Origin of the sequence: Sporosarcina sp. FA15, from assembly GCF_051550195.1 — a bacterium.
Taxonomy (GTDB): domain Bacteria; phylum Bacillota; class Bacilli; order Bacillales_A; family Planococcaceae; genus Sporosarcina; species Sporosarcina psychrophila.
The window spans coordinates 4,110,001-4,167,671 of the sequence record NZ_CP188818.1; the positions used below are offsets into that span (position 1 = coordinate 4,110,001).

Annotated in this window: 47 protein-coding genes, 2 tRNA genes, 3 rRNA genes, 1 pseudogene and 3 riboswitches (1 of these 56 running past the window's edge); of the genes and pseudogenes, 34 read left to right on the forward strand and 19 right to left on the reverse strand. The window is 40.3% G+C overall.

Annotated features, from left to right (window positions below; genetic code table 11):
• Positions 1-29 precede the first annotated feature (29 nt).
• The 9 genes from ACP8HG_RS19570 to tsaD all read left to right on the forward strand — a co-directional run bounded on the left by ACP8HG_RS19570 (position 30) and on the right by tsaD (position 6,774).
• A 23S ribosomal RNA gene (locus tag ACP8HG_RS19570) occupies positions 30-2,961 on the forward strand.
• Between the two features lie 81 nt (positions 2,962-3,042).
• Positions 3,043-3,158: ribosomal RNA gene (gene rrf, locus ACP8HG_RS19575) — 5S ribosomal RNA — on the forward strand.
• Between the two features lie 68 nt (positions 3,159-3,226).
• A tRNA-Asp gene (locus ACP8HG_RS19580) sits at positions 3,227-3,302 on the forward strand.
• A gap of 300 nt (positions 3,303-3,602) precedes the next feature.
• Positions 3,603-3,718: ribosomal RNA gene (rrf, locus tag ACP8HG_RS19585) — 5S ribosomal RNA — on the forward strand.
• A 67-nt stretch (positions 3,719-3,785) separates the two neighbouring features.
• Positions 3,786-3,861, forward strand: a tRNA-Asp gene (locus ACP8HG_RS19590).
• A 289-nt stretch (positions 3,862-4,150) separates the two neighbouring features.
• Positions 4,151-4,603, forward strand: a complete 453-nt coding sequence (gene tsaE / locus ACP8HG_RS19595; RefSeq protein WP_067205339.1) for a tRNA (adenosine(37)-N6)-threonylcarbamoyltransferase complex ATPase subunit type 1 TsaE — start codon at positions 4,151-4,153, stop codon at positions 4,601-4,603.
• On the forward strand, positions 4,600-5,310 hold the full coding sequence (gene tsaB / locus ACP8HG_RS19600) for a tRNA (adenosine(37)-N6)-threonylcarbamoyltransferase complex dimerization subunit type 1 TsaB (RefSeq protein WP_438297698.1): 711 nt from the start codon (positions 4,600-4,602) through the stop codon (positions 5,308-5,310). The genes tsaE and tsaB overlap by 4 nt, the downstream gene beginning before the upstream one ends.
• The gene (gene rimI, locus ACP8HG_RS19605) at positions 5,297-5,755 is read left to right on the forward strand and encodes a ribosomal protein S18-alanine N-acetyltransferase (RefSeq protein WP_067205345.1); all 459 of its coding nucleotides are present in this window, start codon (positions 5,297-5,299) and stop codon (positions 5,753-5,755) included. Before tsaB ends, rimI begins: the two co-directional genes overlap by 14 nt.
• Complete coding sequence (tsaD, locus tag ACP8HG_RS19610) at positions 5,752-6,774, forward strand: tRNA (adenosine(37)-N6)-threonylcarbamoyltransferase complex transferase subunit TsaD (protein ID WP_067205347.1); 1,023 nt, start codon at positions 5,752-5,754, stop codon at positions 6,772-6,774. The genes rimI and tsaD overlap by 4 nt, the downstream gene beginning before the upstream one ends.
• A gap of 376 nt (positions 6,775-7,150) precedes the next feature.
• Here tsaD and ACP8HG_RS19615 read toward each other — a convergent pair whose 3' ends face one another.
• Positions 7,151-9,079: an ABC-F family ATP-binding cassette domain-containing protein gene (locus tag ACP8HG_RS19615; protein ID WP_067213814.1), complete on the reverse strand. Its 1,929-nt coding sequence runs from the start codon at positions 9,077-9,079 to the stop codon at positions 7,151-7,153.
• 123 nt (positions 9,080-9,202) lie between these two features.
• Here ACP8HG_RS19615 and ACP8HG_RS19620 point away from each other — a divergent pair, with 123 nt between their 5' ends.
• From ACP8HG_RS19620 to tatC, 3 genes are all read left to right on the forward strand, one after another.
• The gene (locus ACP8HG_RS19620) at positions 9,203-9,853 is read left to right on the forward strand and encodes a redox-sensing transcriptional repressor Rex (RefSeq protein WP_067205350.1); all 651 of its coding nucleotides are present in this window, start codon (positions 9,203-9,205) and stop codon (positions 9,851-9,853) included.
• Between the two features lie 93 nt (positions 9,854-9,946).
• Complete coding sequence (locus ACP8HG_RS19625) at positions 9,947-10,132, forward strand: twin-arginine translocase TatA/TatE family subunit (protein WP_067205353.1); 186 nt, start codon at positions 9,947-9,949, stop codon at positions 10,130-10,132.
• 17 nt (positions 10,133-10,149) lie between these two features.
• Complete coding sequence (gene tatC, locus ACP8HG_RS19630) at positions 10,150-10,950, forward strand: twin-arginine translocase subunit TatC (protein ID WP_067205355.1); 801 nt, start codon at positions 10,150-10,152, stop codon at positions 10,948-10,950.
• A 43-nt stretch (positions 10,951-10,993) separates the two neighbouring features.
• Here the strand turns inward: tatC and ACP8HG_RS19635 are convergent, their stop codons facing one another.
• Complete coding sequence (locus ACP8HG_RS19635) at positions 10,994-11,731, reverse strand: CPBP family intramembrane glutamic endopeptidase (RefSeq protein ID WP_222618001.1); 738 nt, start codon at positions 11,729-11,731, stop codon at positions 10,994-10,996.
• Between the two features lie 185 nt (positions 11,732-11,916).
• Between ACP8HG_RS19635 and groES the strand changes: the two genes are divergently transcribed.
• The 4 genes from groES (at position 11,917) to ACP8HG_RS19655 (ending at position 20,554) form a co-directional block, all read left to right on the forward strand.
• Complete coding sequence (gene groES, locus ACP8HG_RS19640; protein ID WP_067205358.1) at positions 11,917-12,201, forward strand: co-chaperone GroES; 285 nt, start codon at positions 11,917-11,919, stop codon at positions 12,199-12,201.
• Between the two features lie 56 nt (positions 12,202-12,257).
• Positions 12,258-13,892: a chaperonin GroEL gene (gene groL / locus ACP8HG_RS19645; RefSeq protein ID WP_438297703.1), complete on the forward strand. Its 1,635-nt coding sequence runs from the start codon at positions 12,258-12,260 to the stop codon at positions 13,890-13,892.
• Between the two features lie 458 nt (positions 13,893-14,350).
• Complete coding sequence (locus ACP8HG_RS19650) at positions 14,351-17,440, forward strand: hybrid sensor histidine kinase/response regulator (RefSeq protein WP_438297705.1); 3,090 nt, start codon at positions 14,351-14,353, stop codon at positions 17,438-17,440.
• 885 nt (positions 17,441-18,325) lie between these two features.
• Positions 18,326-20,554 carry a YcdB/YcdC domain-containing protein gene (locus ACP8HG_RS19655; protein WP_342539621.1) on the forward strand — a complete coding sequence of 743 codons (2,229 nt, stop codon included), beginning with the start codon at positions 18,326-18,328 and terminating at the stop codon, positions 20,552-20,554.
• A gap of 555 nt (positions 20,555-21,109) precedes the next feature.
• On the opposite strand, the gene ACP8HG_RS19660 is transcribed toward ACP8HG_RS19655, so the two are convergent.
• Together ACP8HG_RS19660 and ACP8HG_RS19665 are read right to left on the reverse strand one after the other, a co-directional pair.
• On the reverse strand, positions 21,110-21,772 hold the full coding sequence (locus tag ACP8HG_RS19660) for an exosporium glycoprotein BclB-related protein (RefSeq protein ID WP_187046575.1): 663 nt from the start codon (positions 21,770-21,772) through the stop codon (positions 21,110-21,112).
• Between the two features lie 290 nt (positions 21,773-22,062).
• Positions 22,063-23,106, reverse strand: a complete 1,044-nt coding sequence (locus ACP8HG_RS19665; RefSeq protein WP_342539624.1) for a hypothetical protein — start codon at positions 23,104-23,106, stop codon at positions 22,063-22,065.
• Between the two features lie 323 nt (positions 23,107-23,429).
• On the opposite strand from ACP8HG_RS19665, the gene ACP8HG_RS19670 reads away from it, so the two are divergent.
• The 6 genes from ACP8HG_RS19670 to gntK all read left to right on the forward strand — a co-directional run bounded on the left by ACP8HG_RS19670 (position 23,430) and on the right by gntK (position 29,543).
• Positions 23,430-24,113, forward strand: coding sequence for a hypothetical protein (locus ACP8HG_RS19670; RefSeq protein WP_067205457.1), 684 nt, complete (start codon positions 23,430-23,432; stop codon positions 24,111-24,113).
• 187 nt (positions 24,114-24,300) lie between these two features.
• Positions 24,301-24,876, forward strand: coding sequence for a hypothetical protein (locus ACP8HG_RS19675; RefSeq protein WP_067205459.1), 576 nt, complete (start codon positions 24,301-24,303; stop codon positions 24,874-24,876).
• The gene (locus tag ACP8HG_RS19680; protein ID WP_067205462.1) at positions 24,869-25,165 is read left to right on the forward strand and encodes a hypothetical protein; all 297 of its coding nucleotides are present in this window, start codon (positions 24,869-24,871) and stop codon (positions 25,163-25,165) included. Before ACP8HG_RS19675 ends, ACP8HG_RS19680 begins: the two co-directional genes overlap by 8 nt.
• Before the next feature lie 54 nt (positions 25,166-25,219).
• Entirely contained in the window at positions 25,220-26,953 is a 1,734-nt protein-coding gene (locus ACP8HG_RS19685; RefSeq protein ID WP_067205463.1) for a hypothetical protein, read from the forward strand.
• A gap of 320 nt (positions 26,954-27,273) precedes the next feature.
• The gene (locus ACP8HG_RS19690; RefSeq protein WP_067205466.1) at positions 27,274-27,996 is read left to right on the forward strand and encodes a GntR family transcriptional regulator; all 723 of its coding nucleotides are present in this window, start codon (positions 27,274-27,276) and stop codon (positions 27,994-27,996) included.
• Between the two features lie 2 nt (positions 27,997-27,998).
• Positions 27,999-29,543 (forward strand): gluconokinase, encoded by a 1,545-nt coding sequence (gene gntK / locus ACP8HG_RS19695; RefSeq protein ID WP_067205469.1) that lies wholly within the window; start codon positions 27,999-28,001, stop codon positions 29,541-29,543.
• A 565-nt stretch (positions 29,544-30,108) separates the two neighbouring features.
• Here gntK and ACP8HG_RS19700 read toward each other — a convergent pair.
• The gene (locus ACP8HG_RS19700; RefSeq protein ID WP_438297710.1) at positions 30,109-31,161 is read right to left on the reverse strand and encodes a FecCD family ABC transporter permease; all 1,053 of its coding nucleotides are present in this window, start codon (positions 31,159-31,161) and stop codon (positions 30,109-30,111) included.
• Positions 31,158-32,156 (reverse strand): FecCD family ABC transporter permease, encoded by a 999-nt coding sequence (locus tag ACP8HG_RS19705; RefSeq protein WP_067205474.1) that lies wholly within the window; start codon positions 32,154-32,156, stop codon positions 31,158-31,160. The genes ACP8HG_RS19700 and ACP8HG_RS19705 overlap by 4 nt, the downstream gene beginning before the upstream one ends.
• Before the next feature lie 112 nt (positions 32,157-32,268).
• Between ACP8HG_RS19705 and ACP8HG_RS19710 the strand changes: the two genes are divergently transcribed.
• Positions 32,269-33,225, forward strand: coding sequence for an ABC transporter substrate-binding protein (locus ACP8HG_RS19710; protein WP_438297713.1), 957 nt, complete (start codon positions 32,269-32,271; stop codon positions 33,223-33,225).
• A gap of 269 nt (positions 33,226-33,494) precedes the next feature.
• Here ACP8HG_RS19710 and ACP8HG_RS19715 read toward each other — a convergent pair whose 3' ends face one another.
• Positions 33,495-33,692, reverse strand: a complete 198-nt coding sequence (locus ACP8HG_RS19715) for a hypothetical protein (protein WP_197485359.1) — start codon at positions 33,690-33,692, stop codon at positions 33,495-33,497.
• A 439-nt stretch (positions 33,693-34,131) separates the two neighbouring features.
• A riboswitch (SAM riboswitch) is annotated at positions 34,132-34,240 on the forward strand.
• A 159-nt stretch (positions 34,241-34,399) separates the two neighbouring features.
• Between ACP8HG_RS19715 and ACP8HG_RS19720 the strand changes: the two genes are divergently transcribed.
• The 4 genes from ACP8HG_RS19720 to ACP8HG_RS19735 all read left to right on the forward strand — a co-directional run bounded on the left by ACP8HG_RS19720 (position 34,400) and on the right by ACP8HG_RS19735 (position 40,092).
• Positions 34,400-36,271, forward strand: coding sequence for a bifunctional homocysteine S-methyltransferase/methylenetetrahydrofolate reductase (locus ACP8HG_RS19720; protein WP_438297715.1), 1,872 nt, complete (start codon positions 34,400-34,402; stop codon positions 36,269-36,271).
• 45 nt (positions 36,272-36,316) lie between these two features.
• Positions 36,317-38,611: a 5-methyltetrahydropteroyltriglutamate--homocysteine S-methyltransferase gene (metE, locus tag ACP8HG_RS19725; protein ID WP_067205484.1), complete on the forward strand. Its 2,295-nt coding sequence runs from the start codon at positions 36,317-36,319 to the stop codon at positions 38,609-38,611.
• 221 nt (positions 38,612-38,832) lie between these two features.
• Complete coding sequence (locus ACP8HG_RS19730; protein ID WP_340741363.1) at positions 38,833-38,982, forward strand: hypothetical protein; 150 nt, start codon at positions 38,833-38,835, stop codon at positions 38,980-38,982.
• A 543-nt stretch (positions 38,983-39,525) separates the two neighbouring features.
• The gene (locus tag ACP8HG_RS19735) at positions 39,526-40,092 is read left to right on the forward strand and encodes an NADPH-dependent FMN reductase (RefSeq protein ID WP_082786472.1); all 567 of its coding nucleotides are present in this window, start codon (positions 39,526-39,528) and stop codon (positions 40,090-40,092) included.
• 61 nt (positions 40,093-40,153) lie between these two features.
• Here ACP8HG_RS19735 and ACP8HG_RS19740 read toward each other — a convergent pair whose 3' ends face one another.
• Positions 40,154-40,513 carry a winged helix-turn-helix transcriptional regulator gene (locus ACP8HG_RS19740; protein ID WP_187046581.1) on the reverse strand — a complete coding sequence of 120 codons (360 nt, stop codon included), beginning with the start codon at positions 40,511-40,513 and terminating at the stop codon, positions 40,154-40,156.
• Positions 40,514-40,797: 284 nt separating this feature from the next.
• On the opposite strand from ACP8HG_RS19740, the gene ACP8HG_RS19745 reads away from it, so the two are divergent.
• Together ACP8HG_RS19745 and ACP8HG_RS19750 are read left to right on the forward strand one after the other, a co-directional pair.
• A complete protein-coding gene (locus ACP8HG_RS19745) occupies positions 40,798-41,640 on the forward strand; it encodes a pirin family protein (RefSeq protein ID WP_067205490.1) in 843 nt (280 codons plus the stop codon).
• Positions 41,641-41,738: 98 nt separating this feature from the next.
• Positions 41,739-42,236: a flavin reductase family protein gene (locus ACP8HG_RS19750; protein WP_255428568.1), complete on the forward strand. Its 498-nt coding sequence runs from the start codon at positions 41,739-41,741 to the stop codon at positions 42,234-42,236.
• Positions 42,237-42,435: 199 nt separating this feature from the next.
• Here ACP8HG_RS19750 and ACP8HG_RS19755 read toward each other — a convergent pair whose 3' ends face one another.
• The 8 genes and pseudogenes from ACP8HG_RS19755 to ACP8HG_RS19790 all read right to left on the reverse strand — a co-directional run bounded on the left by ACP8HG_RS19755 (position 42,436) and on the right by ACP8HG_RS19790 (position 50,112).
• Entirely contained in the window at positions 42,436-42,753 is a 318-nt protein-coding gene (locus ACP8HG_RS19755) for a hypothetical protein (RefSeq protein WP_438297719.1), read from the reverse strand.
• A 135-nt stretch (positions 42,754-42,888) separates the two neighbouring features.
• Positions 42,889-43,098, reverse strand: a pseudogene (locus ACP8HG_RS19760) (hypothetical protein); the annotation flags it as partial.
• A 122-nt stretch (positions 43,099-43,220) separates the two neighbouring features.
• Positions 43,221-44,678, reverse strand: coding sequence for an MFS transporter (locus ACP8HG_RS19765; RefSeq protein WP_438297721.1), 1,458 nt, complete (start codon positions 44,676-44,678; stop codon positions 43,221-43,223).
• 82 nt (positions 44,679-44,760) lie between these two features.
• Positions 44,761-44,871, reverse strand: a riboswitch (SAM riboswitch).
• A 28-nt stretch (positions 44,872-44,899) separates the two neighbouring features.
• Entirely contained in the window at positions 44,900-46,018 is a 1,119-nt protein-coding gene (locus ACP8HG_RS19770; RefSeq protein ID WP_438297723.1) for a 5-methyltetrahydropteroyltriglutamate--homocysteine S-methyltransferase, read from the reverse strand.
• Between the two features lie 46 nt (positions 46,019-46,064).
• A complete protein-coding gene (gene metC / locus ACP8HG_RS19775) occupies positions 46,065-47,249 on the reverse strand; it encodes a cystathionine beta-lyase (protein ID WP_438297725.1) in 1,185 nt (394 codons plus the stop codon).
• On the reverse strand, positions 47,246-48,367 hold the full coding sequence (locus ACP8HG_RS19780; RefSeq protein ID WP_340741365.1) for a methionine biosynthesis PLP-dependent protein: 1,122 nt from the start codon (positions 48,365-48,367) through the stop codon (positions 47,246-47,248). The genes metC and ACP8HG_RS19780 overlap by 4 nt, the downstream gene beginning before the upstream one ends.
• A 77-nt stretch (positions 48,368-48,444) precedes the next feature.
• Positions 48,445-48,551: riboswitch (SAM riboswitch) on the reverse strand.
• A 77-nt stretch (positions 48,552-48,628) separates the two neighbouring features.
• Entirely contained in the window at positions 48,629-49,384 is a 756-nt protein-coding gene (locus tag ACP8HG_RS19785) for an ABC transporter permease (protein ID WP_067205503.1), read from the reverse strand.
• The gene (locus tag ACP8HG_RS19790) at positions 49,381-50,112 is read right to left on the reverse strand and encodes an ABC transporter ATP-binding protein (protein WP_438297728.1); all 732 of its coding nucleotides are present in this window, start codon (positions 50,110-50,112) and stop codon (positions 49,381-49,383) included. Before ACP8HG_RS19790 ends, ACP8HG_RS19785 begins: the two co-directional genes overlap by 4 nt.
• A gap of 149 nt (positions 50,113-50,261) precedes the next feature.
• Here ACP8HG_RS19790 and ACP8HG_RS19795 point away from each other — a divergent pair, with 149 nt between their 5' ends.
• Positions 50,262-50,609 carry a PadR family transcriptional regulator gene (locus tag ACP8HG_RS19795; protein ID WP_187046585.1) on the forward strand — a complete coding sequence of 116 codons (348 nt, stop codon included), beginning with the start codon at positions 50,262-50,264 and terminating at the stop codon, positions 50,607-50,609.
• Positions 50,599-51,099 carry a DUF2812 domain-containing protein gene (locus ACP8HG_RS19800; RefSeq protein ID WP_438297730.1) on the forward strand — a complete coding sequence of 167 codons (501 nt, stop codon included), beginning with the start codon at positions 50,599-50,601 and terminating at the stop codon, positions 51,097-51,099. The genes ACP8HG_RS19795 and ACP8HG_RS19800 overlap by 11 nt, the downstream gene beginning before the upstream one ends.
• Before the next feature lie 256 nt (positions 51,100-51,355).
• On the opposite strand, the gene ACP8HG_RS19805 is transcribed toward ACP8HG_RS19800, so the two are convergent.
• A complete protein-coding gene (locus ACP8HG_RS19805) occupies positions 51,356-52,267 on the reverse strand; it encodes a DNA-3-methyladenine glycosylase family protein (protein WP_438297732.1) in 912 nt (303 codons plus the stop codon).
• Between the two features lie 339 nt (positions 52,268-52,606).
• Between ACP8HG_RS19805 and ACP8HG_RS19810 the strand changes: the two genes are divergently transcribed.
• Positions 52,607-53,200 carry a bifunctional transcriptional activator/DNA repair enzyme AdaA gene (locus ACP8HG_RS19810; RefSeq protein WP_338653674.1) on the forward strand — a complete coding sequence of 198 codons (594 nt, stop codon included), beginning with the start codon at positions 52,607-52,609 and terminating at the stop codon, positions 53,198-53,200.
• Positions 53,184-53,696: a methylated-DNA--[protein]-cysteine S-methyltransferase gene (locus ACP8HG_RS19815; RefSeq protein WP_438297735.1), complete on the forward strand. Its 513-nt coding sequence runs from the start codon at positions 53,184-53,186 to the stop codon at positions 53,694-53,696. Before ACP8HG_RS19810 ends, ACP8HG_RS19815 begins: the two co-directional genes overlap by 17 nt.
• A 37-nt stretch (positions 53,697-53,733) precedes the next feature.
• Here the strand turns inward: ACP8HG_RS19815 and ACP8HG_RS19820 are convergent, their stop codons facing one another.
• A complete protein-coding gene (locus ACP8HG_RS19820; RefSeq protein WP_067205520.1) occupies positions 53,734-54,777 on the reverse strand; it encodes an AI-2E family transporter in 1,044 nt (347 codons plus the stop codon).
• Between the two features lie 240 nt (positions 54,778-55,017).
• Entirely contained in the window at positions 55,018-56,757 is a 1,740-nt protein-coding gene (locus tag ACP8HG_RS19825) for an ABC transporter ATP-binding protein (RefSeq protein ID WP_340741367.1), read from the reverse strand.
• A 127-nt stretch (positions 56,758-56,884) separates the two neighbouring features.
• On the opposite strand from ACP8HG_RS19825, the gene ACP8HG_RS19830 reads away from it, so the two are divergent.
• Positions 56,885-57,671, forward strand: partial view of an ABC transporter permease gene (locus ACP8HG_RS19830; RefSeq protein WP_187046589.1) — the 5' portion only. 659 nt of this gene lie beyond the right edge of the window; only the first 787 of its 1,446 coding nucleotides appear in the window; it begins with the start codon at positions 56,885-56,887; the stop codon falls past the right edge of the window.

Consider the following 57,671-nt stretch of genomic DNA (forward strand, 5'->3'; position numbering starts at 1 on the left):
AAGAAGCGTAAGCTTATTGAAAACCAAAGGGTTAAGTTAGAAAGGGCGCATGGCGGATGCCTTGGCACTAGGAGCCTAAGAAGGACGGCACTAACACCGATATGCTCCGGGGAGCTGTAAGTAAGCTTTGATCCGGAGATTTCCGAATGGGGAAACCCACTGTCCATAATGGGACAGTACGTTTACGTGAATACATAGCGTAAACGAGGCACACCCGGAGAACTGAAACATCTAAGTATCCGGAGGAATAGAAAGAAAAATCGATTCCCTGAGTAGCGGCGAGCGAAACGGGAAGAGCCCAAACCAAGAAGCTTGCTTCTTGGGGTTGTAGGACACTCTATACGGAGTTACAAAGGAATGGATTAGACGAAGCGACCTGGAAAGGTCCGCCGTAGCGGGTAAAAGCCCCGTAGTTGAAAGTCCATTCTCTCCAGAGTGTATCCTGAGTACGGCGGAACACGTGAAATTCCGTCGGAATCCGGGAGGACCATCTCCCAAGGCTAAATACTCCCTAGTGACCGATAGTGAACCAGTACCGTGAGGGAAAGGTGAAAAGCACCCCGGAAGGGGAGTGAAATAGATCCTGAAACCATGTGCCTACAAGTTGTCAGAGCCCGTTAATGGGTGATGGCGTGCCTTTTGTAGAATGAACCGGCGAGTTACGATTCCATGCAAGGTTAAGCAGTGAATGCGGAGCCGCAGCGAAAGCGAGTCTGAATAGGGCGATAGAGTATGGGGTCGTAGACCCGAAACCAGGTGATCTACCCATGTCCAGGGTGAAGGTAAGGTAACACTTACTGGAGGCCCGAACCCACGTACGTTGAAAAGTGCGGGGATGAGGTGTGGGTAGCGGTGAAATTCCAATCGAACCTGGAGATAGCTGGTTCTCTCCGAAATAGCTTTAGGGCTAGCCTCAAACTTAAGAATCTCGGAGGTAGAGCACTGTTTGGACTAGGGGCCCATCCCGGGTTACCGAATTCAGACAAACTCCGAATGCCGATGATTTATGTTTGGGAGTCAGACTGCGGGTGATAAGATCCGTAGTCGAGAGGGAAACAGCCCAGACCACCAGTTAAGGTCCCCAAGTATTCGTTAAGTGGAAAAGGATGTGGCGTTGCCCAGACAACCAGGATGTTGGCTTAGAAGCAGCCATCATTTAAAGAGTGCGTAATAGCTCACTGGTCGAGTGGCGCTGCGCCGAAAATGTACCGGGGCTAAACGAATCACCGAAACTGTGGATTGACATCTTAGATGTCAGTGGTAGGAGAGCGTTCCAAGGGCGTCGAAGCTAGACCGTAAGGACTGGTGGAGCGCTTGGAAGTGAGAATGCCGGTATGAGTAGCGAAAGAAGGGTGAGAATCCCTTCCACCGAATGCCCAAGGTTTCCTGAGGAAGGCTCGTCCGCTCAGGGTTAGTCAGGACCTAAGTTGAGGCCGAAAGGCGTAGACGATGGACAACAGGTTGATATTCCTGTACCACCTCCCCGCCGTTTGAGCAATGGGGTGACGCAGTAGGATAGGGTGAGCGCGCTGTTGGTTATGCGCGTCTAAGCAGTGAGGTGTGGAATGAGGCAAATCCCGTTCCTATAACATTGAGCTGTTACAGCAAGGGGATTTATCCCTGAGTCCCTGATTTCACGCTGCCAAGAAAAGCCTCTAGCGAGGCGGGAGGTGCCTGTACCGCAAACCGACACAGGTAGGCGAGGAGAGAATCCTAAGGTGATCGAGAGAACTCTCGTTAAGGAACTCGGCAAAATGACCCCGTAACTTCGGGAGAAGGGGTGCTCTGGTAGGGTGTTAAAGCCCGAGAGAGCCGCAGTGAATAGGCCCAGGCGACTGTTTAGCAAAAACACAGGTCTCTGCAAAACCGCAAGGTGAAGTATAGGGGCTGACGCCTGCCCGGTGCTGGAAGGTTAAGAGGAGAGGTCAGCGCAAGCGAAGCTTCGAATTGAAGCCCCAGTAAACGGCGGCCGTAACTATAACGGTCCTAAGGTAGCGAAATTCCTTGTCGGGTAAGTTCCGACCCGCACGAAAGGCGTAACGATCTGGGCACTGTCTCAACGAGAGACTCGGTGAAATTATAATACCTGTGAAGATGCAGGTTACCCGCGACAGGACGGAAAGACCCCGTGGAGCTTTACTGTAACCTGATATTGAATTCCGGTGCAGCCTGTACAGGATAGGTAGGAGCCTTGGATTCCGGAGCGCTAGCTTCGGATGAGGCGTTGGTGGGATACTACCCTGGCTGTATTGGACTTCTAACCCATGCCCCTTATCGGGGCAGGAGACAGTGTCAGGCGGGCAGTTTGACTGGGGCGGTCGCCTCCTAAAGAGTAACGGAGGCGCCCAAAGGTTCCCTCAGAATGGTTGGACATCATTCGTAGAGTGCAAAGGCATAAGGGAGCTTGACTGCGAGACCTACAAGTCGAGCAGGGTCGAAAGACGGGCTTAGTGATCCGGTGGTTCCGCATGGAAGGGCCATCGCTCAACGGATAAAAGCTACCCCGGGGATAACAGGCTTATCTCCCCCAAGAGTCCACATCGACGGGGAGGTTTGGCACCTCGATGTCGGCTCATCGCATCCTGGGGCTGTAGTCGGTCCCAAGGGTTGGGCTGTTCGCCCATTAAAGCGGTACGCGAGCTGGGTTCAGAACGTCGTGAGACAGTTCGGTCCCTATCCGTCGCGGGCGCAGGAAATTTGAGAGGAGCTGTCCTTAGTACGAGAGGACCGGGATGGACATACCTCTGGTGTACCAGTTGTCTTGCCAAAGGCATCGCTGGGTAGCTATGTATGGACGGGATAAATGCTGAAAGCATCTAAGCATGAAGCCCCCCTCGAGATGAGATTTCCCATTACGCAAGTAAGTAAGATCCCTCAAAGAAGATGAGGTTGATAGGTCTGGGGTGGAAGCACGGCGACGTGTGGAGCTGACGGATACTAATCGATCGAGGACTTAACCAATTTTGAAAAGGGCTTGATTACCCTGATTCTGTGTAGCACAATGTCTGTTTTATTCAGTTTTGAGCGAACAAGCTCAAAGAGTCTGGTGACGATTGCGAAGAGGTCACACCCGTTCCCATCCCGAACACGGAAGTTAAGCTCTTCAGCGCCGATGGTAGTTGGGGGTTTCCCCCTGCGAGAGTAGGACGTCGCCGGTCTCACACATTTATACTTCGACATAAATGTGGTGAAGTTAATTGAAAAGTCGAAAGTTATTACATGTTAAGGTCCCGTGGTGTAGCGGTTAACATGCCTGCCTGTCACGCAGGAGATCGCCGGTTCGATCCCGGTCGGGACCGCCATTATATTTTAAATTCAGAACCGATTCCAGGGATTAATTCCGGAGTCGATTTTTTGTATTGCGAAATAAAAGATAAATGAACTTTGAGGCAATTCAATCTAGGTACGCTATAGTAAGGAAGTAGATTCTAATAAATAGGGGACTTAACGGTATTTGAAAAGAGTTTTATCATCCTTATTCATCAATAATGATGCTTATTTCATTCATTATGAACGAATTAGAACCGTCCATAAAAATAGTTCTTGTAATTATCGTAAGACGTGCTATACTAAGTATTGTCTTTGAGAAAAGATGATGTAGGTCTGGTGACGATTGCGAAGAGGTCACACCCGTTCCCATCCCGAACACGGAAGTTAAGCTCTTCAGCGCCGATGGTAGTTGGGGGTTTCCCCCTGCAAGAGTAGGACGTCGCCGGTCTCACATATTTACTTTCGACATAAATGTGATGAAGTTAATTAAAAAGTCGAAAATTACTACATATTTAGGTCCCGTGGTGTAGCGGTTAACATGCCTGCCTGTCACGCAGGAGATCGCCGGTTCGATCCCGGTCGGGACCGCCATTAAATTTTAAATTCAGAACCGATTCTAGGGATTAATTCCGGGATTGGTTTTTTTGTATATAGAATTCTAAGGTTTAACTAAAATGCTTTTTAAAAAAAGCAGTAAGCAACACTCTTGAGAAACTAAACAATGTTATCGTAAAAGAAGACAACGTTTTCAGCAAAGTAAACAACACTCTATGAGAAATAAAGATCATTTACTACGAAAACACATCTATCAAGGGTAGATACTTTCTGATATAACATGTTTTCGGTACACTATAACAAAGAAGCAGAAAGGAAATAATCTATGACTCAGAAAATAGAAGTAAATTCTGTCGAGGAGACAGAGCTAATTGCAACGAAACTTGCAGCACTCCTTACACCACCGGATGTACTTACGCTTGAAGGCGATTTAGGTGCAGGTAAAACGACATTTACAAAGGCGCTTGCAAAAGGACTGGGCGTTACACGCACGGTTAACAGTCCGACATTCACAATCATCAAACAGTACGAAGGTAATTACCCACTCAATCATCTCGATGTCTATCGCTTAGCTGGCAGCGATGAGGATCTTGGCTGGGATGAACTATTTTATGGAGATGCAATATCTGTTATCGAGTGGGCGCATCTTATTAAAGATGATTTGCCGGCAGAACGTCTGGAAATTCAGCTAGTTCACGGTGGCGGAGATAACCGGATGATTATATTCACGCCAATAGGTGAAAGATATGAAAAGATTTGCGAGGGGATTTTCTTATGATCTGGCTAGGTATAGATACGGCTAACACGCCCATTTCAGTTGCACTTGTGAAAGATGGCGAACTATTAATAGAAGGAACTTCAGCGATGGCTATTAACCACTCGCTACGTGCTATGCCAGCAATTGAGGAGCTGTTGGAACAAGCAGGGTTAGTACCGGCGGATATTGATGCAATTGCAGTCTCAGAAGGTCCAGGCTCTTATACAGGGGCGCGAATCGGAGTGACGATAGCGAAGACACTTGCATGGACGCTCGGTAAACCTCTTGTTGGCGTATCCACATTAAAAGCACTAGCGGCAAATGCATTATTCTTCAATGGTTTGGTTTGTCCAATTGTCGATGCAAGACGGGACAATGTCTATGCTGGTGTTTATCAATTTGATGCAGGAAAGCTTACTGAAGTTATTGAGGATGGCCATTACTCTTTGGAAGAGTTGGTACACTTGCTTGAGCAGCATAGTAGTCCTATTTTATTCGTTGGAAAAGATATAGCAATGCATGAGCAAAAAATTATTGAGCAGCTTGGACAACGTGCGGTTCTAGCGCCTCTTCAGTTTAATCTACCACGAGCCTCTTCACTTATTTATATTGCCTTGCAATCAGAAGCAGAAACGGATATACATGCATTTGTTCCGGAATATCGACGTATTGCTGAAGCTGAGGCAAATTGGTTAAAAGAGCAGGGGAAGGACAATGATCGTGGATAAAGAGATTAGTTATAGAGAGATGGGAATAGAAGATATTCCTTCTGTTGTTGAAATCGAAAAGGAAGCATTTGCGACACCATGGACTGCAGAAGTTTTTGAGCACGAAATGACTGGAAATGACTATGCGCATTACGTTGTTGCAGTCTTTGAAGAAGAAGTGATTGGGCATTGCGGAATGTGGATCGTACTGGATGAGTGTCATATTACGAATGTTGCGGTACGGAAGCATTTAAGGGGCAATGGCATCGGCGAAGCTCTGATGAAAGAAGCGATTGCACTTTGTATAGAAAAAAAAGTCCGGTTAATGACACTGGAAGTGCGGATGACCAATACTACGGCTCAAAACCTTTACCGTAAGCTTGGGTTCCAGGACGGCGGAATTAGGAAAAACTATTATACGGACGACCATGAAGATGCGCTCGTCATGTGGGTGGAATTCAAATGACAAAAGATATCTATATATTAGGAATTGAAACGAGCTGTGATGAAACAGCTGCATCCATCGTGAAAAATGGAACGGAAATTATATCGAATGTCGTAGCATCTCAAATTACTAGCCAAAAACGATTTGGCGGAGTAGTACCGGAAATTGCATCGAGACACCATGTTGAACAAATTACACTAGTAATTGAAGAAGCACTTGCGAATGCTGAACTAGAACCTGCGGATCTTGACGCCGTTGCTGTGACAGAAGGACCTGGTTTAGTTGGGGCCTTGTTGATTGGGGTTAATGCTGCAAAAGCATTTGCCTTTGCCAATGGTCTACCGATTATTGGCGTTCATCATATTGCGGGACATATATATGCTAACCAACTAATGCAACCCATGGAGTTCCCGCTTCTTGCACTCATCGTCTCAGGGGGCCATACAGAGCTGGTAATAATGGAGGGGCATGGTTCGTTTAAACTGGTTGGAGAAACACGTGATGACGCTGCTGGTGAAGCCTATGATAAAGTAGCACGTGTACTGGGCCTCCCTTACCCGGGTGGTCCTCAAATCGATAAGTTGGCAGCTGAAAGTGATGGACAAGTTGAATTCCCGCGAGCTTGGCTAGAGCCGGGTTCTTATGACTTTAGCTTTAGTGGTCTTAAATCATCAGTGATTAACTATAAGCATAATCTTGCGCAACGTGGTGAGGCTGTAAACCCTTCTCATGTCGCGGCTGGTTTTCAGGCGAGTGTCGTTGAAGTGCTGACTACTAAAGCGTTAAGGGCAGCGAAAGAGTTCGGGGTGAAACAGGTAATTGCGGCTGGCGGGGTAGCAGCGAATAAAGGGTTACGTTCTTCTCTTGAAGAAACATTTAAGAAAGAAGAGATACCCTTTTACGTTCCACCAATCATACTATGTACAGATAATGCGGCAATGATTGCTGCAGCGGGATCGGCTATGTTTATAGACGGAATACGCGGAAATCTTGCTATGAATGGTAAGCCTGGCATGTCCCTTGTTTCATGGAAACAATAAATAAGTAAAAACACGAAAGTCGTCATATTGTGACAACTTTCGTGTTTTTTTATCCCGATTTTTTTGAAGATGTCAATAGGGAACATTCGTACTTATGCACAATTGTGGATAAGTTGTGCATAACAATTGTATATGCACATTTAGTAACAGTGGTTGGAGGATAACTATGTGTATAAGAAATACATTTTTTGTGGATAGTGTGGATAATAACAGTGGATTACAAGTATAACTACATTCTATGTGTGGATAAAACTGTGGAAACTCTTTTTAAGAGAATATCGTTTCGTACTTTTATTTGATAGGTTACGACAGCAAGAAATGACAAAACGTCACGATAAACCATTGGTTCTGGTTTAACATGACGTTTACGCTCATTTTATAATTCCTCTAGTTCTTCTTGAAGTCCAAGCCAATTTTCTGATTTGCTGTCATGCTGTGCCTGAAGTGCATCAATCTGTGCCTGTAACTCCATTAATTTCACATGATCGTCTGCAAATTCAGGAGTGGAAAGTTCATCTTGAAGTGCTACTATTTCATCTTCCAGAACAGAAAGTTGTGATTCGACTTCGTCAATAGCTCTAGTCAGCCTTCTTTCCTGCCTTTTTAGTTCTTTATCATCATCATTTTTTCTTTCAATGACAGGAGTTGCAGCTGCTTTAGCGGCATTTGAGTCGGCAAGCAACTCTTCCTGTTCCAGTTTTTTCTCAATGAAATAATCATAATCACCGAGGTATTCGGTTGTACCTGTTGCGCTAATGTCGATTACTTTTGTTGCGATGCGGTTGATAAAGTACCGATCATGCGACACGAAGATGAGGGTGCCCGGGAAATCATCTAATGCATTTTCAAGAATTTCCTTGCTATCCAAGTCAAGATGGTTCGTTGGCTCGTCGAGGATAAGCGTGTTTGACTTTTGTAACATTAATTTAGCAAGTGATAATCGAGCTTTTTCTCCACCTGATAGGGAAGTGACAGGCTTCTCAACATCTTCACCGGTAAATAAAAAGCGTCCAAGTACTGAACGAACATCTTTTTCATTCATCATCGGCCAATCATCCCAAAGTTCCTGAAGAACGGTTCCAGTTCCGATAAGTGTCGCTTGTTCTTGGTCGTAATAGCCAAATTGAACATTTGTACCATAACGAATTTTGCCTGCTAGTGGTTCTTGGAACTTGACGATGGTCTTCAAAATTGTTGATTTCCCGACCCCGTTAGGTCCGATAAGTGCAATGCGGTCTTGTTTGTAGGCACGCAAGCCGATACCAGTTGAAACCGGTATACTGTCATAACCGACTGCTACATCTTCCAGTGCTAGTACATCATTTCCGCTGGGACGATCAATCGAGAAGGTAAAGTTTGCGGATTTCTCATTGCCATCAGGAGAGCCCATCCAGTCAGTTTTTTCGAGCGTTTTGCGGCGACTTTTCGCCATTTTTGATGTCGATGCTCGCGCAATATTGCGCTGAACGAAATCCTCAAGTTTGGCCTTCTCACCCATTTCCTTGACGTAAAGTTTTTGATCACGTTCATAGTTTTTCGCTTTTTCGTCAAGATACGCACTATAGTTTCCTGTATACTTCGCTACTTTTTTTCTCGATACTTCGTAGACGATTGTCACGATTTCATCTAAGAAGTAGCGGTCATGGGAGACGATTAAGATTGCGCCTTCATAAGACACTAGGTATTTCTCTAGCCAGCCGAGCGTTTCGATATCCAAATGGTTTGTCGGTTCATCAAGGATGAGGAGGTCCGGTTTACTAAGCAGCATTTTAGCAAGTGCCAATCGTGTCTTCTGACCACCGGAAAGAAGATTGACATTTTTGCTATAATCCTCAGGATAAAAACGCATCCCATGAAGCACCGAGCGAGTATCAGATTCATATTGATAGCCACCAGAATCTTTGAATTCGATTTGTAGAGCATCGTACTCTTTGATGACGCGTTCATAGTCGCTCGGGTTGTCGTAGACAGAGGAATCTGCCATAAGCCCTTCAAGCGATCGAAGCCGCCTTTCAATGCTATGGAGTGGTTCGAATACAGTCATCATCTCTTCCCAAACCGTCAATACAGAGTCGATACCTGAATGCTGTTCAAGATACCCAATCCGGATATCTTTAGGGACGATTAAATCACCCGAATCAGCGCTCATTTCACCAGCGATTATTTTAAGTAATGTCGATTTTCCAGCCCCATTGCGGCCAACAAGTGCGACGCGGTCGCGATGTTGAACTTCGAGCTTTACGTTTTCTAATATATCTGTTCCCGAAAATGATTTTGTTAGTCCGTTCACTTGTAATACGATCAAATAAAGCACCTCTATTCCTCTTCAGTTTAAATGAATGGCGTCAAGCGTGCAACGGTCGACTTTACAACATTCATTATCTACTGTACGATAGAATCGCCTTTAGATACACTCAGGAGGGTTAACATGATAGGGGAAACAATCAAAATTCCACAGGCGACGTCCAAACGTTTGCCTTTATATTATAGGTTCCTTCAAAATTTCGCGAATTCAGGGAAGAAACGAGTATCATCCAGTGAATTAAGCGAAGCTATGAAAATTGATGCTGCCACCATTCGACGTGATTTTTCACATTTCGGCGCACTTGGCCGTAAAGGGTACGGGTATGATGTACATTATCTTGTCGACTTTTTTCGTCAGGCACTCGATCAGGATGAAGTAACAGATGTAGCGCTCATTGGCGTTGGTAGTTTAGGGAACGCTTTTTTGAAATATAATTTCCATAAAAATCACAATACACGAATCATCATTGCATTCGATCCGAAAGGTACGCATGAAGGGACAGAGATGAGTGGAATTCCAGTTTTTCATCCTGATACGATTGAGGATAAAATCAAGGAATTAGGAATCGAGCTTGTCATTCTTTCTGTGCCTTCACGTGTAGCCCAAGAAGTGACTGATAAGCTTGCTACTATCGGTGTGAAAGGAATTCTTAACTTTACTCCGGTTCGGCTGACGGTCCCCGACTCGTTACGGGTTCATACAATCGATTTGTCTGTCGAGTTACAAACACTTATTTACTTTATTAAAAACGACGTAAAAGATTCACATATGTAATGCTTTGTAAATAGTATTTCAGTCACCATTCGTGTAAAATAGACACAAGAAGGATTGAGTTCAATCCCTAGTTTTAAGAAGGAGGTGTCCGAGATGCCAGGTCCAGGAAGTCTGATTATCATTGCTGTTATTGCTTTGCTCGTATTCGGTCCCAAGAAACTGCCTGAAATCGGGAAAGCCTTCGGTTCGTCATTGCGTGAATTCAAACATGCGACAAAAGGTCTTGTAGAAGACGACGATGTAAAAAAAGTTGAAGACAAGAAAGAAGAACTGAAGTAAGTTAGGATGTCTGTCCGATGATAGAAAAAAACTTAACAGTCATTGAGCATATAGATGAAATTAGAAAACGGCTGATGGTTATCGTCGTTTTCTTTGTTGTAGCCGTAGTGGGAGCTTTTTTTGTAGCAAAACCACTTATTCAGTTCCTGCAAAATGATGGAGAAGCACATAATATTGCCTTAAATGCGTTCAATGTACTTGACCCGATTATGATTTACGTGAAAGTGATTGTCTTTATCGCATTCATCGTCATTTCACCTGTGCTTATGTACCAATTATGGTCCTTTATCTCACCCGGATTGCATGAAACTGAGCGGCGCGCAACATTGAATTATATTCCGTTTACATTTTTCTTGTTTGTTGGTGGTATTGCGTTTTCGTATTTCGTCCTGCTACCTTATGTGATGAAATTCATGATGAATTTATCTACGGAGCTCGATATAACCCAGACAATCGGCATTAATGAGTATTTCACGTTCCTTTTCCAACTGTTAATTCCATTCGGTATTGTTTTTCAGCTGCCGGTGGTCTTGTTATTTTTAACAAGACTTGGTATTTTGGATCCGACGACACTTGTGAAGATACGGAAATATGCATACTTTGTTCTATTTGTAATTGCGGCGTTCATTACACCACCTGACTTGTTGTCTCATATGTTCGTTACAGTTCCATTGTTTGCGCTTTATGAAATTAGTATTTTCATTTCACGTTTTGGTCACAGAAAATACTTGAAGGCTGAACAGCAGCGACAATTCGAAGAGGCGAAAGCTGAACAACAACGTCAGATTGATGAAGTTAATGAGCGACAGCAGAAATGAAAAAAGTCTTCCACAACCCTAAGTAGGGATGTGGAAGACTTTTTTAGTGCATAAAGAAGATTATGGCTTGTTTCAAATCCTCTTGCCATTGTTGTATCTTCTCAATGTTTAAATTGAGGACAACGACAAATCCATTCATTAGTAAATGGGCAATCATTGGTGTCAGTATGCGTTTCGTCCGGTAATACAAGTAAGAGAATACGAAAGCGGGCATCATATAGATTAGAAGGTGTTCGAATTCATTATGAACAGCAGCAAACACTAAAGCACTGACAATGGCTGCAATCCAGAAATTCGTTTTTTGATAAACCCCTCCAAAGACAACCCTTCTGAAAATGATTTCTTCCAGGAATGGTGCGAATAGTACGATTGATAGGATGATGATTGGTGACACTTTCGCGATGTCGGAAAGGATTGCAGTGTTATCGGATCCTGGTTCTATTCCAATTGCAACCTCGATAGCACCAGCCAGCATTTGTCCTCCCAATGCTAGAAAGAAGCCAATGAATCCCCAAAGAACCGAATTGCCAATGGAAGATTTTTTCCCTTTGAAAACTTGAAAGAAGTTTTTCTTCGGTACGATTAATACCAGGAAAATGATAGCTGCAATTAAGTTAACGGTGAAAAGAGTCCAAGAACTTGCCCGATATGCCATATCCTGTTTAGTGAATTGCTCATCCCAAGGAAAGTATAAGAATAAGCCCTCTGATAAAAAGATGCTGCTTACATGCATCAGGATGTAAGTGATTAATAAAGCGAGAGAGATTTTCCAATTCTTCATGTAACGCCACCCTTTCAACTGTGGTTGAGGTCAATTTTAGCTGTTTAGGGCGAGATAAGCAAAGAGAAAATGTTCGGAGTATTTCACTTGCAATATATGCAAATGTTCATTATGATTAGAAATGTATTAGCACTCATGTCTATCGAGTGCTAAAAGGGAGATATTATCTGAGGAGGTTGTTTCAATTGTTGAAACCATTAGGTGACCGTATTGTTATCGAGCTAATCGAGGCAGAAGAAAAAACGTCAAGCGGTATTGTTATACCGGACTCTGCAAAAGAAAAACCGCAAGAAGGTAAAGTTTTTGCTACAGGTACTGGACGCGTTCTTGAAAACGGACAACGTATCGAATTGGAAGTTAAAGAAGGAGATCGAATCCTCTTCTCAAAATATGCAGGCACTGAAATCAAACATGAAGGTAATGAATATCTGATCTTGCGTGAAAGTGACATCTTAGCGATTATTGGCTAATAGACTGATGCACAGCTCGTTTAAAAATACACGAAAAATCAGGAGGGTACTTATAAATGGCTAAACAAATTAAATTCAACGAAGACGCACGAAGCGCAATGCTACGTGGGGTCGATACATTGGCAAACGCTGTAAAAGTAACGCTTGGACCTAAAGGACGTAACGTCGTTCTTGAGAAAAAATTTGGTTCACCACTTATTACAAATGACGGTGTAACAATTGCACGTGAAATCGAACTTGAAGATGCGTTCGAAAACATGGGTGCAAAACTTGTGGCTGAAGTAGCGTCTAAAACAAACGAAATCGCTGGTGACGGTACAACAACTGCAACAGTTCTAGCGCAAGCAATGATCCGTGAAGGACTGAAAAACGTTACTGCAGGTGCTAACCCTGTCGGAATCCGTAAAGGAATCGAAAAAGCGGTTATAGCTGCTGTTGAAGGCCTTCAAGAAATCTCCAATGAAATCGAAGGAAAAGAAGAGATTGCACAAGTCGCATCTATTTCTTCTGGAGACGAAGAAGTTGGGAAACTTATTGCTGAAGCAATGGAGCGCGTTGGCAACGATGGTGTCATTACTATCGAAGAGTCAAAAGGCTTCACGACTGAACTAGACGTTGTTGAAGGAATGCAATTTGACCGCGGTTATGCATCTGCATACATGGCAACGGATACAGACAAAATGGAAGCAGTTTTGGACAATCCGTATATCTTGATCACAGATAAAAAGATTACGAACATCCAAGAAATTCTTCCTGTTCTTGAGCAAGTAGTTCAACAAGGTAAGCCACTTCTTATGATCGCAGAAGACGTTGAAGGCGAAGCACTTGCAACACTTGTTGTGAACAAACTACGTGGTACATTCAATGCTGTTGCTGTTAAGGCGCCAGGCTTCGGAGATCGCCGTAAAGCGATGCTTGAAGACATTGCGACATTGACTGGTGGGGAAGTAATCACTGAAGACCTAGGTCTTGATCTTAAATCAGCTGATATTTCACAACTTGGTCATGCAGTGAAAGTTGTTGTTACAAAAGACAATACGACAATCGTTGAAGGCAGCGGCAATTCAGAACTCATTCAGGCACGCGTTAACCAAATCCGTGTTCAACTTGAAGAATCAACTTCTGAATTCGATAAAGAGAAATTGCAGGAGCGTCTTGCTAAACTTGCAGGCGGCGTTGCAGTTATCAAAGTCGGAGCAGCTACTGAAACTGAACTTAAAGAACGTAAACTTCGCATCGAAGACGCATTGAACTCAACGCGTGCAGCTGTTGAAGAAGGTATCGTTTCTGGTGGTGGTACTGCTCTTGTAAACGTCTATAGCAAAGTAGCAGCATTACTAGAGTCTACTGAAGGCGACGTAGCAACAGGTATTAAAATCGTACTTCGCGCGCTTGAAGAGCCTGTACGTCAAATCGCTAACAACGCAGGTCTTGAAGGATCAATCGTTGTAGACCGTCTGAAACGCGAAGAAGTAGGAATTGGCTTCAACGCAGCAGAAGGTACATGGGTAAACATGATGGAAGCTGGAATCGTTGACCCGACTAAGGTTACACGTTATGCACTCCAAAACGCAGCATCTGTTGCTGCTATGTTCTTGACTACTGAAGCAGTAGTTGCGGACCTACCTGAACCAGCAGGCGCAATGGGCGGCGGAATGCCTGACATGGGCGGTATGGGCGGCATGATGTAAGCTTTACTAAATAAATATTGTTATAACGGGGTTTGCAGTGATGCAGACTCCGTTTTTTTTTATGAAAAGGAAACATAAAGGTAATATTATACTTTCAAAGCTATTTATCAAATCTGCAATACTAAGATTATTTTTATATTACCCCTTGAATAGTTGTTCACTATCTATTTCCCTTAAGAAATGGTAATAGTAATATGTAGTTAATACATAGTTTTCTGGATTATCCAGATATTCATTGACAACTTCTTCTCTTTGTTAATAGTGGGGGGATTTTTTTAATATGAAAATAGTTACAGTAATTGTGGATTATGATAATAGTCTTTATATTGTGATGGATCTGCTTGATTGGTATTATAGAATTGGTACAGATGTACTCATGGTTCATAACCTAGTTTCACAAATAATTCCTGTTACCTAAGGTGGGGGCAAGTCTGATGAGGCAGACGCATAAGCGGTGTTTGTTAGCTTTTATAGCAATCTTATTAATAATAATTATTATAGAGGACCCCAGGCTCTCGGCGAAACAGGTTGAGTCATTTGGGACTTTTGATACAAGTGACAATCTGCAATCGAAAGAATTTTATACAGATTTAGATGGAGAATGGTACTTTTTTGAGAAAGCATTATTAACGCCTAATGAGGTGATGAACCAGCTAAGGAATGGAATGGGAAGAGTGGTTTCACTTCCTAGCTCGTTTGAGACACAAACGGGGGAAATCAATACATTTGGAACATATAGCACGACGATCAAAATACCAAGAGATTATGTAGGGGAAACATTAGCAATTCATATTCCCTTTCAATACAATGCTTATACAGTTTATATAGATCAAACAGAAGTCTCTAAAAATGGTGTAGTGGGGCAAGATTCAGCGTCACATACTGCTGAAATGGCTCCGAGAACAGGTTATTTTATTACACAATCGGATGAAGTGTACCTCACTATTCAAGTATCTAGCTTCGACCATATTCGAGGGGGATTTGAGAACTCCATTTATTTAGGGGAAGCGTCAGTTGTAGCTCAAAAGTTCAATACGAATATGATAAGTACCCTTTTTATGAATGGTTGTATTTTCATCATTGGTCTGTTTATGATTTTATTTGCTTGGTACCGTAGACAGGAGCCTGTGTTTTTTATATTTGGGATTTTTGCTATGCTCATATCTGTTCGTGCTTTATTTACTGTACCTTTTTACTATACGCTCATATTTTTAGATATGTCTTGGCTCATGGGAACCAGATTAGAATATATTTTAACAGAGGCAACTTCAATGTTTTATGTCATTTTATTGTGGAAGTGGCATGAAAAGGAGTTTTCCAAGAAAATAATGTATGGGCTAGTTATTATACATTCAGCGCTTATTGTTACGACTTTATTTACACAACCTATATTTTTCCAGGATCTATTTTTCAATGTATTTTATTTGACTATTCCCACCTTTTTCTATGTAATTTATGTTATTTCCAAGAGTATTCGTAATAATAACAGAAACGCAAAAGTAAACCTAATCGGAATGGGACTTATATTTTTGGCGTTTTTTAATGATTTTGCGATAGGGCAGAATTGGTATCAAGGATCGACATTAATGTTGCCCGCGGTTGGCGTCTATGTAATGATCCATGTAATCCTAATGAGTAAAAATTTTGCAGAGTCGGTTCGGAAAACAGAGCAACAAAACAAGCAACTATTAGCTTTAAATGCATCAAATGAAGAGCTTGCTATTCAACTTCAAAAAGAAATTAAGCAAAAGGATGATTTTCTTGCAAATACATCCCATGAACTTCGGAATCCACTACATGGCATTATTAATATCGCACAGTCAATTTTGTATAATAGGCCCAATCATCTGGATGAAAAAACTCAAAATGACTTGGAACTTCAGCTGACGATTGGGCATCATATGTCACGGACTTTGGAGGATTTACTAGACATTACCCGCTTGAAGGAACATAGGATTCATCTAAAAAGGGAGCGTCTTGACATAAAAGCTATCTCTGTAGGCGTTGTTGATATGCTCAAAGTTCTAATTGAAAATAAGGATATCCAAATGGAAGTCCGAATCCAAAGCGACTTACCTAGTGTAGCAGCGGATAAAAATCGGCTGATTCAAATTTTGTTTAATCTTCTTCACAATGCGGTGAAATATACAGATGAAGGTATGATTACCATCGATGCTGACATACATGAGGAAAAAGCCCATATTCATATCACCGATACGGGCGTAGGAATGAATGAACAAACGCTACGTACAATTTTCGAACCATATGAACAAGGTGATTCCAGTATTACAGCAATTGGGGGTGGTCTCGGTTTAGGTCTAAGTATCTGCCAACAGTTAGTGGAAATGCATGGTGGAATCATAAAAGCGAGTTCCATCTTGGGCGAAGGTTCGATATTTACATTTACCTTACCACTAGCTGAAGGCTCTTTTGAAGGGAAAATAGCCACAAGAATAATCCCATCTCTGGATATGAGTAAACTTCCTATTAAAGAAACACCGATTGCTATGCATCATGCGATGATTGAAGCATTTACTAAAAATACGCCACCCTCATACAGACCGAGAATTTTGGCTATCGACGACGATCCAGTGAATTTGAAAGTGTTGACCAACATTCTTAATAAAGACCAATATGAAGTAGAAATTGTTACTAGCGGAAAAGAAGCATTAAAACAACTTGAATGGAAGAAATGGGATTTAGTTATTTCGGATGTTATGATGCCTACCATGTCCGGGTACGAATTAACCCGTTTCATCCGAGAGAAATTTTCAATATCTGAACTTCCTATTCTTCTTTTAACAGCGCGAAGTAACCCGGAGGATATCTATGCTGGTTTTTTAGCAGGTGCAAATGATTACATCACAAAACCAGTCGATGCGGTGGAGTTAAATGTTCGAGTACATGCTTTAACCAATTTACAAGCATCAATTAATGAACGGTTAGGGATGGAAGCAGCATGGCTACAAGCACAAATTCGTCCACATTTTATGTTAAATACACTGAATGCGATTGTTTCATTGAGCGAGACAGATACGCCGAGAATGGCCCGTCTTCTTGAGAAGTTCGCAAATTATTTACAGAGTAGTTTCTATCTGAAAAACTTAGATAAGGTAGTCTCTCTTCAAGATGAACTTGATTTACTTGAATCTTATTTATATATTGAAAAGGAGCGATTTGGGAATCGACTACATATAAAGTGGGAAATAGATGAAGTCACAGATGTAATGATTCCGCCTTTATCTATCCAAACATTAGTAGAAAATGCTGTCAATCACGGAGTGTTGAAGCGAATCGTTGGAGGCTCAATAACAATACGAATCCGCAAAGAAGACGGCTATACGGAAATCGCCGTTATCGATGACGGTGTCGGGATGGATGAAGAAAGGATAAAACAAATCTTTACCATCCAACCTGATCGAAAAAAAGGCATTGGACTAGTCAATACCGAACAACGTTTGAAGCGATTGTACGGCAAAGGTCTGTATGTTATAAGCACACCCAGTGTCGGAACAACAATTACATTTACTGTACCAACTAACTCATAGTTGGGCGACGGAATGCCTGAAAAGATGTAACACCGTTTACAAAGGGCTTATATCATGAGCCCTTGAGAAAAATTGGCTATTCTAGTGGTTATTTTATAGATCAAGTTCTCGATGGTCATGAGAGCTAGTTTTTTAAAATCAATAAGTTTATAGAAAGATGTGATCGCCTAAAGTTATTGGGGCTTTCCCAGCAAGAACTTGTTATAATGACTGACGTTGAATTACTAACGATTACCTGTGCGAAGGCGGTTTTGATAACCTAACGACTAGAACATATGATAGAATCTTTTTTACATTGGGATTGAACGTTAAGGAAATTGCAGAATTCATAATTCAAATACAGTCAGATGATAGTTGACCGTATTTTGACCGAAAAAATTATAGAAATCTGTATAAGGTGGTACAAAATAAATAGAGGATAAAGTATTGGTTTATCAATGTCTGTAGCAGTACGTAGCAATCTGTAGAAGCTATTAAGTAAGGGACGGCATGATAAAAGAAGGGAATCAAGCCCTTTCGAGTTCAATGCTTTGAAGGTCTAATTTGCATCTTTGACCACATTGCGAACGCATATAAAAATGAAAAGCATTCTTACTTTAACTTATGTTAAGGTAAGAATGCTTTTTTTGTATGAAAGGAAAATAGAAATTAATCTTAAAAAGTTTATATAGGTCAATAAAGAGCTAAAGACAATAACTTCTTTTGGCGCCTTTCTATTTAATTTTATGAAATTACCAGCACGGAAGGTGGAGAATGAATTGCAGTGTTGCAAGAGATAAGGCGAGCGGACATCTACATAAAGAGTATTTGAAAAAAATCTCTTGTTCACAATTCGCTGAATCTATTGTACAATTTATAGACTACTAATTTTGGAGGGAAATTTTGGTGAAATTTAAAAAAATTGGGGTCATATTAAGCTCTTCTGCTTTAACATTTGGGATGTTCGCGTCTGTTGCCAATGCTTCAACCACAACGATTGGACAACCTGAAAAAGTACAAATTCAAGTTGCTTCAACAGAAACAGTTTTTTCGAAAAATGATTTAATTAAGAGGTTTCGTGCTTTGTTTCCCAATCAGTTCGACTTTTTATCGAATAGTGATTTTCGTGTGGAAAATAGTTTCTTTTATCCTGAAGATGATACGTTACGTTATGGCCTATCCTTCTTTAAGACAATTGATGGTAAGCAAGTAAATGGTAATATTGGATTTGTTGGAGAGAATTTAGAAATTGAGCAATTTTATTATCAACCTTCTAATGAAGCAGAAGCTTTATTTCCCGCCAAGGTCTCAAAAGAGGAGGCTAAGAAAATAGCCACTGATTTTATCAAGAATATTCTGGGTGGAGATGATTTTCAATTAGAAACGGATGTCTATAACTATTATCCAAATCAAATATTAACTGAACCAATACGTTACTCATTCTCTTTTGCCCGGACGGAAAATCAAGTATCCATTTCTAATCAAACAATAGGAGTATCTGTTCTTGGCAATGGTGAAGTTGTTAGTTTTCACAGAAATCCTGTGGAGTTGGAAACGTCTACCTTTGATGATCTAAAACAAGTACTTGATAAAAATGAAGTTTTAAAGAAAGTAAAAGAAAATCTTGCCGTAGATTTGCAATATCATATTGATACGGATTATCGAACGGGTGATCGCCAAGTTCAGCTTGTTTACCAGCCAACAACAAAATTACAGGGGGTTAACGCACTATCAGGTAAGTGGTTGACTACAGACGGGTACTCAGCGGACTTCCCAGGGAAAACAAAAATCGAAAAAATTACAGCTGATTCACTACCGGCAAAACAGAATGGAATTACTTTAGAAGAAGCAAAGAAAATTGCTGAACAATTACTTGCCATAAAATCAGATAAGGTTAAGTTAAATATTCAATCTATCGATGAAATAGAAAACCAAAACGGACAGGCAGTTATTAGCATTCAGTATATGTATGAATATGCGAGTGGTGGAACTGGAACGAATTTGGAATTAGATAAAAATACGGGCGAGATTATTCAATATAGTGATATAAAAAGTGGAATGCTAGAACGGATTGAAGATAAACCTGAGAAAGAGAAAACGCTGTCTCAGAAGGAAGCCCTCACTCAAGCAGTGAAATATATTAAGGAATGGGCTCCGTCTAATGCACATCACTATGCTATGCCTATAGAGGAATCACACTTTGAAGATAGACAAGGTGCTTATTACTTTTCTTTCCCGAGAATTGTAAATGGGATTACAGTGATAGGGGATCAAATTGGTGTAAGTATAGCCAGTGATGGTTCTTTAAACAGCCTTAATGTCAATTATCAAGAGATGGAAAAATGGCCATCAATTGATGAAGTTATTTCTGAAGAAGACGCAATTGCTACCTTGAAAGAGGCACTAAGCCTAAAACTTAATTATATGAAACAAGGGAACAACAAAGATAATCATCACTATGATTTAGTCTATTCACCTGTTTTTAATGATGCAGACCTTAGTTTTTTAAATGCTAAGACGGGAGAATGGGGTAGCTTGTATGGTGGCGGAAATTCAACCGTCATTTCACATCCTTGGGCAGAAGAGGAACTTAATTATCTTATTAATGCCAAAATATTAGATATTAAAGATACTAAAAACTTTAATGGTGATGCCTCTGTATCAAAAGGGGAAGCGATAAAAATCATCATGAATTCACTTACTTATATTTATTACGGCAGGGATTATGGAGGAAACGAAAATACGAATCAGACTTTTGATAATATAGATGCCAAACACCCCCTCTATCAATCGGTCGAACGTGCCGTTGAAATGGGCATTATTAAAGGAGACAGTCAGAGCTTTGACATGGATGCACCCGTCAAAAGAGAAGAATTGGCAGCTTGGTATATACGCGCTCTAGGTCTTGAGCAAGCAGCTAAGCAAAGCAGTATTTATAAACTTGATATTGTTGATGCAAATAAGGTGCAAAAAGAATACACAGGCTATGTAGCTTTGGCAACATCACTGGGATTATTAAAGACTGACCAAAATCACTTTAACCCTGAACGAGAAGCGACGTATGCCGAGTTAGCAGTTTCAATTATTAAGCTAGCCCGAGAAATAACTGAAAAAGGCAGGGGCCTGAATTATTGAAATGTAAGGATATAACTATTTAATAACTCTCCGCCGTATGAGAACTCAAACGGTGGAGGGGTTTAGTTTGTCTAATCTATTACCAATTTCTTCAGTTGGTAACACCTGTTTTAAATGAATGTATAACACCGATTACGGATTATCACCGACTAAAATCGTAGCAATCATCGTATTGGTTACTCCCCTAACTATGGAAATACTATTATCATTTTGATTTGCCAACATCGATGGAAGAAAGCCTTTATCTATCAATTTTTTAGATGGCTACAAGGTCAATCGTGATCATATTCCTTATTAAAAAGCGATCCTACCTTTAATTTGCAAAGGTAGGATCGTTTTTTTTGCTTCAACTATTATCGAAAGCGTAAAAATCAATTGCTTGATCCATTAAGGCTATAAACTATTTGACTTTCGTCGCATAATCGCTCTTTGGATCGGATTTTTAGTGTATTTATATTCTGATGGAAATAAAAACCCCTTTACATTGTTGAAATGAAAGGGGCTACAGAAAAAATTGTACTCTTTCTTTTGACCTTATTTTCTACGGTCAGTTGTTTACGAAATAGTTATACCAGCACTTGCAGTACCTATAACAGTAGCGGCCAAAGGAGCACCAGATACTGAGAATACCATTAGCAATCGATCGCCTACCGATACCGGTACGGGTGCGAAACTCGCTGATCCACTAAGTGTAGTGCCTACTGTCAAGAGATTTGTTAGAGTTGGGGCTAAATTCACGCTTATACCTGTTGGACTGAAGGTATTACTTCCAGCAGGTGCGCGATAGACTTGTGCATTGACAGTTGCAGTTGTTGCAATACTCAATGCAGTAGTTATTGTGTAAGCAGCGGAAATAGCCGTTATGCTACCTGCCCGTGGAACTGAAAAGGCTTCATTTATCAAACCTGTCAAGTCTATCGTGGTGCCAAGAACGACAGGGCTCGGAATGGCAGTGCCAAATCCAATGAAAAAGGGGATACCAGCTAATCCACCTACGAGAGAAGTCAATGCAACAGGTACTAGTCCAGAAGCGAATGGGATAATCGAACCAGTGTTGGCTGTTGGGATTATACAAGCTGCATCAATAGCTCTGAATGGTCCCAAATTACAATTGACGTGCCCAGTATCGACACGGAAGCAACCAGAACTTCCGTGACGAGATCCACCAGATCCACCACATCCACTACATCCATGAAGTTTAAAATTATTAGAATTCATTTTAACACCTCCTTTCTTTGTTATCCTATTCAAAACAATTGCAGGGCGGACGGGCAATTAACTAATCGTTAATAATAGTTTTTAACTCATCCTAGCGTAATGTAGATTATTTGGATCAACTGTGTAGCTTTCGAAGCGCTACAGCTAGCTAAATTCCGCTGACCTTCTTACTAGATTTAAAAAAATAGCCATTCTGACACTAAGTCAGAATGGCTATTTTAAATGGGGTATATAATATGCCGAATACAGGAAATTAATCTGACTAGCAATTATTTTTCAGTAGCTCTAAATTATTGCTTCTTCCGAAAAATATTGAACAGCGATAATGTTTCTTTGTTTTTATGTTGTTGTCGTTTCATTTCATTCGAAATTTCAATTGGGGCTTTGTCCTCCTCAATTGTAGTTGCATTATGCACTTCCTCAGGTTCCGGCGTTACCGTTTCGATAATCTTCGGCTCGCTAGCCGTGAGTAACATATCAGGATCCGGAATCACTGTTTCATTAATTTCAAGCTCGCTAGTCGTGAGTATGGAAGCCGGATTCGGTGTCACTGATTCGTTAATTTCCGGCTCGCTGGTTGTTACTAACAAAGCCGGATCTGAATTCTCGTTTACGTTCATTGGAATCGCTTGTTGTTTCACAACGTTAGTCAGATGAATGGTCAATGGCCTATTTACATTTTTGTACAGCCTATTATGGATTTGCCCAGTATGAATGCCAGTATACGGAAAACTTTGCTTACCGAATTGCTGCTCTGCTGGATATTCCTTTTGAATATCCATACTTACTATAGGCGTTGTATCACTCGAAACTTCTTGGATGTTATTAGCGTTTCCTACCAGATTTTGCAGTTGCCTATAAGATGGTGGGCGATTAGATTTTCTCATGGAAGTATTAGATGTAGTTTCTTCTATATGGACCTCTTCTTTTTCCTCAATATTATTGGCAATACTTATAGATCTTGCTACATCAACTGGAGAAATTACTTTTTCTATAAGATCCTTGCTACCATCTTTTATTAATTTATTCTTGACTACGGAAAAGTCTTGATTCAACTCCTCGATTGTTTGATTAAGGGAGTCCATTTGTACTGAAAAACTTTTAATTTGTTGCTCATACTCCTCCAGTTGTAAACTTTGCTTTTCATTCATTAGTTCCATTACACCTTCTAATTTTGAGACTTTTGTTTTGAAACCATTCGCTTCTATCTTCAAGGCTAGATAATCGTCAACCGAATTCCCAATTTTTAATGTGGTTAGGGTATCTTTGTAAGTCGCAATTTTCTGCTTTAATTTTTCAATGTCCTCAGCGGAGTATAACTTAGAGTCTCCCATCAATTTTCACCCCTTTGCAGTACATTACTATTCTATTAATGATGTTTTCATTGCGTGACAAATTGTTTCCTGTTAGATGTGAATTTACTCAGTGATAAATTATTTGTCACTTTCAGCCTCGGTTCTATATATGATGAAGAAATGGATTCTCAGGGGACGATATCCTTTCTGAACTACTAAATTAGTATTAATTACTTCCTTCCTCCATCCTTTATGTGTCTATGTTAATAAATATCTCGATAAATCATTTCTTTGCCCATACACTGATTTTTCCACATCATATGCTACGAACGAAAGATAAAAAATTTGGAGGTGTCTGCAACATGCAAGGAAAAGATCATTGTGATGGGAAAGAACTAATTTGTATAAATGTCGACAAGGTGTACGACTGGATTGTGAAAGAAAATTCGTTTGATTTTGCACTTCCAACGGGACCAATTGCTTTTACTCCAACGGGTTCAGTACCAACTTCAGCAACTGCAGGACTGCTTACTGGTGCGACAGTTACATGTGAAGTGAGCCCTGCTATGGCGTTTCCAATCGAGATTCTAAGTCGTGAGAATCGCCCGTTTTGTATTGATGGAAAGACTGTTCTTCTTCAACAGCTTCACATTCGTAAGAACTTTGTGGTAACAATTGTCGTGACTTTAACAAACGGAACGGTGCTGAGAAGTGCGGCTATTCCGCTTACCCGTTGTGAACAAGTTACCTTATGTGCACCTGAAGGAACAGACGTTGTAATTACGTATACGGATCTAGACTGTTTCGTGTGTTCTCCTGGGACACTCACTGTACCAACGGGTACTGCTGCTGGTTCAATCGTAATTACTGGCTTAAATCTCTCTGTAGCTACTTGCCAAAGCATTCAATCGACATTCCCGGTAACTGTTGAATTTTTAGCTGATTACTGTGAACCAAGAGATGATTTACCAACTGCGTGCCCTCCACCATTGCGCCCGCAACAATGCTCTGTTGTTTTCCCTGATACCGGACATTGCTGCCACTAATGTCGGCTAATGGTGATAACGAGTAAGCCTCAAACATATAATGAAGGGAGGATATTCCTCCCTTCATTTTTTTGTAACGTCAAAAAATATAAGCTCATGAATAACCTTATTAAGCCAATTAGGGCTCTGCTGTCACCTAAAGGCTCGGTAATAGTCGAGTTTTCTAATGGAAAAGGGGTAGAGAATAATGAGTAATAATCACAAAGATTTGGAAACAAAGATTACGCAGCTTCAGCATCAAACAAAATCATATGTATATGAAATTAAAAAGCTGGTAGATGAGCTCAATGATTCCGCCAGAATGAATATAATTAGCTATTTTACTTATTCATTAAACATTTCTCATGATCCTGAACAGGAGAGCTTATGCCTAGGAACTTACCATGTACATAATATGGGGAATCAGCCAATCACAAATCCTTATTTGTGTATAAAAATTCCTGAAGAATCTCCATTTTCATTTTCCGGACGATATGTTTATGAAAACTTCAAACAGTCATTGAAGAATGCCGGTGGATGGGAACGAATAAATGATAAAACGAATCAAGAGGAATTTTGGCTAAAACCTTTGGGTAAAACATCCCTTGAACCTAATGAGACCATTTCATTTTCAAACTTCCAGATAAAATGGTTACCAGTAGAATCATATGCAGGTACTATTATGGGATTTACGTATAGTGATCAACTGAAAGATGGAATAGCCGTGATTAATCCCATCAATCTCAATGGAACTGTACGTGTAGAGGGGGTAGAGAATGAGTAAAACAGATGAAATAGAATTAATAATGAAGCATATAATACGTCAAATTATGAAAGATCAGTTTAACGAACAAACAGAAGATAAACAGGAAAACAACAATAGTTTTGTCTATTTAGAGAAAAGCACATTGAATATGTTGATTATGTATATGTTGATGAATGGTGAGCGTCGGCCTGATAAAGAGGCAAAAGGAGATTCTGACGTGAAGATTTTAGAGGAACTTGAACAGGCAATTATGGCCAACAAAGAGGACTTTGAGGAAATCATCACTCTACTTAAAGAAAGAATCTAAATTCATTTGATACAGCCTTTTGCTTGGAAAATAGCTGCGATAGGAGGGAATGACGTGAATAGTGAGAACGTCAAAAATAACGATCCCTTACAACTTCAACAAATAATCATCTTTTTAAAGGCGGAATTAGCTAAATATAAATACGAAGTTAAAAAGTATCAAGATAGCTATCACTATTCATTAGTAGAAAACCTTGAGCAAGAAAATATACAATTGACTAACGAAAAAAAAGAACTGGCTGAGGAGTTAGTTAAGTTAAATCAAGAATTTGAAAAAAGGGCTATCGATTATAAAGGATCTGTCCAATTGCAAGGACTACAAGGGAAAAGATACATCACTTCTATTGATTCCTTTCAGAAAACAAAAACAGATCTACTACCAATTAGCAAACAGCTAGCTGAAGTTATTAATAAATTGAAAGACGGAGCTAATACCGATCAACATAGATACAAAAAACATGACAGGCAAGTTACATCTCTTCATAAAAAACTTGCTAATAATAAAACGACTATAGAACAGCTCGAATACAAGCTTGGTGATCTCATTCAAGAAACAAATAAACAAGTACACTCCCAACTGGAGAAGTTAGACATAGCCAACAAAGAGCGTACCCAGTCCGAGAAAGTGAGACAACGATTACTAATAGAAATAGAAGAAAAAAATAATACTATAGGAAAACTCCAACATGAAATATCGAATTTAAAAGAACAAAATGAAAAGCATACTGTGGCTGTTGCAATAGAAGAAAAAAGTCTAACTAATAAAACGACTATAGAGCAGCTCGAATATAAGCTTGTTGATCTCATTCAAGAAGCAAATAAACAAGTACACTCGCAACTGGAGAAGTTAGACATAGCCAACAAAGAGCATACCCAGTCCGAGAAAGTGAGACAACGATTACTAATAGAAATAGAAGAAAAAAATAATACTATAGGAAAACTCCAACAGGAAATATCGAATTTAAAAGAACAAAATGAAAAGCATACTGTGGCTGTTGCAATAGAAGAAAAAAATCTAACTAATAAAACGATTATAGCTCAGCTCGAATATAAGCTTGTTGATCTCATTCAAGAAGAAAATAAACAAGTACACTCGCAACTGGAGAAGTTAGCCATAGCTAATAAAGAGCATACCCAGTTCGAAAAAGTGAGACAACAATACCTACTAGAACTAGAAGAAAAAAATACGACTATTGGAAAACTCCAACATGAAATAGTGAATTTAAAAGAACAACATGAAAAGCACATTGATGCTATTGCAATAGAAGAAAAAAATCTAACTAATAAAACGACTATAGAGCAGCTTGAATATAAGCTCGTGGATCTCATTCAAGGAGAAAATAAACAAGTACACACGCAACTGGAGAAGTTAGCCATAGCCAACAAAGAGCATACCCAGTTCGAAAAGGTGAGACGGCGATTACTAAAAGAACTAGAAGAAAAAAATACTGCTATAGGAAAACTCCAGCATGAAATAGCGGATTTAAAAGAACAACATGAAAAGCATAATGAAGCTTTTACAATGCTAGAAATAAAATTGAACCAGAAGAATGATAGTCAAGCAGGGATGGACTATCATTCTTCTACACCTACTATTGATACTGAAACACTTATCTACTTAGACCATCAAATAAAAGAGGTAGTAGCCAAAACGTTGGATTACGAAGAGAAATTAGATGCGAAGTTGCTTGTTGTTAATAATTTGGAACAGAAATTAGATCAACTTACTGATGAAATTGACGGAATAAAGATTTTTAGTATAGAGGGGAGGGTTTTAAAAGAATTTTGACGATTATTGGTGTGTAATAGGATGGTAGCGAGTAAAGTAGATTGCATTTTGGTGTTCTATATTTACCTGAAACTCAATAGGATTACCCATAAGGCTCAACCTTTTCTCGAAAAGTTCTGAGCCTTTTTTGTTATGTTCTATTATAGAGTATGGACATAGCGACAATTAAGCTATCACTAATCCGTCTTTTGTAAAAGTAACACCCGCAAAAAAAATGAACCCCCTTTGTTAATCCTTAATCTAAGCGTTTACATTTCGTCACAATTGACCTATCATACTTGTATACAAGTATATCGGGCATCAAGTGGGGAAGTGAAATCATGAGTGAATACAAGGAATTACTATATCCTGAAAAATGGATTGCGAACGCTTCCATGGGAGCGCGTTTAGCGTGCGAGCTTAGAATGCGGATTATTTCTGGCATGATAGAAAAGGGTACTGTTTTATCGGAAAATAAATTAGCGTTGGAATTTGAAGTAAGTCGTTCTCCTATCCGGGAAGCACTAAAAGTATTGGCATCAGAAAATATTATTCGATTAGAAAGAATGGGAGCGGTTGTAGTTGGGTTAACCGAGAAGGATATCGAGGAAATTTACGATGTTCGTTTACTGATAGAAACCTTCGTTTATGAACGGATTGTTAAAATAGATACAAGTGAATTAGTGAAAGAACTAAGTAAAATACTTGAATTGATGGAAGTCGCCATTAAATACGGAGATGCAGATGAATTTTCTTATCAAGATGTTTTATTTCATGAAACGATTATTCGTTCAATTGACCATTCATACATCATGTTGATTTGGAATAATACGAAACCTGTTATGGAAAGTTTAATACTTTTATCGATGCGAATGCGTTTAGAGAAGAAATACGATGATTTTTCACGTGTATTGAAAAATCATGAAATCTACATTGAAGCCATAAAAATAAAGGATAGAGATATCATGATTCAAGCATTGCATCAAAACTTTGATGATGTTCAAGATAAAGTGGCAGACCTTTGGATGTCCCAACAAATGCTCGAAAAAGGAAGGGAGCGATAACTATGACGAACTATATGCTAGGTGTAGATATTGGTACAACGAGTACTAAAGCAGTTCTATTTACAGAAAAAGGTGAAATTATTCAACAGGAGAATATCGGTTATCCTCTTTACACACCAGATATTTCGACAGCTGAACAGAATCCAGAGGAAATATATCAAGCTGTATTACAAGCAATTTCAACCATAATGGGGAAATCTCAAATCTCTTCGGAAAAGTTATTGTTCATTTCATTTAGTAGTGCGATGCATAGCGTTATTGTAATGGATGAAAATGATGAGCCCCTAACGCAGTGTATCACCTGGGCAGATAATCGAAGTGAAGCTTGGACACGTAAAATAAAAGAAGAGTTAAATGGGCATGAGGTATACAAACGGACTGGAACACCTATTCACCCAATGTCCCCTTTAAGTAAAATTGCTTGGATTGTGCATGATCGTCCTGAAATAGCGACAAAGGCTAAAAAATATATAGGCATTAAAGAATATATTTTCAAGAAATTATTTGGTCGGTATGTTGTAGATCATTCTTTGGCTTCAGCAATGGGGATGATGAATCTGGAAAGATTGAATTGGGATGAAGAAGCATTGGAGATAGCGGGTGTCACGCCGGAGCAGCTATCTGAACTTGTACCGACAACCGAGATTTTTAATAATTGTAACGTAGGAATAGCGAGTAAGCTTGGCATTGATCCACAAACTGTATTTGTCATTGGCGCAAGTGATGGTGTGCTTTCTAATATAGGTGTGAATGCAATTGGTAAGGGTGAAGTAGCGGTAACGATTGGGACAAGTGGTGCAATCCGAACAGTCATTGACCGTCCTCAAACCGATGAGAAAGGACGGATATTTTGCTATGCATTAACTGAGAAACATTGGGTCATTGGTGGGCCAGTAAACAATGGTGGAATGGTACTTCGATGGATTAGAGATGAATTTGCATCATCAGAAGTAGAAACAGCAAAAAGACTAGGGATTGATCCATATGAAGTGTTAACGAAGATTGCTGAACGTGTAAGACCGGGATCTGATGGATTGTTATTTCATCCATACCTAGCGGGTGAACGTGCACCGTTGTGGAATCCTGACGTGCGCGGCTCATTTTTCGGTTTAACAATGACACATAAAAAAGAACATATGATTCGGGCGGCTCTTGAAGGTGTGATTTATAATCTGTACACAGTATTTTTAGCACTAATTGAAGTCATGGATGAACCAGTTATCCGAATTCAAGCAACTGGTGGCTTTGCAAGGTCTGATTTATGGCGCCAAATGATGGCCGACATATTCGATTTGGAAGTAATTGTCCCGGAAAGTTATGAAAGTTCATGTCTAGGTGCTTGCATCTTAGGGCTTTACGCTACGGGGGAAATTGAATCATTTGACGTGGTATCTGAAATGATTGGCAGTACTTATAAGCACACACCTATGGATTCTAATGTGCAAGAATATAGAAAACTATTACCGATATTCATTAATTTATCCAGAGTATTGGAAAAGGAATACACAAGCATCGCAGATTATCAGAGAAGCTTAAGTAAAGAGTAACAAAAAAGTTTGACCCTAAAAGAAAAAATGTAACATGGACGGTGCTTGAAACGATTATTTCGGAGAAAAAAAAAGACTATTAATTAGGTTTGAGAAAAGTTGTAGGGCATGTCATTTCCATCTTTAATTAAGTAATAAAAAATGATCTTTCATGAGTTCACATTGAACTTACGAAAGATCATTTTTTATTGTTTATTGCATATCAAAGCTGCCCTATTGAACGAAGAAGAGATGGTGGAGCCAAAAACAAAAACGTGAAGTCCGCTAGCCCCAAACATCCCATGTAGCCTCCAGGGACCATTGCCACAATTCTAGCGCACTCTGTATTTTATTCCAGACTGGAAATAGGCATAGGTGAAAATCGCTGCCAACAAACCAATACGTTTTCCGAATATAGAGTTAGTGACAGCTAGATTTGAATTATCTAGAACTTCTTTCATATCTACTAAAGTGTCTTGTCTTGTCATGGGAATAAAAAAATCTTTAACATGGAAAGCGACATGATCTATGTGCAGAATCGTCGTATGCGTTATTTGGAAATTGTCTAAACTTACTTGTCCTCTTTCTATCGACTTCTTTGTTTGATAAGCAAATAGATAAAGTAAGGTGCCCCTATTACGGCTGTCCATACACCTGCAGGCACTTCAATCGGTGCAAAGGCAACACGAGCAATCCAGTCTGCAACAACAACGAGAATTGCTCCAATGATTGCGGATAAACCTACCATTGAACCAAAGGTAGGGCCGACAATTCTTTTTGCAATATGTGGTGCGATTAACCCAACAAACCCAATACCGCCGGCAAAAGAAACGGAGGCACCCGTCAAGGCGGCACAAAGTAAAAGGAAAATAATTCTGTTCTTTTGAACAGGGGAACCGGCACTTTTCGCCAAATCATCGCCAAGTTCTAAAACGTTCATTTCTCTCGTCATGGCAAGGGTGATGATGAAAAGAATGGTAATCCATATCGCAATCATTCGAACTTCTGTCCAATTTGAACCGTAAATACTTCCAGTAATCCAAATATTTGCTTGGCTCGCTTGATGGATTGGTCCAACAAGCATAAGTACGGTTGTTCCAGCATGCATAAATGCTGAAATTCCAATCCCTATAAGTAACATTCGGAAGGGGGCAATGCCGTTTTTCCAAGATAACGTGAACACAATCGCGGCTGTAATCATCGCACCACCGAAAGCAAATAACGGCATCCAGTCTTGACTCACTGTTAGCGCATTACTTTCATTTGAAAACAATGCTAGAAATAATACCACTGCAAATGAAGCTCCGGCCGTAATCCCAATGATATCTGGGGAACCAAGAGGATTTCTAGATACACTTTGCAAAATGGCGCCCGCCGTCGCTAAGCCGATTCCAACTAAAATGGCCATCATAATACGAGGTAGCCGAAATTCAAAGATAATCGTTTGATCAAACGATTCTCCAATCCCTAAAATAACTTTTAAGACATTTAAAGGTGAAATGAAAAACTCACCAGAACTCATCGATAGAATAGCTACTAACCCTAAAAGCAACGTTGCAATCATCGTTGTAAACAATGATTTCTTATCTAAAATAAACGAAGCAACATTTCCTATTCGAACTGTCACTTTATTTTTCATGCCCCAAATCTCCTTCTTGCCACATAAATAAAGAATGGAACACCGATTAATGCAGTCATGACTCCAACCGGCACTTCCTTGGGCATTATAATGTATCGGGCTGCAATATCAGATACGAGTAAGAGAATTCCACCGTATAATGCACAAAATGGAAATACCCACTGGTGTTGGATCCCGATGAATGATCGAACGATATGAGGAATAATGATTCCGATGAAGCCGATAGGACCCGCAATTGCTACAGAAATACCTGCTAATACAACTACAATAAGAGAAAAAACAAATTTTAATAGCACTACATTCTGACCTAATCCAGATGCAACATCGTCACCCATTGCTAGTAGGTTCATTTGCTTCGCCAAAACAAAGGCTACCAGCAATCCAATCACCATATAAGGCAATCCTGTAATTAATAGACCGATAGGCCGATTGGCTACGGAACCTGCGAGCCAAAATAATACTTGATCGAGTGCTGTTTCGTTAATTGTTAGGAATCCTTGTGTCATGGATGAGAATAAAGCGGAAACTGCTGCTCCTGCTAATATAAGCTTCATTGGCGTTAACCCTTCTCTGCCAATACTACTTAAAACAAAGACAATCCCGAAGGAAACGGCGGCTCCGACTAATCCGAACATCATATAAGATTGAAGGCTTTGTACTTGGAAGAAGACAACCCCAATTACGACAAAGAAAACAGCACCAGCATTAATACCTAGAATACTTGGAGAGGCTAATGGGTTTTTCGTTATGGATTGCATAATTGCACCTGAAGTGGCTAAACAAGCTCCAACAGCTGCAGCAATTAATGCACGTGGTAAGCGAACATTTTGAATGACAAGATGTTCAGTTGATCCGTCATTTTCTTTAAATGCGGAAAAGGCAGTGGACCAGCTTGTATCTGTATAGCCGTATACAATACTAGAAAAAAAACAAAGAATGAAAACTAAACTACTTACGATAAGAGCAATCCACTTACCCCTTGATGTATGTATCATGACTTCCTCACTTCATTGAGAATTATTTTCAATTCACTGTTGACATGAAATATATTAGCATATAGCATACTAAGTGTAAATGATTTTCATTCTCAATTAACAGGAGGAAATAATGTACATGCGAAAAATATCATCCCTCATACTTATTATGAGTATTCTTGTATTAGCGGCTTGTGGGGCTACTAAGGAGTCAAAAGATTCAGGTGAAAGTGCACAACCAGCTGATGTAGAAACATATACTGTCGATCATGCAATGGGAAGTACAGATGTAAAAGGAACACCAAAACGCATTGTAATCTTAACAAACGAAGGTGCTGAAGCCCTTCTATCAATGGGAATTCAACCTGTAGGTGCAGTTCAATCACCCGCTGAGAAAATTTGGTATGATCATATGGACATGACAGGTACTGAATCTGTGGGTATTGAATCAGAACCAAGTTTAGAAAAGATAGCATCTTTAAAACCAGATCTGATCATTGGGAATAAAATGCGTCACGAAGCAGTTTACGAACAGTTAAGCAAAATTGCCCCAACTGTTTTTGCAGAAACGCTTCGCGGGGATTGGCAGGAAAACTTTAAATTATATGCGAAAGCAGTAAATCAAGAAGAAAAAGGTAACGAGGTATTAGGGGCATACAATAATCGCGTTGAAACAATCAAGACTGAATTAGGGGATCAAACAAATAAAAAAATATCAATGGTTCGCTTTATGGCGGGAGATGTACGCATTTACCATAAAGATTCCTTCTCGGGTGTGATTCTAGATCAACTTGGATTTGCGCGCGCAGATGGACAAGATGTGGACGATTTTGCTGAAAAAGGCCTCACGAAAGAACGTATTCCAGCTATGGATGGCGATGTGCTCTTTTACTTCACTTATGAAACTGGAGATAACGAAGCAACGAAGCTTACAAACGACTGGATTGAGGATCCATTATTTGAAAATCTAAATGTCGCGAAAAGTGGAAACGTCTCACAAGTAAATGACATCATTTGGAACACTGCTGGTGGTGTATTAGCAGCGAACTTAATGCTGGATGATATTGAGGAGTATTTCTTGAAAAAGTAATTTAAATGGAATGAAATAATAAAAAGATGAAAACAGAAAACAGCCCGATGATGCGATATTTACTCGCTTCACTGGGCTGTTTTTTTATACATAATTTACTGTTCAGCTGCGTCTTCTTTAGGATACTTTATCACAAACGACGTTTTGGTGTTCTGATGTGGCCGAACTGCAAAAAAAACTAACTAGTAAATCGTAAGCATACAAATTAAATAAAAAAGGTATGTATGGTAGGAGCCCAAACATACCTTGAAGTATCATTAATTATCCGGCTACTGGAACATCGTGATTAATAATACGATGGCTCCAAGCAGGATTGAAATCCATGCCAATGCTTTTTGTGGAGAAGCTAAACAGACTAAGCCTAAAACGAGTGCGCCACCACCTAACCAATAAGGAGCATAAAAGAACCCTATAGCCGCTAAAATTATTGCTAACCAACCAATCCAGATGCCCAAGGAAGTTTTCAAGTCAATGACCTCCCTTCAATTTGATGGGAACAACAACTGAGTAAACGGGTCGTTCGTTATTGTTCTTATAGTTTATTATATGCAGGGTTACAGAGGGGACAGTGGTTAATGGACTCATTATTAATATTATTATTATGTGCATTTAGCTCACTTAGGATGGGGGAGCAAGAGCGGCGGGTTACGCAATCAATTCTGGAAAAGGATCAATTGACAGAAGTGACTTATTGGTACCTTGATTGACCTATTTAAGCTAAGAGGGACGTAAGAATTTAAATGAAGGATGGCGAAAGGCTGTTTAGCAACTATGTTGTTTAAAGTGACAAGCAATAGTCTGAATCTGTGAAATAAATTAATTACTTTCCAAAAAGGTGTTGCTAATTTTCCAACAATGATGTAAAGTCTGTAATAACGTAACTAAGCAAATCCAATTTAATAGTTTTTCTTATCTAGAGAGGTATAGGGACTGGCCCGATGACACCTCAGCAACCGCCATTTTATGGCATGGTGCTAATTCCAGCAAGTTGATAACACGACTTGGTAGATGAGGAGAAGACTTATTCAGATTTAGAGTCTACTTCCTTTATTCAACATAGGAAGAGGCTCTTTTTATTTTAATTAATTTTCCCATTAAGTAACATATTTTGAAGAATGATGAAGAGAGTTTCCGGAACGGGACTTTGGGAAAGTGAAAGGAGCAAGTGATAGTCGTGAATTTACTAGATACTATGAAAGAACGAATTTTGATCGGTGATGGTGCAATGGGAACTCTACTTTATTCACACGGTGTGGATCTTTGTTTTGAAGAGCTGAACTTGACACATCCAGATCAAGTGCTTCGCATCCACCAAGCCTATATAGAGGCAGGTGCGGATATTATTCAAACTAATACGTATGGTGCGAATTATATCAAGTTAGCACGTCATGGGTTAGAGGACAGTGTAAAAAAGATAAATAAAGCCGCAGTTCAAATTGCGAAAAAAGCAGCGGGTAAAAATACGTTCGTCCTTGGAACTATAGGGGGTATTCATGGATCTCGAACATCCATTGGAACAAAGGATGAAATCAAGCGCAGTTTTAGGGAACAACTATATTGCTTACTTCTTGAGGGAGTGGACGGCCTACTTTTAGAAACTTATTACGATTTTGATGAATTAACAACCGTGCTCAAAATTGCACGTGAGGAGACAGATATCCCGATTATTACGAATGTTTCAATGCATGAGGCGGGGGTGCTCCAAAATGGGATAGAGCTCATAGATGCCTTACAGCAGTTGGAGGATTTAGGTGCAGATATAGTAGGCATTAACTGTCGCCTTGGCCCTCACCATATGCTGAAGTCTCTAGAAACTGTGCCGTTGATGAAGCGTGCTTTACTTTCGGTGTATCCGAATGCTAGTTATCCAGGATATAAGGATGGGAAACTTTTTTACGAAAATGAGCCTGAATATTTCGAGAAGTTCGCACTGAGTTTTCGGAAGGCAGGAGTTAGTTTAATAGGAGGATGTTGTGGGACGACGCCAGAACATATTAGGGCCCTAGTGAAAGGACTTACAATTCGGGAACCAATTCAAGAAAAGCTTGTTAAGAAGAAGGAGGTAAAGACAGAGGTTGTGGAGTCTGAATTGAAGGAATCTCAACCCCCAACATTGCTTGAAACAGTGAGAAAAAGACATTCGATAATTGTTGAACTTGATGCGCCCAAACATTTAAACACGGGCAAGTTCTTTGAGGGGGCTCAGGCGTTAAAAGATGCAGGTGTGGATGCCATTACATTGGCCGATAATTCCCTAGCGACGCCGAGAATTTGCAATGCTTCAATGGCTTCGCTTGTTAAACAAAAGATTGGTGCAACACCTTTGGTCCATATTACATGCCGAGATCGCAATCTAATTGGATTACAGTCACATCTCATGGGATTACACACACTGGGTATTACTGAATTGCTAGCGATTACGGGGGACCCTACGAAAATTGGTGATTTCCCCGGAGCAACATCCGTTTTCGATGTGACATCCTTTGAATTGATTCAACTCATAAAGCAATTCAATGAGGGCATTTCAAAGTCTGGAAAGTCATTGCAACAGAAAACATCCTTTACTGTGGCAGCGGCCTTTAATCCGAACGTGCGTCATTTAGATCGTGCTGTGGAGAGATTAGAGAAAAAAATAGAAGCGGGAGCCGACTATTTTATTACCCAGCCTATCTATAGCACGGAGAAGATAATTGAAGTATACGAGGCAACAAAACATATTGAGACGCCAATTTACATCGGAATTATGCCGCTGACTTCATCGCAAAACGCCGAATTTCTACACAATGAGGTACCAGGCATTAAGTTGACGGATCAAGTACGTGCAAGAATGGCTTTATCTGATGGTAATCGTGAGCAGTCTACGAAAGAAGGTTTAGAGGTTTCGGAAGAATTGATCGATGTGGCGCTGGAGCATTTTCATGGCATCTATTTAATCACTCCCTTTATGCGCTATGACATGACTGTGAATTTGACGGAGTATATACACGGTAAAGTGGACGTGATTGTAGCAAGGGAGGTGGTCCAAACCGAGAGTATCGTGTATTAAAACAGGTTGAAAAAATACAATAAAAAATAAAGGGGCTAACATACAATGGTAAAAGTACAAAGTTCAACTAGTGGATATCCAAGAATCGGTGGAAAACGTGAATGGAAAAGGGCGTTGGAAAGTTTTTGGAATGGGGCAACATCAGAAGAACAGCTACTGAAAACAACGGAAACGCTTCGTTTAGAAAGTCTACAGAAACAAAAAGAATTCGGTGTTGATCTAATTCCGGTTGGAGATTTTTCATTATACGACCATGTGCTGGACACATCTATTATGTTTGGTGTCGTACCAAAACGCTTCGAGTATGCGGGTGGTAAAGTACCTTTGGAAACATACTTTGCAATTGCGCGTGGAACTAAAGATGCGGTTGCCTCAGAGATGACAAAATGGTTTAATACAAATTATCACTATATTGTTCCGGAACTAGAAGGTGTAACGCCGCAATTAGTAGAGAACCGCCCGCTCGCTTTTTATAAGGAAGCAAAAGAAAAGCTGGGTATTGATGGCAAGCCGGTTATCCTAGGCCCAGTTACATATATTAAACTGGCAAAATCTTTTGGCGAAGAGAATTTTTCTACTTTATTGCAACAGTTTACGCCGTTGTACATTGAAGTATTGAAAGAGCTTGTAGTGGCAGGCGTTGAGTGGGTTCAGATTGATGAGCCGATTCTTACAAGTAAGTTGACAGAAGAGGATTTCCAACATGTGCAACAGGCATACGCAGCAATTCATGAAGCAGTGCCACAATTAAAGATTATCCTACAAACTTATTTTGAAAAAGTAGCTAATTATGAAGCGGTTGTTGCGCTGCCGGTACACGGATTTGGTTTAGACTTTGTTCATGGCGATTCGCTTGAATTGCTACAAAAATATGGTTTCCCTCAAGACAAAGTACTTGCGGCGGGTGTCATTGATGGTAGAAATGTGTGGAGAGCGGATCTGGATAAAAAAGTAACACTATTAGAAGAAATTCAGTTACATGTTGATAAAAGCCGTTTGATTGTTCAACCTTCCTCTTCACTTCTTCATGTTCCTGTCAGTACGGAAACTGAAGAGAAATTGGATCCAATTATTAAAGGCGGTCTGTCATTCGCTGATCAGAAGCTTGCTGAAATTGTGCTCCTTAGTCGGGGGATTCACGATGGCACTGAAACGATTGCGACAGGACTTGAGGAGAGCAGAAATGCACTTGCACGTCTAAATAACTCGAAGTATCGGCAAAACGTTGAAGTGAAAGAAACGATTGAAAATCTAACTGAGCAAGATGTAAATCGCTCATTGCCATTTGCGAAACGAATTATCGAGCAGCAAAAACGTTTTAATTTGCCTCTTCTGCCGACAACGACAATCGGGAGTTTACCGCAGACGCCAGAAGTAAGACAGACAAGATCTAAATGGCGTAAAGGAGAAATTACAAACGAGGCCTACGAGCAATTTATCAAAGATCAGATTGACAAATGGATTGAAATTCAAGAAGACATCGGCATTGATGTTTTGGTCCATGGTGAATTTGAAAGAACAGATATGGTTGAATACTTCGGTGAAAAGTTCGAAGGATTTGCAGTATCACAGTTTGGCTGGGTTCAGTCTTATGGTTCTCGTTGCGTCAAGCCACCACTCATTTTAGGTGATGTTGCGTTTAGTGAACCAATTACTGTGAAAGAAAGTGTCTATGCTCAAACGTTAACGACGAAGCCTGTAAAAGGTATGCTGACGGGCCCTGTAACGATTTTGAATTGGTCCTTTGTCCGAGATGACATTCCACGTTTCGACGTATTGAACCAAATTGCATTTGCACTTCGTAAAGAAATTGAAGAGCTTGAAAAGAACGGTATTCGCATGATTCAGGTAGATGAACCTGCGCTTCGAGAAGGTTTACCGTTGGATCAAGATAAACGTGAAAGTTACTTAGATGCTGCTGTCTATGCATTCAAATTGGCAACTTCTTCTGTTGAAAATGACACGCAAATTCATACGCATATGTGTTACTCGGAATTCAGCGGTATTATCAAATCCATTAGCGCGCTGGATGCAGATGTTATTTCAATCGAAACGTCAAGAAGTCATGGCGAAATTATCGCTGCATTTGAGAACAATACGTATGATAAAGAAATTGGCTTAGGCGTTTATGACATCCACAGTCCACGTGTTCCAAGCAAGGAAGAAATGAAACAAAATATTAATCGTGCACTCAAAACAATTAATCCAAAACAATTTTGGATTAACCCGGATTGTGGCTTGAAAACAAGAAAAGAAGAAGAGACAATTGGCGCTTTGAAAATCATGGTTGAAGCGGCGAAAGAAGTTAGAGAAAGTCAATTGGCTACGCTTAAGAATTAATTATTTAAGTTGAAATGAAGATTCATTTCAAATCCGCTTAGGCTACCTCAGTAAGGCACCATTGCTTTGTTATTACATGTATTCATATGTTCACAATAAAAAAGGTATCTTCCCGTGCATTAATGACGGGGAGATACCTTTTTATTGTGGTCGGGGGAATATTGGTCTGCGAAGTATATGCTCGGTTGGTGAGGGATATGATCGGTTGGCGAGGGATATGATTGGTCGAGCGAAGTATATGCTCGGTTGTCGGGATATATGATTGGTCGGGTGAAGTATATGCTCGGTTTGCGGAGGATATGATTGGTCGCGCGGAGTATATGCTCGGTTGTCGTAGGATGATTGGTCAAGCGAAGTATATGCTCGGTTGACTGGGTATATGATCGGTCAGGTGAAGTATATGCTTGGTTGGTGAGGGATATGATTGGTCGAGCGAAGTATATGATCGGTTTGCGTGGTATATGATTGGTCGCGCGAAGTATATGATCGGTTGTCGGGATATATGATTGGTCGGGTGAAGTATATGCTCGGTTGTCGGAGGATATGATTGGTCGGATGAAGTATATGCTTGGTTGTCGAGGGGATATGATTGGTCGCGCGAAGTATATGCTCGGTTGATGGGGTATATGATCGGTCGCGCGAAGTATATGCTCGGTTGAGCGAAGTATATGCTTGGTTTGTGAGGGATATGATTGGTCGCGTGTAGTTAATGCTTGGTTTGCGTGGTATATGCTCGGTTACGCAGGAAAATATGATGAGCTTAGGTCAGCATTTTTACTTTTGCCATGTGTGGTATCCTTTCGTATACTATGGCACTTTGAAGTGCGTACTACCTAATTTGATTTACTTGTGTATAATTAGTATAGGAAGCTGAATTACAATCACAATCATATATAATAGAGGAGTTTTACATCATGGCAATTAAAGTTAAGGCAATTATCGGTAGTACAAGTTCAACTTCATTCAACTTAAAAATAGTTGAACATATGAGAAGTCGTTATGCAGATCAATTAGACATTACACCTGTCTTTATCAATGATCTTGATATGTTTTCAATTGATATAGAAAGCAACCCATCTGCAAACGTAGTTGATTTTAAAAATAATGTAAAAGATTCAGATGCTGTATTATTTGCAGTTCCTGAATATAACTTCTCTATTCCAGGCGCAATGAAAAATGCAATCGACTGGTTATCACGTGGTGGAGATTTCACACTTAAAAACAAACCTGGCTTCATCGTAGGATCATCTATGGGAGCATTCGGAAGTATCCGTGCGCAACTCCACTTAAGAGAAATTCTGTCAAATCCGGCGTTAGCTCCTATCTTACTGCCAGGTAACGAAGTATACATCGGTTCAGTTCATGAGAAAATGAACGAAGCTGGTGAACTTACTGATAAAGCTACGATCGATTTCTTGGATTCAGTAGTATTTAACTTTATTGAGTTCTATAACAAAACAAATACTACAGTTAAAGCTTAAGAAATCTCCTGATCATCAAAAACAGACACTCCCTGGAGAGTGTCTGTTTTTGATTTATCCATTATAGTGCGTCGCTGGTATTCTGGCTAATTCTTTTCTTTTCAATATGTGTGGCATGACCGGTGCCCCATTCGTGCATAATTGCTAAGATGGGCTGTAAGCTTTTTCCGTAATCCGAGATAGAATACTCAACTTTCGGGGGGACCTGTGGATAGATGACTCTGTTAATAATATCTTCATCTTCCAATTCCCTTAATTGCTTGGTCAACATTTTTTGGGTAATCCCTGGCATTAATCTTTTTAATTCACTAAACCTCTGTGTTCCTTCAGTAAATAAATGCAGTAAAATGATTGGTTTCCATTTACCTACCAAGATACCTAAAGCTTCGTCAACTTTACATAGTTCAGGCTTTATCCCCATAATAACCTCCATTAGTATCTTTTTGTATACTATAGCACTTTGAAGTGTGTACTTCACATTTTGGTGAATTTATTCCATAATAACATATATAGTGATCCATTACTATTCGGTAAAATTTAGCTATATATGCTGAACAAATGAACACCTTTCTAAACTTTGCGAAAGAGCCTTGCAAGGGGCAGCTGAAGCCTGTCTTAGGACGGGGCACTCCTTAGCACCGTTGCTAATACAATGGGATCTTTTAATTCAACATATACAACCAAAAACAGAAGGAGGAATTTAATATGAATAATAAATCGGTCTTTTCAAGGGGAATCAGAAGTGTAAGGGATGTCGTTTATCAGGAACACTCGCCAACTCATAAAGTAGGATTGGTCATTGAACCGGGAAACTGGGAAGAAGTCGATCCATTTCTATTGATGGCTGAAGACTTTTTCGTGCGTGGAACATTTGGCATGCATCCACACCGTGGTATTGAAACTGTTACGTACGTCATTGATGGGACGCTAGAACACTTTGACAATAAGACTGGGGGAGGAGAACTACATCCAGGAGACGTTCAATGGATGACAGCGGGTAAAGGAATCATTCATACAGAGGATCCGGCTGTTGGGGAAACGGTTCAATCCCTGCAACTGTGGGTCAATCTTCCAAGTGATAAAAAAATGACGGAACCGCGTTACCAGAACATGCGTGCACAAGATATGTCGGTCCGTCATGAAGACGGCGCTACGATACGTGTCTTTTCCGGTTCTTCGGAAGGTGTTACGGCTGACACGAAAAATCACGTGCCTGTTACGATGGTTGAATTGATCATTGAACCCGGTACCACTGTTACACAGGACCTTCCCGGCAGTTACAATGGATTTCTGTATATAATAGAAGGAATAGGGACATTTGGCAGTGAAAGCGTGGAGGGGAAGAAGGGGCAGGTTCTCTGGTTGGAACGTGGAACAGATGAAGAACAAACTGAAGTGAAGATTCACGCAGAAGAGAAACTGCATATCATGTTATATGCAGGTAAGCCTGTCGGAGAAAAAGTAGTAGCTCGCGGCCCGTTTGTGATGAATTCAGAAGAAGAGATTATGCAGGCCTATAAAGATTACAGAGAAGGAAGATTCGAGTGAACATGTACCAGTGAATTTAGTGCGGAATCACAAAGTATGAAATATTCTAATAGATTTGATATGATTTTAAGTGAAATAAGAAAATGGGAGTTGCTGATATGGGAAGTAAGATAGAGCAGGTAGCGAGTTTTAAAGAAGCAATGGGGAATTACCCGACGGGAGTCACTGTCGTTACAGCATTTGATGCAGATAAAAAACCGATGGGATTAACGGTCAATTCATTTGCATCGGTATCATTAGAGCCTTTACTAATTTTATGGTCCATTGATAAAAGAGTATCCACTTATAGTGACTTTCTAGATGCTGAAAAATTTTCGGTGAATATTTTGGCAGCAGATCAAAGTGAGTTATGTACGTTATTCTCGAGCAGGGTTGCTGATCGATTTAGTCAATGTGATTGGAAAGAATCGGATTTAAACCTACCAGTACTTTCAAATTCGCTTGCGGTTTTACAATGTAAGACGGTGCAACAAATTGAAGCTGGAGATCATACGATATTAATAGGCGAAGTATTAGATATTCAGAATGAAAGTAAAGAACCACTTCTGTATCACCGTAGAACTATAGGTGCAATTCCAGAAGAATTTTATAGCTGACAGTGTCTATACAATCTTCAGTGTAGAAAGGCGTGTCATCAGTTTAATCTACTGATGACACGCCTTTTTTTCTTGAAAAAGAGGCTCTGTTAAAGTTTAATGTTGATATAGGGAAAAATTAGAACTTCCAATTATCCGGAAGTACTAATTCGTAGTACAGCCTTCTTATACTAATGTACCCATTTATGGAAAATAATTGTTAGGGATAAATTTCTTCTTTTTTGCTATAAATTTCATAAGCAAAATAGCCAACTAATAAACCTATCCCAGGTCCCCAAGCAATTGCAGATAGTAAGGGAATTAGGGAAAATATGTTTAAAAGTACAGCAATAGCGAATCCAATCATCATTCCGAATGGTATTAAACTATCTAATAAATTTTGAGCACTTTTTGACTTTTTCTTACCAAGCGTGCCATTCTTATACTTATGTTTCATTCTTAGAATTACAAATACTGCAATTCCACCCACTATTACAATGGGTAGTAAAATACGCACAAATTCCAAAGTTGAGCCCATATTATAATCCCTCCTTTCTTTTGCTTTTGAATTGATTCAATTTTAACATAGTTTATTCCATTAAATGGTCCGTTAGTTGAATAAGAACTACTTTTTATAGTGCGAATCCTATATATGTTGACATAAAGAATCCACTCAATAACGCTCGGCTACCCCTATGAGACGCCTTCGCTGGAGATTATATAGAACCATTAGTTCAACATATATAGGTGCATCATAGGTTTCTGTATTTTGTGTTAGATTTCCTCTGATAATCAAGTCATTCAAAGTGACTTCATTTCTCTGATATTGGCTACTTTCTAATACTTGAAACCAAGTGAGATAGTTGTTCAAATATTTAGTTGCAGATCACCTGGAATAGTGTCTAGCCCCACGAGCCATTGCCGCAGAACATCGCGATCTTAGCCTGCCTACTTCCTTTGATTGAATTATGCCTGTTGCATCTTAAAGGGTATCTTGCGCTTTTCTCAAGCCAAGGATACAACGTTCTTGCGGACCGCCTTACTGGAGATGGCTAGCACTAGAACTAGGCCCACCGCCATTAATGCACCATCGAGTAGAAGTGGCAAGCCCCAGCTGCCGGTGTTATCTCGAATCACACCGGAGACGACAGGTGAGAGAACTGCTCCGATTTCTCCAATCAAATTGAGCATTCCAAACATGGATCCTCTGCTTTTTTCAGGCGTCAAATCGGAAGCCAGAGCATGTGCCACCGGTTGCAATGCAAAAAAGAATAATCCGGAGACAAACAAAATGACAGACATAACGATGGGGTTGTTATTGCCCATCATGACATAGACTGCAAATATAAAAATAGTTACAGTCAGTACAGCGGTTAGTACAGCAAGGACGTTACGTCGCCCATTTGGACGATTGGCCACTATGTCAGAAATTTTGCCGCCAAGAGGAAAACCAATGATTCCGGCCAAACCATTAAACGATGCAATCAAAGCGGCAGCCATTAACGCACCGCCACCGAAATCTTTGACGATAGAGACGGACCAAAATCCGTAAAACCATAGATGCCACATGATAGGGATAAAGAACAAGTACAATAAGAAAAGATTCTTATTCGCTATTAACGGTTTTATTTCAGACTTCTTCGTTGTGTATAAATAAAGTATTAAGAGCGGACAAAGTGCAACAAGAATGACCGCAATCGCGATAGAGGATAGACCTAGTTTGACGGAAAAGTAATAGATGCCCATCACTATGACAAGAAAAACGGCGGAGTACATGGACATGTACAATAGCCCTTTGCCAAACTGTGCTTTAATACCAGGTGAAGTTAAATCTACAGAAGCACTTGAATCGTTTTTGGGCTTCATATATTTAAATAGTAGGAGTGCAATAATGAGTGTAATTGTTCCGGTCACGAAAAAAGGAAAGCGCCAAGCCCCTTCACCCATAAATGGTTCTGCGACTGTAATAAGATAAGGGACGCCAAGTGTGCCCGCTGTCAGACCAACAGATAATCCGGTAAGCGCCACGCCCATTCCTAATCCAACTTTTTCAGGAGGTGTATGATAGGCAATATAAGAGCGGTCATTCGAATAAAAAACGCCTTCGCCTAGCCCGAGTAGGATTCGGAAAAGAATAAATGCAACAAGGCCTCCCACCAAACCCGTTAATAAAGTGGCGATTCCAGCCCAAACAATACTTAAAATGATAATAGCACGATAGCCAAACCTGTCCCCAAAGTAGCCACCAGGAAATTGCATTAACATAAAACCGGCAAAAAATAAACTACCAATCAATCCGCCAATTCCATGGGGGTTTGCCACGTCTGCAAAAAAAGAAACTTCATTTTCAATCATATATGTAATGATCGGCCCAGTTGCAACCCGGTCAACGTAAGAAACAAACCAACCTAAAAATAACAAGCCCCAAATCGTATGATACCTTTGCAAGCCTTCCTTTTTCATTCCTCACACATCCAATTCTATTGTTAATAAAACAAAATGCCCCTCCACTGTGTTAGTAGAGAGGCATTCGAGAGAAAATACCCTCTCATTTTCCAAAGCATAGTGCTTTGCAGGAATTAGCACCTTATCAACATGATTGTTGAATGGTTGCCGGGTTTCATAGGGCCAGCCCCTCCACCGCTCTTCATAAGAGTTTTATTAGCCTATTTAATTTGTAAAGGTTACTGCCAAACGTCTTGCGCGATAGTTACAACATGACGAACTTTTTCCCATTGTTGTTCTTCAGTTAACTGATTACCTTCTTCTGTTGATGCGAAGCCGCATTGTGGGCTTAAGCATAGTTGATCTAAAGGAACATACTTTGTGGCCTCTGCTATTCTTGCTTTAAGCAGTTCAGGGGCCTCTAATTCGCCGAATTTAGAGGTGATCAAGCCTAATACGACGAAAAGGTCAGGGCGATTGACATGGCGCAACGGTTCAAAACTGCCGGAGCGTTCGTCGTCAAACTCAAGGAAAAGACCGTCAACATCTAATCCGCCGAAAATTGTTTCGGATACATCCTCGTAGCCACCACTAGAAAAATAGGTCGATTTGAAGTTGCCGCGGCAAATATGCATCGTCACGAGCAAGTCGGCAGGCCTTTTCGCGATGGATTCATTGATGGCACGTGCCGATAGTTGTACAAGTTTGTCAGGATTTTGCCCCTTCGCTTTCAATGTTTCCCTTCCTTCTTCCGATAAGAAGGAAGCCCAAGACGTGTCATCGATTTGAAGATAACGACATCCCTCATCGTACAGTGCTTGAATTACGTCTTGATAGGCTGTAACCAAGTCATCAAATAACTCTTCGTCATTTGCATAGATGCCTTCTTCGAATGTCGCTCTGTGAATCAGCATATTCGGGCTTGGAATCGTGAATTTTGCGACTGCATCACCTGCGATACTTTTCAGGAACTTGAAGTGTTCAATCATGTAATGGTCGCTAAACCCAATTTTTCCTGTCACTCTAATGCCGTGTGCTTTCGTTACAACACCATTGAATTGGAGTCCTTTATCTGTTTCGAAAAACTCAACGCCGTCAAAGCCAGAAAGGAAGTCAAAATGCCACCATTTACGGCGGAATTCTCCGTCCGTCACAGAATTAAGTCCAGCTTCTTTTTGCTTTTCGACGAGCTTTGTAATTTCTTCGTCTTCGATTGTGCGTAATTCCTCGGCAGTGATATCACCGGTTTCTCTTTGCAAACGCGCCTGCTTTAGGCGTTCTGGTCTTAAAAAGCTCCCGACGTGATCTGCTTTAAATGGTGCTTTCGTCAAAGTTTGTTCGGCTATAGGTTTTGTCAATTTAAATTCCTTCTTTCCAATATAATAATGTTTTCTTTAATGGTACTTAATTAGGTATGGCAACTTTTTCACTTGTTTTAATCAAGGCTTGATCAAAATCGGCAATCAAGTCATCGACATGCTCGAGTCCAACAGAAAAACGTAGCAGACCATCGGTAATACCACGTTTCTCCCGTTGTTCTTTAGGCATGGCGGCATGGGACATCGTTGCAGGATAGGAGAGAATTGATTCAACTCCGCCTAGACTTACTGCGAAAACGGGTATCCGAACGTTTTCAACAAAGGCCTTTGCTGCATCTCTGTTTGGCAAACGGAAAGATAAGACAGCGCCTGGACTTGTCGATTGTTTCGAGTGGATTGCGTGTCCTGGATGACTTGCTAACCCTGGATAAAACACCTCTTCTACTAACGGGTGGTCGTTCAAGTACGAGGCTATTTTACTCGCCGATTCGGATGACTGTGTTAAACGGGCACCTAGCGTTTTAATTCCTTGGATTAGCGCGTAAGAATCTTGTGCGCCTAGAATAGAGCCGAAAGAATTTTGAATGAAGGCCAATCGATTGCCAAGTTCTTCCCCCTTTGTAACCGCTAGCCCAGCAATGATATCGCTATGCCCCGATAAAAACTTGGTAGCACTATGAACAACGATATCAACTCCAAGATCTAGTGGACGCTGGTAAAGTGGCGACATGAATGTGTTGTCGAGAAACGTCAGACAGTCATTCAATTTTGCAAGTTCAACAATCGCTTCAATATCTGTAATGCCCAAACGCGGGTTGGATGGTGTTTCAATATAGATTACTTTTGTATTTGGACGGATTGCACGTGCGGTTTCATCTACATTCACTAGATCTACAAATGTATGGTCGATACCGAATTTCGGTAATACCTCGGTTACGAATCGGTATGTGCCGCCGTAGACATCTTCGGTAACCACGATATGGTCACCCGAAGAAAGGAGCATAAATGTAGCCGAGATGGCAGCCATTCCGGAAGCGAAGGCCAATCCGCGCGAACCGCCTTCTAGTGAGGCAATCGTTTTTTCCAACGCATCCCTCGTTGGATTGCCCGAACGGCTATAATCATACGGTCCAAATGCATCGAAGCTTTCCTGATGGAACGTTGAAGATAAGTAGATAGGAACGTTGACAGCACCTGTTTTTTGTTCGTAATCCCCGCGTGTCGAAGCATGGATAATAGTCGTTTCCAACCGTTCTTTATTCAAACTCATCGTTGTAGCACCCCGCTATTCAAAGTTGCAAACACTTGCTTCAAATCTGCGATCAAATCGTCAGCCTCCTCGACTCCGACAGAGAAACGTAAAAGTCGGTCGCAGACGCCACGTCGTATTCGTTCTTCACGAGGAATATCGGCATGGGTTTGCGTTGCTGGATAAGTAATGAAACTTTCCACTCCGCCTAGACTTTCCGCAAATGTAATGAGCTGCAGATTTTCAAGGAATGGCCCGACCGATTCACTATCGTTCAGTCGAAATGATAGCATTCCACCTTTTCCTGGATAGAGAACGTCCGTAACAAGTGGTTCATCTTTCAAATAATTGACGATTATTTTCGCGTTTTCATCATGCTGTTTCATTCTTAAATGCAGTGTTTTCAGCCCTCTGATGATTAGCCAAGAATCGGAAGGGGAGAGGACTGCGCCGATAGCATTATGGTTGGCGGCAAGTTGTTCGCAAAGTTTTTCACCTTTTGCAACGACAAGTCCCGCGAGGACATCGTTATGTCCACCGATATATTTCGTTGCGCTGTGCATGACAATGTCAGCCCCGAATTCAATCGGTCTCTGGAAATAAGGCGTTAAAAATGTATTGTCGACAATCAACAGTAAATCATGCTTTTGAGCCAGTTCTGCATACTGCCGAATATCAAATTCTTGCATGAGTGGATTGGTCGGTGTTTCTATGAAGAGCGCTTTTGTCTTCGAAGTTATCAACTTTTCGGTCTCGTTCACATCGGCGAAACTCGTATACGTTGTACCGATTGAATAAACGTCGGAATATTGTTCGAGCAAGCGATATGTGCCACCGTAAATATCTTCTGGGACAATCAATTCATCTCCAGGACGGAACAGTGTCAAGATAAGCTGAATCGCCGCCATACCAGAACTGCATGCATACCCTGCATCACCGCTCTCTAAGTTTGCAATTCCATCTTCCAATATGGAGCGGGTTGGATTTTTTGTCCGTGTGTAGTCGTAGCCAGTCGATTGACCGAGCCCCTTATGTTTGTACGCAGTTGATAAATAAATCGGAGGGTTGACAGCGCCCGTCTTCGGATCACTGTTGTTGCCTAATTGGACTAGGATTGTATTCAAACTTTGTTTTGTCATTGTAGTCACCCTTTTCTTTTAGATTACAAAAGGGGACCCTCTATAAGAAGAGGGTCCCCGAAATATCGTAGACTATCTTCTTATCTTCTAGGGAAATGAACACCTAAAGGAATTAGCACCGTACCTGAACAGGCTGGTTGCTGAGACGTCATAGGGCCAATCCCTCGGTCTCTCTTGATAAGAATCAAATTATGGAATTATGTGAAAAGAACAATTTCAATAACTTTATCATGACATGGAAAATAAAACAAGAGCGAATTATTAAAATCTGTCTTTCAGCAGCTGCATCCGTTGATTGAATAGACTTGGATATGATAAAAAGCCAAGCAATACACTTGTCACTGCAGCGGTCGTCAATAATAGGAATATGATGAGCAATTGGAACTGAACCGCTTGGATGGGGTCCGCACCTGCGATGATTTGACCACTCATCATACCTGGAAGTTGAACCAAGCCCATTGTCTTCTGACTTTCGATTGTCGGGATCATGCTTGCCTTGATTGCGTTGATGAGTTGTCTATGAATGGCCTGTTTTGGCGTTCCACCGAGAGAAAGGATGAGTTCGGTTTCATCACGATGCGTTTCAATCTCAGCTGTGAAGCGGTTAAGGAATAGGATTGATAGCACCATTGAGTTGCCAATCACCATGCCGCTAATTGAAATGATGTATTGTGCGGTTGGCGGTACGATTTGAAAGCCTAGTAGAATACTCTGGGTTAGTACTTCTACAAAAAGTAATGTGACCGCGATTTTCCAAGTGATTCCTTTGATTGCTTTTCCTTTCTTACGGGTGTTTTGTGTTGCCGCTGCAATCATTAATGTAACCATTAACAAAATGTACAATATGTTTTCAGAATCGAAGACAAATTTAAGAATATAGCCGACCATAAGCAATTGGATAATGGACCGAATTGTCGCAATGATTGTGTCTTTTTCCAAATCTAAACGTAGAGTCTTTGATAGTAGTAAGGGTATGATTACAAATATAAGTGTAATGGATAACGTAAGATAACTCATTCTACGCCTCCTTGCACAAACTGCTTCACAAATTCATTTGTTGGTGATTTTAATAAGTCACTTTCGCCAGTTTCAATGACTTGACCATTCATTAGAACCCAAGTGTAATCTCCAATTGATAAGGCTTGTTCTAAATTATGTGTTATCCAGATGATGGTTGTGCCATACACCCGGTTAATTTTGACGATTAATTCTTCGATTTCATGTAAAGATGTTCGGTCCAAGGCGGATGTGATTTCATCCAGTAATAGGATTTCAGAACGGTTGATTAGTGTGCGAGCAATGGATACTTTTTGACGCTGACCACCGGATAATTCATTGGTTTTACGATGTAAAAATTGCACATCTAATCCGACGTCTTCTAGAATTTTAATGGCATCCTGTTCAGGCAATTTTTTACCTTGAAGTTCCGTAGGGAGAGCTAAGTTATGATAGACGGTGCCTTTAATCATTGGTGCGCTTTGAAGTGCGATCCCGACATGGCGGCGTAGTTCAACGGGTTCATATGTGGAAATGAGTTTATCGTGAATGAAAATATCTCCTGAAGTAGATGAGATCAGCCCGTTACATAATTTAAGCAATGTTGTTTTTCCTGCTCCAGAAGGGCCGACGAGCGTTGTGATTTTCCCTTCCGGAAAGGAGCCCGTGATATTTTTTAAAATATGTACGTCACCAATGGAATAATTGACGTCATGAAAATGTAGGGCGGGTTTATAAAAATTGGACATTACATTCTCTCCTACCAGCTTCTTATTTATAATAATTCTAATCTAGGTAGTTTTGTCATGCAAGGAAAATCTATTGCAATTCCAAAAAATGTTTGTTACTATATCGTTAATCGATATAACGATAAGCGATATAGTGAGAAGGTGAAAGAATGATAAAACAGCCAGAAAGTTTTTTACCATTGTCGCAGGCAACATATTATATTTTACTGTCCTTAAGGGAAGTACGTCATGGATATGCCATTATGCAGGACGTAGAAAAAATAAGTCGGGGGGAAGTTACAATGGGTCCCGGCACATTATATGGAGCACTAGGAAAATTAGAAAAGCAGAAAATCATTCAAAAAGTAGACATAGATGATGCAGAACGCCGCAAGTATAATCAGCTGACACCCTTAGGTAAAGAAGTGCTTCAGCTTGAGTTTAAGAGGCTTGAATCACTTGTGAAAAACGCCAGGAGCATCATAAAAGAAATGGAGGGCGAAGAAGATGACTGTTAAAAGGTTCAAGATTTTTCTTGCTTCGAGTGTTGATAAAGAAGAGCAGTGGCTGACGGATATGTCACGCCAAGGATTTCATTTTAAAAAGTATGGATTATTTACCTATACCTTCGATGAAAATCCTAATGAATCATATGTCTATCAAATTGATTTCCGGGATGCGAATGAAGAGTATATGCAACTATGTAAAGATGCCGGTTGGCAATATGTAGACAGCGCTCTAAAGCAATTTCATTATTTTCGTACAGAAGCAAATGAATCAGGGGTAAAAAAGATTTATTCCGATGGTGAGTCAGTAAAAGAAACGTTTCAGCGGATGATGAAATTTTATCTGGTATTCTTCATAATCTTGTTAACATCGCAAATTGGATTGTTTTTGACGTGGAAAGGTCAGTTGTCTCAAATAATTCTGACGGTTATCATTATGCTTGTTATTCTTTTGTACTTTTACATTTTTATTTCCTTGAAGAGAAAAATTGATTTTTATTGACTAATAAATGACGCTTATTCTAGCAAGTACTATTTGAAATTCATTCACCAATCGTCATTACAACCTTGATTGTAACCGCTGTTTTAGCGATATTCTTTTCTATATATATGATTGGATTATCGAATGAAGATAAACCCCCTTGGTAAATAAAGCGAGATGATTTAATAAAAAAGTGGAGGCAAACAATTTGAGTTTGCCCTTCTATTTTATCTCCAAGGGGAGGTGATTGAATAACCAATCATGAAATTACTTGATCTTAGTAAAGAAAACGCCACAAGTAAAACGTCGCATAGGACTCCCAGTTCTCCCATGGTGCAGCAAGCTTTAAAATTTCTTCTTTCGTTGGCTTTTCTTCTGCTCCTGTCAAATGTTTGATGGCGTTATGAAGTCCGACGTCAGCAATTGGAAACGCGTTTGGGAAACGCAAACAGCGCATTAAGACATAGTTTGCAGTCCAGGGCCCAATTCCGCGGATTTTGATAAGCATGTTTTCCGCTTCCTTAAAGTTCCCAGTTCCCAATACCTGAGCTTTGGATAGGCTTCCATCTGCGATAAGCTGTGCAACCCCAATCAGGTACTCACATTTTTTTACGGTCATTTTTAATGACGATAAATCCTCGACTGTAAGCTTCGCAATGTACTCTGGTTCAGGGAATATCCAATATGACTGTCCTTCCCATTCAATCGAATTTCCGAACGTCTCCACAAAGCGCCTTTTCAACGTATATGCGTATGTCAGATTGATTTGCTGTCCAAGAATTCCCCAACATAACGCTTCAAACAGGTCAGGGATTCCGATGTTTCGCAATCCATAAAACTCACTTACTGCTTGTTGAAGCAATGGATCCCTTTTCGCCATCTCATAATAAGGTTTCAAATCAGTATCGAGATCGAACCAATCACGTACATAATGGACGACCATATCCCGGACGCTATCGCTAGACGGTGTATATTTTTCTATAAACCGAACCAGAAGGTTACCCTCTGTATTTTCGCTGACTTCGACTAATAGAATCTCATTCCCAACTGGAATTGCCTTGATCACTTTACCATCACGGATTTCAAACATACACTCATTGTTTGACCTGGACATATAGCTGATATTTTCTTTGAAATTGAACTCTTTCGGAACGGCTATTATCAAATAATCTTGTTGATTAACTAGCATTTTAAAAAATCTCCTCTGCATCTTATCTATATGTTTAGTTGTACCATAATCCCAGGTGGAAAAGTTTCGCTATCTTGCTGTTACGTCCTGAAAAGCATTTATCTTTATTCAGCAGAAGACTCTCACCTCCATAGGTGGGAGGTGAATGCTGTTTTGTTTACCTGTTCAGCGGTTTCCAAATGCCCGCTGAACAAAGATAAAGCCTCCGGCGGATGTCGCAGATTTTGAAAGGAGTCAATCGAGCAAGCTCGATTCAAAATCTGGACGCAATTACGCCGAGGCGTAATTGTTTTTGGAAATAGAGGAGGTATACTTAAGGTAAGAGAAAGAGGTGATTCCGTGAGCGATCATCAACAAGTCAGGCAGTTGACTGACGAACAGTGGCAAGCAATTAGACATAACGACGTAAGGTTTGATGAAATCTTCATTTATGCCGTGAAATCGACGGGTATCTTTTGCCGACCATCTTGCAAATCAAGAGATCCAAAAAAAGAGAATGTCCGTATTTTCAATGATGCGGCGGAAGCGCTAGCAGATGGATTCCGACCTTGCAAACGCTGTAAGCCGGGTGGGCTGCGTTTACCTGATGAAGAATGGACTATCCAAATTGGAGAATATATAAACGAGCATTTTCAGGAGCCATTGACGTTAGAAATACTTGCAGACATGTGCCATGGAAGTCCTTATCACCTTCAGCGAACATTTAAAAGAATCACGGGGCTGACGCCTGTTGAATATATCCAAAAGATCAGAATAACGAAAGCGATGTCTGAACTTACTACAACCGATAAATCCATTGCTGAAATTGGGGTAAGCGTGGGGCTTCGGAATCCGTCCTATTTCATCACGCTATTCAAAATGAAAACTGGACAAACACCAAAACAATATCGAAAACTAGTGAGGGAGGTAGAGGTTAGTGGAGAAGAACAGTAAAAATAACGTGTATTGGACATTGCTTAATCACTCACAATGGAAAATGTATATAGCTGCGACGACAGAGGGGCTTTGCTATATAGGTACCCCGAATGCACCATTCGGAGAACTGGAAGCGTGGGTGAACAAACGGCTTCCAAGTCATGTTCTGATAGAAGAAGCGGATATCTTACAGCCACACGCAGTTGAGTTAATGGGTTATTTGAAAGAGCGACGCAGGGATTTTGCATTGCCAGTCGATCTTCACGGTACTCCTTTTCAACAAATTGTCTGGAAGGCCTTGCAAGAAATTCCGTACGGACGGACTGTTTCATATTCGGAAATTGCAGAACGGATTGAAAAGCCGAATTCGGTACGAGCTGTTGGAACCGCTATTGGTGCCAATCCGGTCTTAATTATTGTTCCTTGTCATCGTGTCATTGCGAAAAGTGGTAAGTTAGGTGGTTTCAGGGCCGGTTTAGAGATGAAAGAGCAACTTCTAGAACTGGAAAGATAGTGTTTCGACATAAAAAAAGACAAGGGAGAAGTTAATCTCACCTTGTCTTTTTGCTTTTTGGAACAGGTATGTGATTCGCAGGTTCTTTATTCGTGACATCAAGTATATCAAGTAGGAAGACAAACACGGGAATACCGATAATGAGTCCCCAGACGCCAAAGAAGTTTTGTGAGAAAATCAGTACGATAAACGTGTAAAAAACGGGTAAATCTGTTTTGGAGGACATCAGTTTTGGATTTAAGATATATGCTTCAATGCCATGAATAATCATAACTGCAATGAGAACATAAACAACTTTCAGGAATCCTCCGATTGTAAAAGCAATTATCGTCAGAGGGACAAGTGAAATGATGACCCCGGCAACGGGAATGAGTCCTAAAAAGAAAATCATAATTCCCAAACCGATTATTTGTGGGAATCCGAGTATGAGTAATACGATCACGGACAATATTGTATTAACAATTGCAATGATAAATTGGGCTTCAATCACTTTTCCGAATGTACGCGTGAACTTTTTACCAAAGAACTCAATTTCGAAGTAAAAGGGAGCAATCTTACTATCTTTAAATTTGTTTGTAAACTCTATTAACCGTGGTTTTTCTAGCAGGAAAAATAAGCTTAATACGAGGGCAAGTATGACTTGAATACTTGTTTTACTAATATCAGAGAAATATTTTAACAAAAATGAAAAACCATTTTCCAAATAGGCTGCAATTTGATTACTAGAGATGACGGATTCTAAGTAGGTGAGCAGTACACTATCATGAGGTGTGGAATAGAAGTTTGTAATTCTTACAATAATTTGACTGATTTCCATTGTGATTATAGGCAAATACTTAACAACACCAACTGTCAGTAAGCCAACAATCACTGTATACAGGAGAATGACTAGCAGCTTGCGGTTAAAATGTACACGTTTGAGCGTAAACTCAATAAGTCGATCCAACAAAAAAGCGAAAATGAAGGTAAGCAATATAATATTCATCATACTTTTGACGCTGTAAAGAATTAAAATAATCAAAGCGAAAATAAGAATACGCCGTGGTCCCTTTTTCTCGAAAATGTCTAATAACCCATTCATATGACTTTAGCTCCTTCATAAATAATTACAAGTGAAAACGAGAAATGAGACCTTTCATTGTTAGTATTGCCATGATTTGTAGAGATTATAAATTAGAAAATCTCTTTTAAAAAATAGCTTACGAACGAATATGCAGCACTAGCTGTGAAAAAGGAGTTATACACCGGAAAAGGTTATATCTCCTCAGCTCATGTTTTATTATATTATAGTTGTTGCAATAAATGAAGTTTGAAACATATTTTAATTGATAGGGATGGCTACCCAATGTCCTTTTGAAACCTCGATTAGCTCAGATTGCAATAGTTGATATTTATCCTCCTCAATTTGATCTTCCATTAACGTTCGTTTTTTCTTCGATTCTATTTTAGGGTCAGGAATTGGAATCGCTGAGAGTAACGATTTTGTATAGGGATGCTGTGGGTTAGAGTACAACTCTTCGCTTTCGGCAAGCTCAACAATTTTCCCCGCATACATAACTGCGACCCGGTCACTAATGTGCTTAACCATAGACAAGTCGTGCGCAATGAACAGATAGGTGAGTCCAAGCCGATGCTGAAGATCTTCCAGTAATTCCACAATTTGCGACTGGATAGAAACATCGAGTGCGGATAACGGTTCGTCGCATACTATGAAGTCAGGTTCTACGGCAAGTGCACGTGCAATACCAATTCTTTGGCGCTGTCCACCGGAAAATTCATGTGGATAGCGCATTGCATGGGAAGGTTCGAGTCCGACCATAACAAGCAACTCTTCTACCCTCTTTTTTCGTTCCTCTTTATTTTTACTCAACCGATGAATGTCTAATGCTTGACCGATAATATCAAGCACTTTAAAGCGTGGATTAAGTGAAGAGTACGGATCCTGAAAGATCATCTGCATATGGCGCCGCATCGTTTTCATTTCATTTTTCGAAAGCCGGTTAATGGCCATCCCTTGATACAAGACATCTCCGTCTGTCGGTTCGTGAAGGCGCAAAATGGCGCGGCCGGTCGTTGACTTACCTGATCCCGACTCGCCAACAAGACCGAGCGTCTCTCCGGGTTTGATATGAAAACTGATATCGTCCACGGCTTTCACTATATTGCCTTTCCCAACGTCGAAATGCTGCTTTAGTGATTTCACTTCTAGCAGGGGTTTCCCTTTTTCTATACCAATGGTACGTAAAGGAGTGCGTTTAGGCTTCTTTTTCTCGTCAAGGCGAGGAAGGGCATTGAGCAGTTTCTTTGTATAGGAATGTTTTGGGTTATCAAAAATTTCTTCCGTCGTTCCGGTCTCCACAATTTCCCCGTCTTTCATAACAGCGACACGATCACACATGCCGGCAACAACGCCTAGGTCATGGGTAATCAGTATGATGGATGTTCCAAAACGTTGCTGCATATCTTTCATCAAATTTAAGATTTGGGCTTGTATTGTCACATCAAGTGCAGTCGTGGGTTCATCCGCAATCAATAGGGTCGGACGGCAAGCGAGTGCAATCGCAATCATGACGCGCTGCCGCATTCCACCTGAAAACTCATGCGGATATTGGCTAAAACGATCTTCACTATTACGGATACCTACAAGTTTCAAAAGTTCAATGGTACGGTTTTTCGCATCTCTTTTAGATAAGTTCTGATGTTTAATTAAACTTTCCGCAATTTGTTTACCGATTTGAATTGTTGGATTTAATGAAGTCATCGGATCTTGAAAAATCATGCTTATATCACGACCGCGGATACTCTCCATCTCTTTTTCCGTTTTTTGCACGAGATCTTCACCTTGAAATTCAATCTCTCCATCTTTCAGATAAGAAGGGGGAGAGGGGAGGAGGCGCATAATTGAGCGGGCTGTCACGCTTTTTCCACTTCCTGATTCACCTACAATACCAAGTGTCTCACCTTTCTTCACTTCAAAACTGACACCACGGACTGCTTCAAATTCCTTGTCGTGGCCCAAAAACGAGACGCGTAGATCACTTACCTTTAATACTGTTTCCAATAAAAACACCTGCCTATTATCTGAAATTATATTTAACTAAAAATTACATTGACTTAAATAGTTACCGAATCTATACTTTACTATACCAATAGGAATTAAACAATATCGGGAAGGAGGAATTGCTTCAATGCGAGTGAATAAAGAAGCGACATCCTATTTTAGATTATCAGATGTTCTCCGATATACGTTTGGCAAAATGGGAAGACGACCGACTTATAAGTATTTGCTACTAATTTTAGGTTTGCCGGTTCATGTTATTGTATTTCTATTCTATCTGTCGAAAAGAGGAGACAATAAATACTCTTCAATTTATGAAGAGGTAAGGGCATCATTGACATCAACAGGTTATAAAGAGGCGGCGATGCTTGATTTTAAAGAACAATTACTACGGAAACAATCATTCTTCAATAAAGAAGTAAATGAGCGAGAAATAGATAGGCAAGTGGAGGAGCTTGCCGAAGAACAATTTAGAAAAACGCTAACGAAAAAAACAAATCAGCTAGCGGAACAGAAAGGTGTTCAACAAGTTACGTATTCAACTTACTTTCAATCATTGCTTGGAAAACCGTTGTTCTTGCTTGCTTCATTCATTCCAGGCATCTTTATGTATCTACTTATTCTTTTGTTCAGCAATCCGTACATCAAGTTTATAGTCGAACGATTGATTATGAGTATCTTTGTTATTGCTGGCGTTGCAGTTCTTGTGTTCACGATACTTTACTTATCGCCGTTTGATCCTGCCGCGAATATTCTTGGCGAGGCGGCGACGAAGGAACAAATCGCATCATTCAATAAATTACATGGTTTGGATTTATCATATCTTTCACAATTATGGAATGCGCTAAAAGGAATCGCGACGTTTGATTTAGGTGCTTCTTATGCTGGCAATGAGGATGTCGCAGCAAGTATAGCGA

Coding starts and splice junctions, on each gene's coding strand:
- tsaE (WP_067205339.1), top strand. CDS start 4,151: ATGACTCAGAAAATAGAAGTAAATTCTGTCGAGGAGACAGAGCTAATT.
- tsaB (WP_438297698.1), top strand. CDS start 4,600: ATGATCTGGCTAGGTATAGATACGGCTAACACGCCCATTTCAGTTGCA.
- rimI (WP_067205345.1), top strand. CDS start 5,297: ATGATCGTGGATAAAGAGATTAGTTATAGAGAGATGGGAATAGAAGAT.
- tsaD (WP_067205347.1), top strand. CDS start 5,752: ATGACAAAAGATATCTATATATTAGGAATTGAAACGAGCTGTGATGAA.
- ACP8HG_RS19620 (WP_067205350.1), top strand. CDS start 9,203: ATGATAGGGGAAACAATCAAAATTCCACAGGCGACGTCCAAACGTTTG.
- ACP8HG_RS19625 (WP_067205353.1), top strand. CDS start 9,947: ATGCCAGGTCCAGGAAGTCTGATTATCATTGCTGTTATTGCTTTGCTC.
- tatC (WP_067205355.1), top strand. CDS start 10,150: ATGATAGAAAAAAACTTAACAGTCATTGAGCATATAGATGAAATTAGA.
- ACP8HG_RS19635 (WP_222618001.1), bottom strand. CDS start 11,731: ATGAAGAATTGGAAAATCTCTCTCGCTTTATTAATCACTTACATCCTG.
- groL (WP_438297703.1), top strand. CDS start 12,258: ATGGCTAAACAAATTAAATTCAACGAAGACGCACGAAGCGCAATGCTA.
- ACP8HG_RS19660 (WP_187046575.1), bottom strand. CDS start 21,772: ATGAATTCTAATAATTTTAAACTTCATGGATGTAGTGGATGTGGTGGA.
- ACP8HG_RS19665 (WP_342539624.1), bottom strand. CDS start 23,106: ATGGGAGACTCTAAGTTATACTCCGCTGAGGACATTGAAAAATTAAAG.
- ACP8HG_RS19670 (WP_067205457.1), top strand. CDS start 23,430: ATGCAAGGAAAAGATCATTGTGATGGGAAAGAACTAATTTGTATAAAT.
- ACP8HG_RS19675 (WP_067205459.1), top strand. CDS start 24,301: ATGAGTAATAATCACAAAGATTTGGAAACAAAGATTACGCAGCTTCAG.
- ACP8HG_RS19680 (WP_067205462.1), top strand. CDS start 24,869: ATGAGTAAAACAGATGAAATAGAATTAATAATGAAGCATATAATACGT.
- ACP8HG_RS19690 (WP_067205466.1), top strand. CDS start 27,274: ATGAGTGAATACAAGGAATTACTATATCCTGAAAAATGGATTGCGAAC.
- gntK (WP_067205469.1), top strand. CDS start 27,999: ATGACGAACTATATGCTAGGTGTAGATATTGGTACAACGAGTACTAAA.
- ACP8HG_RS19700 (WP_438297710.1), bottom strand. CDS start 31,161: ATGAAAAATAAAGTGACAGTTCGAATAGGAAATGTTGCTTCGTTTATT.
- ACP8HG_RS19705 (WP_067205474.1), bottom strand. CDS start 32,156: ATGATACATACATCAAGGGGTAAGTGGATTGCTCTTATCGTAAGTAGT.
- ACP8HG_RS19710 (WP_438297713.1), top strand. CDS start 32,269: ATGTACATGCGAAAAATATCATCCCTCATACTTATTATGAGTATTCTT.
- metE (WP_067205484.1), top strand. CDS start 36,317: ATGGTAAAAGTACAAAGTTCAACTAGTGGATATCCAAGAATCGGTGGA.
- ACP8HG_RS19735 (WP_082786472.1), top strand. CDS start 39,526: ATGGCAATTAAAGTTAAGGCAATTATCGGTAGTACAAGTTCAACTTCA.
- ACP8HG_RS19740 (WP_187046581.1), bottom strand. CDS start 40,513: ATGGGGATAAAGCCTGAACTATGTAAAGTTGACGAAGCTTTAGGTATC.
- ACP8HG_RS19745 (WP_067205490.1), top strand. CDS start 40,798: ATGAATAATAAATCGGTCTTTTCAAGGGGAATCAGAAGTGTAAGGGAT.
- ACP8HG_RS19750 (WP_255428568.1), top strand. CDS start 41,739: ATGGGAAGTAAGATAGAGCAGGTAGCGAGTTTTAAAGAAGCAATGGGG.
- ACP8HG_RS19755 (WP_438297719.1), bottom strand. CDS start 42,753: ATGGGCTCAACTTTGGAATTTGTGCGTATTTTACTACCCATTGTAATA.
- ACP8HG_RS19765 (WP_438297721.1), bottom strand. CDS start 44,678: ATGAAAAAGGAAGGCTTGCAAAGGTATCATACGATTTGGGGCTTGTTA.
- metC (WP_438297725.1), bottom strand. CDS start 47,249: ATGAGTTTGAATAAAGAACGGTTGGAAACGACTATTATCCATGCTTCG.
- ACP8HG_RS19780 (WP_340741365.1), bottom strand. CDS start 48,367: ATGACAAAACAAAGTTTGAATACAATCCTAGTCCAATTAGGCAACAAC.
- ACP8HG_RS19785 (WP_067205503.1), bottom strand. CDS start 49,384: ATGAGTTATCTTACGTTATCCATTACACTTATATTTGTAATCATACCC.
- ACP8HG_RS19790 (WP_438297728.1), bottom strand. CDS start 50,112: ATGTCCAATTTTTATAAACCCGCCCTACATTTTCATGACGTCAATTAT.
- ACP8HG_RS19795 (WP_187046585.1), top strand. CDS start 50,262: ATGATAAAACAGCCAGAAAGTTTTTTACCATTGTCGCAGGCAACATAT.
- ACP8HG_RS19800 (WP_438297730.1), top strand. CDS start 50,599: ATGACTGTTAAAAGGTTCAAGATTTTTCTTGCTTCGAGTGTTGATAAA.
- ACP8HG_RS19805 (WP_438297732.1), bottom strand. CDS start 52,267: ATGCTAGTTAATCAACAAGATTATTTGATAATAGCCGTTCCGAAAGAG.
- ACP8HG_RS19820 (WP_067205520.1), bottom strand. CDS start 54,777: ATGAATGGGTTATTAGACATTTTCGAGAAAAAGGGACCACGGCGTATT.